Below are 57671 nucleotides of genomic sequence, written 5' to 3' on the forward strand. Positions count from 1 at the left end.
GCTGCTGCTGGACCGGCTGTCGCCGCGGGGCGGGCTGCTGCTGCTGGACCGGCTGTCGCCGCGGGGCGGGCTGCTGCTGCTGGACCGGCTGTCGCCGCGGGGCGGGCTGCTGCCTCTGGCAGGTCTCGTCGGCGACACGAACGGTTGGATGCCGCACTCCTGGACACCGTTCGGGAAACCATCATGGCCGAGGCCGGCCCAGTCACGCCATCCCGGGTGGCCGCAGCTTTGCACGCTACGGGGCGAATGCTCGGTACTGCGGGAGCCCTTGCGGCCGTTGAATCCATCAGCGCAGAACTGAACGGCTTGGGGCCTTTGCAGCACCTCACCAGGGATCCCTTAGTCACGGACATCTTCGTGAATGCCCCGGACTCCGTGTGGTTGGATCGTGGCGCCGGGCTGGAGCCGGCATCTGTTCTGTTCGAAGGAGAGTCACAGGTCAGGGCGCTCGCAGCCAGGCTTGTGTCCGCTGGTGGACGGAGGCTGGACGACAGTTCGCCGTGTGTGGATGTGAGGTTGGATGGCGGATTCCGCGTGCACGCAGTCCTGCCCCCAATATCCCCTTCCGGCACGCTCCTCTCCATACGCATTCGGCGCGAAGACGTGTTCACCCTGACGGAACTGCGGGAAGGCGGTATGTTCCCGCAGGAAGTGCAACGGATACTGGAGGCCGTGGTTGCCCGCCGTCTGAGCTTCCTGGTGAGCGGTGCCACGGGCTCAGGGAAGACCACACTCCTTTCCACGCTGCTAGGGCTCAGCAGTTCGCGCGAACGCCTCGTGCTCATTGAGGATGCAGCCGAACTAAACCCCGTTCATCCTCACGTCGTCTCCCTTGAATCCAGGCACGGAAACCTCGAAGGCGAAGGGGCCGTGGACCTAGGCGAACTCGTCCGGCAAGCGCTGCGCATGCGCCCCGACCGCATCATCGTGGGGGAATGCAGGGGCGCGGAGGTCCGCGAACTTCTCACTGCACTGAACACGGGCCATACCGGTGGTGGCGGAACCATCCACGCCAATGCCCCACAGGCGGTTCCGGCCCGATTGGTCGCACTGGGCGCACTCGCTGGCCTCAGCCCAGATGCCGTTGGGCTGCAACTGGCAACTGCGCTTGATGTTGTCATTCATGTGGAAAGGGCTGAGGGAGGAAGGCGTGTCTCCGCGATCGGAGTGTTTGTCGATGGAACGGAGGGCCCGAGCGTCGTAACAGCCCTGACGAACGACGACTCGGGGTTGGCATTCGGTCCCGGTTGGCCCCATCTTGCAACGAAGCTTGGGATGGAAGACGTAAGAATTCGCACAAGAGCCGAATCATGACGGCGTTGGTGGCTGCCGTGGTGGCAGCATTGCTGGGACTGGTATTCCTTGCTTGGGCATCGCCGGCAAGGCCCTCCCGACGCCTTCTCAACGCCACGATTCCGGGGCCCAGAACCGCGGTTTTGGGCAGTTCTTTGCAATGGCAGGCCGGGCAGCGTAGACGGCGCTCCATGCTGTCTACGCTTCGGTCGGGCGATGGGCCGGCATTGGCTTTCTGGACTTTGCTCCGTCCAGGGAAATCGAGGCGAGCAAGCGACTCCTTGGACCTGACAGTCGTGGTGGAACAGTTGGCTGCGCTGCTTCGCGGTGGCAGGTCGCCAGCCCGACTGTGGGAAGAGCTATGGCTGGTCCATGGGGGATTGAATGCCAATAGCCCTGCAGAATCGGTTGGCGATGTCCGTTCCGGCCGTTTGCCGGCCGTCCGGCAGACCTCTGGATTCAGCAACGACGTTCAGTCCGGTATGGTCACTCGGCGGCGCATGGACCCCACCTCCAATGCCGGGCGCAGCTTCAGTAATTTGCACGGCATTCGTGGCGCGCCGAACGGGGGCGTAGGTGCCACCGCCGGTGCGACGTTTGAAGCCAGGAGCAGGCCCACGTTGCCGAGTGCATCGCTTTCCGTCCTAGCTGCGGCACGGGGTGCCGCAGCTCTGGGCGCCCCCATCGCAGACACCATACGGACCGCCGCCATGCGATCGATCCGTGGTCATTCTGCCAAGGAACGGAGGGTTTGGATCGAGATAGCAGCGTGCTTCGATGTGGCCGAAACAAGTGGGTGCCCGCTGGCAAATGTGCTCGCGCGGTTCGCGGCGCAATTGGAAGCAGAACGCGACTCGGAGGCGGCCAGACGAACGGCCTTGGCAGGTCCTCGTGCCACAGTGAAGCTCTTGGGGTGGCTCCCCCTGATGGGTTTGGGTTTGGGCACGCTTCTGGGAGTTGACCCCTTGGGAGTCCTCATGGGGAGTCCAGGGGGAGCCGCCGCCCTTGCGGCGGGCCTGGTACTTACTATTGCCGGCAGAGCCTGGTCCTCAAAGCTGGTCAGGGCCGCGGCATCGTGATGGGGGACATCTTGTCCGCCGCTACGGTTACGCTCGCTCTGTTCGCGGCGGTGCTTCTTTTGTTCTCTGGGCCTCATCGGTTGAAAGGAATTTCGGCCCAGGCTCCCCCTCCCCGGCCGGCGGGCCAGCGTTCTGGCGCGTCGGGGGCACGGGCTTCAGGGGGTTCCACAAGTTCAGGCGCACCTGCATTCCGAACCGCGGGTGACTTTGGAATCGCTGCCAGTTTGGGAGCCAGAGGCACTCTGAACACTGCGGGCAGCCACGCAACCGAACGGATTGGATTAGCCGCAGAACCCGGACATACCGCCGATCAGGGACCAAACGTCGAGGGGCTGAGCGACACCGCTATGATCCTGGAACTTGTGGCGGCAATGCTGGATTCAGGGGCCGGGTTGGGCCGTGCGTTGGAAATCGTTGCTGCATGCGCCGCCCCACAGCTACGGACCACACTGCGCCCGGTGGTGGCAGCGCTTGCTATTGGCACGAACTGGGAAACGGCTTGGCGCAGTGCGGGTCCGGCGACTAAGCCCGCCCTCGAACTGAAGGAATCCCTGGGATTCGCTGCCCTAACGGGGGCACCGTCGTCGTCGATCCTTTATGCCCAGGCAGCGCGGCTCAGGCGCGAGAGCTTTAGGGCAGCTGAAAGGAAGGCAGCGGCTCTTGGCGTCAAACTTGTCGTCCCTCTTGGGCTGTGCTCGTTACCGGCCTTTATCTGCTTGGGCGTCTTGCCTGTCTTGCTTGCGATGCTGCCGAAGTAGCGCTGCCGGCGTTTGCACATGAGCGTGGTCGTACCAGGGGCACGCACCCCTAGCTTCGGAGGGCCCACCTGCTTGACCGAGTCTTTCACCGCTCCTCCACAATCTCGCCGACCCGGTAGTTGTCCACTTATGGCCTTCTGCCCCTTAACCACCCCGTGTGTGAACGGAAGGATCAAGGCATGCCAGAAAATCACCGGCGGCGATTCCTCATCTGACTCGCACTTTGAGAAGCAACCACCCCACGAAAGGAAATGCCATGAGCATTGTTGAACTGACCACCTCTGACGCCCGAACGGCTCTGTCGAGTGATACTGACAGTGACACCTTGATCAATGAACGCGCTTCCCGCACCACCGAGCGTTTCGCCGGCGTCGTGGAACTCCGGCCTCGGCGCAAGCCGTCAAACAAAATGCGTGGGCCTCGGGCGCTTCGGCGCTTCCTGACTGGACTCGTACGGTCAGAACGAGGAATGGCCACGGCCGAGTACGCCATCGCCACTCTGGCTGCTGTCGGCTTTGCTGGGCTGTTGGTGGTCATCCTGCGCAGTGAGGAAGTCCGGGGGTTTCTCCTGAACCTGGTTCGCTCCGCACTCTCTTTGCCATGACACTGATGCCGGCCATGAGGAAGCGTCAGTTGGCGGTGTCCAACGCGCTTTCGGACAGGTTCCGGCCAGTGGAGGGAGGCAGGCTGATCGCAGAGACACGTCGGGCCATCGGGCAGAATTTCGGTGCTGGGCTCGCCCGGAAAATCCATTGGGGCGGGAATTCGGTTACGGAAGCCATCCGCTATCGCCAGAACAACAGGGGAACAGTCACTGCGGAGTTTGCTGTTGCCCTGCCTGCGGTCATCTTCCTGCTGGCCTTGCTCTTGGCGGGATCCGCTGCGGGCATTACGCAGCTCCGAATAGAAGAGGCGGCCCGGGCCGGGGCCAGGTCGCTAGCTCGCGGAGATAGTGCCGCCACAGTCCAGGGGACTGTCAGTCGTCTGGCCGGAGACGGCGCCCTATCCACGGTGGACGCCGACGGGGACTGGCTCAAAGTTACTGTCACCGCACCCGTCGGTGGGCCGCTTGGAAAACTCATACCTTGGACTTTGACGGCATCGGCTTCATCCAGAACGGAGCTGCCGGTGTCAGCGTATGGCCATCTGGCGGAGGTTCGAGCCGAAGGACTAAGGCGAAAGGATTCGGCTTGAGCACCATTCAACGCTGTCGGCCATGCTCGGGGCCCTCGCGATGCCACTCGGGCGGGGAGGGGGAGCGAGGCTCAGGGACCATCTTGGCTGCGGCATTGGGAGTACTTCTCGTCGTCATTATGGCTGGATTGGTGTTGCTGGCCAGGGCATCGGCGCACGCTTCGAGAGCCGCCACCGCCGCGGACATGTCGGCGCTTGCGGCCGCGGATGCAGCCAGGGGCCTGACAAGCGGTGACCCATGTACTGTTGCCGCGGAAACAGCCGCTCGCCATCACGCATTGCTGAAGTCCTGCGAGATTACCGGAGGCGACACAGTGCAAGTCGCCACCGAGTTGGAGGTATCAACCCTGGCCGGTCCGGGCACAGGCCGTGCTCGAGCGGGACCTCCGCCCTAGACGCCAGGTGGAGCCATTGGGCTGCCGCCGGCTGGAGCCATTGGGTGGCCCCTTCTAATGCGCTGATCGGGCTGGCGTTTGATGATTCCCGTGATTTTCGTGGTTCGGGTGGTTCTCGTGGTTCCCGTGGTTCCCGTGATGAGGGTGCTCGGTGCCAGCATGGGAACCCATCGAGTCGCCGGACTTGTCCGAGGGATTGTGTGCGTCCTCGAGGAGCACTTCGAGGAGCGTAATTGCCGCTGCCTTGTCGAGAGGGTTGTTCTTGTTGCCGCACTTGGGCGACTGCACGCATGATGGGCACCCGCTCTCGCATTCGCAGGCCCTAATAGCGTCGCGCGTTGCGTTCAACCACGTCTTGGCCTTGTCGAAGCCACGTTCCGCAAAGCCAGCTCCACCGGGATGTCCGTCGTAAACAAAGATCGTAGGAACACCTGTGTCGGCATGAATTGCCGTTGAAACGCCGCCTATGTCCCAGCGGTCGCTAGACGCAACCAGAGGAAGGAGTCCGATTGCCGCGTGTTCGGCGGCGTGCAGTGCACCGGGGAACTGGGCTTCCACAAGCCCGGCCGCGGTGAGCGAGCGATTGTGCACCTCGAACCAGACTGCTTTCGTGAACAGGTCGCGAGCGCCGAGCTCCAGTGGCTCTTCGCCCAGGATCTCGTTGGAGACAAGGGCTTTCCGCTGGAATGAAACTACCTGGGTTGTGACCTTCACGTCCCCAAAGCGCACAGTCACGTCGCCCCATTCTGCAGTGCGAGAAGTCTGCAGGATTTCAATCTGGGTGATGTCACGGGCTGTTGTGTAGTAGTCAGGGTTGGACCTGCGGACCATAACGCAGTGCTCTTCCTCGTTGAGTTCTTCAACCAAGTAGCTCTCGCCCTGATGAACATAGATGGCCCCCGCGTGGGCCTGATAATGAGTCTGAGGAGACCCCATCGTTCCCAGTAAAGAACCCGTTTCAGCATCGACGATGCTGACAGGACCTCCACCGTCGGCTCGAAGGTTGACCATGCCCGCAGCGCTTTCCGGGTGGGTCCAGAACCATCCGGCGGGACGCCTCCTGAGGTACCCCTGTGTGACGAGTTGGCCCAGCAGCTTTTCCGCGGTCGGGCCGAACATCTCCGCCTCGGCGGGTCCGATGGGCAATTCAGCAGCCGCGGCACACAGGTGTGGCCCCAGCACGTAGGGGTTGCTCGGATCAAAAACAGTGGCCTCGACGGAGACGTCGAAGATGGCCTCGGGATGGTTCACGAGGTACGTGTCCAGGGGATCGTCACTGGCCACAAAAGCAGCCAGGGCGTCCTGGCCTGCCCGCCCGGCACGGCCGATCTGCTGGAAGAGCGAAGCCCTGGTCCCTGGCCATCCCGCTATTAGGACGGCGTCCAGTCCAGAGATGTCGATGCCGAGTTCCAGCGCCGAGGTGCTGGCCACTCCGAGGAGTTGGCCGGTTCGCAAAGCCTTCTCAAGTGAGCGTCGTTCCTCGGGCAGGTAGCCGGAACGGTAGGCGGCAACTCGCGGAGGCAAGCTCGGATCAACTTCGTCAAGTAGCCGTTTGGCGATGGACGAAATCGACTCGGCGCCTCGTCGGGACTTGATGAAGGCGATTGTCCGCACACGGGAGGAGACGAGGTTGGCCAAGATATCGGCGGTTTCGGCAACAGCGGTCCGTCGCTCTTTCGCATCATTCTCGCCCCGCAGCTCACTGAGCGCTGGCTCCCAGAACGCCACGGTGGTCGCTCCATGCGGTGAGCCGTCCCTTATCACCTCGCGAACGGGGGCCCCGATCAACCTGCCAAACGACGCCCCCGGATCTGAGGCAGTGGCCGAGGCAGCAATGAACACGGGTTCGGGAAATGACGTTCCGGCCCCGTAGTAAGCGCAGATCCTCCTTAGCCGTCGCATGAGGTTGGCAACGTGCGATCCGAAGACCCCGCGATAGCTATGTGCCTCGTCGATCACTACGTAACGTAACCGCCGGAAGAACCGCGCCCACCAGGCGTGGTTTGGCAGTATCCCGAAATGGAGCATGTCCGGGTTCGCCAGGATGAAATTCGCGTGGTCGCGGATCCAACGACGTGACGCAAGGTCGGTGTCCCCGTCGTATGTCTCCGCCCTGACAGTGTCCAGTCCCAACGATCGCACCGCTGTCAACTGGTCGGCCGCAAGAGCTTTGGTGGGCGACAGGTACAGGGTTACGGCACCGTCGTCGTGAATTCGCCCGGGTTCGTCCAGAACCCGGAGCTCTGAACGGTGGATGGCGTCCAACGCCGGCAGTTGGTATGCAAGGGACTTTCCGGACGCTGTACCGGTGGCGATGACAACGTGGCTACCAGAGTGGGCAGCGTCCGCAGCCTCCGCCTGATGTCTGTAGGGTTCGTGAATCCCCAGCGAAGCATAGGCGGCCACGATGTCGGGGTGGACCCACGACGGCCATGGGACTTGGTCGGCGGTCCTTGCGGGGAGTGTGCGGACATGGCGGAGCTGTTCCGGATCGGGGCTACGGCCCAGAAGGGAGATCAGGGTGTTGCGGTTGTCCACCTGATCATTCTGTCAGGCTACGGAAAGGTCGGCTTCCTGACCCGGGACCGCCGACATCATCAGGACGTGGCTTACTGTGGTCCACCCAAGGTGGGAGTACAACTTTTGACCATCGAGCGACGCAAGGAGCAGGCCGTCCTCAACATCATGCTCAAAGGCTTTGGCCGCCAAGGCCTTCATGATAAAGCTGCCTAGCCCGCGGCGTTGGAATGCGGGCTGGACAATGATCTTGTCGAAAACAGCCGTCCCATTGACGACGTACACTCGTCCGCTGGCAGCTGTTTGCTCGCCTGCCATAACAGAGGCGTATTGGACACCCTTCGACTCCGACGTCTCCAAGCGCAATTCGTCGTCGGAAAGCCAAGGATCCTCGGCGTCCTGTGTTTCCATGTCTACGATCATCATGGCTTGGGACGCGGACGTGACGTTCAATCCACTGTGTTCCGCCAGGAACTTGTACTTCTGTACATCGTTGGTGAGGATCGTGAGGATGCGGGTGGGCGCCTCAGCGGTCTTTGCCGCAAGTTCCGCGAACTCTGCTTCCGTGGGGTCGTAAGCGAAGTACTCCCAGTCACCTGTCCGGTCGGCCCTGAGTGCAGCCGGGAACCGGCCCTCTTTGCGTGTTTCGTACCCGCGGCAGCCGGACCAACCGGCCACCCAGACTTCCAGCAGGCGCGTGATGTCTTCAACCAGGGCGTCGGGACTCATGTAGAGAGACTATTCCAGCGTTGCCTTACGCAACAGGGGTCCCCAGTAACAGCTCCATTAACGGACGAAGTCGCGCCGGGGCAGCGCTGAGCTCGCGTCCCATGCGGAAAACGGTCATTCGAAATGCGGCAACAAGCCCATTTGAGGCCAGCCAGTACCCTTAAATACGTGGCTTTAAACCGAATCGTGCTCTTCTATGGCTTTACCCCAATTGCTGATCCTGACGCCGTCCGACTGTGGCAGCGCGCGCTCTGCGAGAAACTGGACCTCCGCGGCCGGATCCTCATCTCCAAAGACGGCATCAACGCGACGGTTGGCGGAGAGATCAACAGCGTCAAGCAATATCTGAAGACGACTCGCGAATACAAGGGTTTCCGCGACATCGACGTTAAGTGGTCCGACGGCGGTGCCGAGGACTTTCCGCGGCTGAGCGTCAAAGTCCGCGACGAGATCGTTTCGTTCGGGGCCCCGGGCGAACTGAGGGTCGATGACAACGGGGTCGTCGGCGGCGGAAAACACGTAAAACCGGAGGACCTGCACAAGCTCCTGGACCAAAAGCGTGCTGAAGGCCAGGAAGTCGCCTTCTTCGATGGCCGCAATGCCTTCGAAGCGCAGATCGGCAAGTTCAAGGATGCGATTGTGCCGGACGTCGCCACGACGCACGACTTCATCAAGGAGCTGGAATCCGGTAAGTACGACGACCTCAAGGACCAGCCCGTCGTCACCTACTGCACCGGCGGGATCCGTTGTGAAGTCCTGTCCAGCCTCATGGTGAATCGGGGCTTCAAAGAGGTCTACCAACTCGACGGCGGTATTGTCCGTTACGGTGAAATGTACAAGGACAAGGGCCTGTGGGAGGGCTCGCTCTACGTATTCGACAAGCGCATGCACCTCGAGTTCAGCGACGAGGCCAAAACGATCGGTCGATGCGTTCGCTGCGAAGCCCCGACCAGCAAGTTCGAAAACTGTTCCAATCCGAGTTGCCGAACACTGACCCTTTACTGCACGGACTGCGCCGCCGACCCCGAAAACCTGCGCTGCCCCGACGGCTGCGCCGCTTAGATGGGTGCAGTCGGCGCATGCTCCGCGGCTGCCCCCAGTCCCTAAATCCGGTTCACGCGGTAAGCAAAGTTCGCCGAGCGTGATGACCGCACCGTGATGCTCAGCACGGACGACTTGGTGAGTTGAATGACATTCACCCTGGCTGTGCCGCACTGAAGCGCCAAGTCTACGAGGGCATTGGGATCCGCCGTGCGCGGCGGGCTGCTTGGCTGCTGCGTCGGGACTGGAACCGGGTTCCCCAGACTCACGGTGAAGGACACCCGCCTGGTGCTTCGGCAGGCGAGCGTCACCGAGTACAGCCCTTCGGGAAGCTGGACGGACTCTTCGGTGCGGGTCGCCTGGGCCTCCATAAAGCCGTAGCTGGAATAGAAAGTCTGCCCCTCCGCCGCCGGCACAGCCTCCTCGGCCCACGCCTTCAACTCTTGGCCTGTGACCGGCGTATTAAGGGCCGGGTCCTGCGGCAAGGTAGGAGGAGGGGACGACGGCGCCGAAACGCTGGGCAACGGGGCCCGTGCGTCGTCGTAGGTGTACTCACAACCCGCCACGCCCAGCAGGGCAGAACAGAGAACGACGGCGGCAATCGCCAGCCGCCTGGACGCACCCATCGGGGCCGCCCCTGTTCCCATGGTCAGACTCTACGCTTCGCCCCGGCTTTGGGCACCGGGCGAACGAGCGGTTTCCGGGGATGCATGCCAGTCCCTGCGGACGTCCGCGCCTACACTATCTGGGTGACATTTCCTGCACCCGGCTCTGAAGCCATCGAGTTCACCAGCGGCATCACGCCGGATGCTCCCCGAAGCGACAATCCCGCCTTGCTCGCCGACCTTGCCGTAGGGCTCCGCAGGATCGGCTACACCGTGGACGGCGTAGCTGCGCTTCTGGGTGAGTCGGCCAGCGCTGCGCTCGGCCGGGACCAGCTGGTGCCCGCGCTCCTGGCGACGGAACGCCCCACGGCAGGCGAGGCGCCGCTTGCCGCCGTCGTACGTTTGTGGTTGCTGGCGGTGCGGCAGCAGCGCAAGGACCTCGACGCCGCCCTTCCGGAAATCGGCGTCGACGGCTTGCTGGAGCTTGGCCTGGTCCGGGAGGCCGGGAGCGGGGACGGTGAAGAGCCCGACGACGGCATCGAGGCTTTGGTGGACCTGCGGCCCTACGGCTGGGCCGGCAACGACACAACCGGCAACGAAACAACCGGCAACGGAGCAACCGGCAACGGGACACAGGGCCCGGACAGGGGCGCGGAACTGTGGGTGGTCAGCGACCTCGGAGCCCACCAGCGGCCTGGTGTCCTTCGGCGCGACCACGTTCTGGGTATTGGCCAGGCTTCGACGACCCTCGTGCAGGCCACCGTCCGACGGCAGGTGGACCGGGCCCTTGACCTTGGCACTGGCTGCGGCATACAGGCTTTTCACCTCCTCAGGCATGCCAGGCACGTCACTGCAACTGACATCTCAACCCGTGCGTTGGCGTTCACGCGGTTCAACCTGATGCTGAATTCAGTGGAATTGGACCTCGACGCTGAGCGGCTCGGCGACCGGATCAGCCTGCGCCTGGGTTCCATGTTGGAGCCAGTCGCGGGCGAGCGCTTCGACCTTGTTGTGTCCAACCCGCCGTTCGTGATTACACCACGGCGCGCCGACGAGGCTTCCCACGATCAGTTCACCTACCGCGACGGCGGCCTCCCCGGAGACGACATAGTCGCAGACCTCATTCGCTCCCTCCCGGATGTTCTTGCGCCTGGCGGAACAGCACAGATGCTTGGGAACTGGGAGGTCACGTCCGGATCGGACTGGCACAACCGGCCGAGGACGTGGGTGGACGACGCTGCAGTCCTGGCCGACAGCTCGCCCCACGACTCCCCTCCGGACGGCTTCGGGGAGGCCGCTCCCGGCAGCCTGGACGCCTGGTTCATCCAGCGGGAGCAAGTCTCCCCGGGAGAGTACGCCGAAACGTGGCTGCGGGACGCATCCGAGGGCAGGGAACGCGATTTGTATGTTCGCGCTTATGCCGATTATCTGGCGGACTTTGCCTCGCGGGATGTTGAGGGTATTGGCTTCGGCATGGTGTGGCTGCGGCGCCGCGCACGTGCTCTGGACCAGGCTGGCCCGCAGGACCTGCTGCCGTTCAGGCGGTTCGAGGAAATCACCTACCCGATCGAGCAACCAATTGGCCCCTATTTGGGGACTGCCGTCGAACGGGTGGACTGGCTCGCAAGCCACCACCTCCCCGATGCGCGGCTGCTGGTCGCGGACGATGTAACAGAGGAGCGGCACCAGCGTCCGGGAGCCGAGCATCCCGGGGTCATCCTGCTTCGTCAAGGCGCCGGACTTCGCCGGACAAATTTGATGAGCACGGAACTTGCTGGTTTTGTTTCCGCTTGCGACGGTGACTTGACCGTTCAGCAGCTCATCGGCGCCCTCGCCGCGCTTCTGGGAAGCGGCGACGATTTTGACGCCGCATCGTTCCGATCCCAGCTGCTCGTCGAAGTCCGCAACCTCGTGGTGGACGGCTTCCTCGTGCCCGTATAGGGGCCCGGCTATGTGGACAATGGAGCGTCAGCTCTTCCACATAGCTGCGCAGGATTCTGCAAAATATGGTGAACTAGGCCAGTATGGGCACATCGCCCGAGCAATCTTTTCTGTAGGAGCACCGTGCCAAGCAAGGCCAAAACCGGCAAGAAACTCGTGATCGTGGAGTCTCCGGCCAAGAGCAAGACCATCGCCAAGTACCTGGGTGAGGGTTTTGTCGTCGAGGCCTCAATCGGCCACATCCGCGACCTTCCCCAGCCGTCGGACTTGCCTGCAGAACTCAAGAAGACCTCGCTCGGCAAGTTCGCCGTGGACATCGACAATGATTTCAAGCCTTACTACGTCGTCTCCCCGGACAAGAAGAAGAAAGTCGCGGAGCTCAAAGCCCAGCTAAAGGATGCCGACGCCCTATACCTCGCCACCGATGGTGACCGCGAGGGCGAGGCCATCGCGTGGCACCTGCTTGAAGTCCTCAAGCCCAAGGTCCCCGTTTACCGCATGACCTTTGGCGAAATCACCAAGGAAGCCATCCAGCGCGCCATGGAGAACCTCCGCGATGTGGATGAGGCCCTGGTGGACGCCCAGGAAACCCGCCGAATCCTTGACCGCCTCTACGGTTACGAGATTTCGCCCGTGTTGTGGAGGAAGGTGGCCCGCGGATTGTCCGCAGGCCGTGTGCAGTCGGTTGTAACCCGCATGGTGGTGGACCGCGAACGCGAGCGTATGGCGTTCAAAGCAGCCTCGTATTGGGACCTGACCGGTCAGTTCGCGGCTGAAGCCGGCAGTTTCAAGGCCAAGCTTGCGGCCGTCGACGGCGCCAAGGTCGCCACCGGGCGGGACTTCAACGACGACGGCGTACTCGTCTCACGCAATGTGGTTCACCTCAACGAGGAACTCGCCACGTCGCTGGCTGCGGGCCTCGAAGGGGCGGACTTCCGGGTCCGCTCCGTGGAGACAAAGCCCTACACCCGTCGTCCTGCGGCGCCGTTCACGACGTCCACCCTGCAGCAGGAAGCCGGGCGGAAGCTCCGTTTCTCATCCAAGAGCACCATGCAGATCGCCCAGCGCCTGTATGAAAACGGCTACATCACCTATATGCGTACGGATTCCTCAGCGCTGAGTGACGAAGCTGTCTCCGCTGCACGCCGCCAGGCATCCGAACTCTACGGTCCCGAGTATGTGCCCCAGGGTGTGCGCGTCTATGCGAACCGGGCGGCAAATGCCCAGGAAGCCCACGAGGCCATCCGTCCCGCGGGTGACTCCTTCCGGACGCCCGCCCAGGTGGCTGGCCAGCTCAGCGGGGACGAATTCCGCCTGTACGAGCTCATTTGGAAGCGGACTGTAGCCTCGCAGATGGCCGACGCAAAGGGGTCCACGGCCACCATCCGCCTCGGTGCCGTTTCTTCTGACGGCCGGGACGCAGAATTCTCTGCCTCCGGAACTGTCATCACTTTCCCCGGCTTCCTGGCCGCCTATGAGGAAGGCAAGGACGAAAGCCGCGGCGACGACGAATCTGACGAGGGCCGCCGCCTGCCCAACGTCGCAAAGGATGACCGTCTGGAGCCCTCCGACATCGTGCCGGTCGGGCATGAGACCTCCCCGCCACCGCGGTACACCGAAGCGTCGCTGACGGCTGAGCTGGAGAAGCGCGGTATCGGCCGACCTTCCACGTACGCATCGACTATTTCCACCATCCAGGACCGTGGCTACGTGCGGAAGCAGGGTTCTGCCCTCGTCCCCAGCTGGATTGCGTTCTCGGTGATTCGCCTGCTGGAGCAGCATTTTTCGGACTATGTGGATTACGAGTTCACAGCCGACATGGAAATGGACCTTGACCGGATTGCCAATGGCCAGACAGCCGGCGTCACGTGGCTCAAGCACTTCTACTTCGGCGAAGACGCGGACCCGGGCCTGCTGAGCATCGTCAACAACCTCGGCGAGATCGATGCCCGTGAAATCAACTCGGTCCAGATCGCCGACGGCATCATGCTCCGGGTGGGGAAGTTCGGTCCCTACCTGGAGAGCACGGTTGCCACCGTGGACACCGCGACGGGTGAAGTCGTAGAGTCTGCCCGCGCCAACGTCCCCGAGGATCTGGCGCCGGACGAGCTCACCGCAGCCAAGGCCCTTGAGCTGATGGAGACGGCTGCTCCGGAGGAACGGGTGCTGGGCAACGACCCGCACACCGGGCACACGGTCGTAGCCAAGAACGGCCGCTATGGCGCCTACGTCACGGAGATCATCCCCGAGCCCACCCCGGAACAGCTGGCCAACCAGCCCGTGGAGTACTACAAGAACGGCAAGCCCAAGCCGCCCAAGAAGCCGGTCAAGGCAAAGCCGCGCACGGGCTCGCTGTTCAAGTCAATGTCCGTGGACACCATCACCCTCGAAGAGGCCTTGCAGCTCATGAGCCTGCCCCGCGTTCTGGGTGAGGACGCCGATGGCAATGTGATCACGGTCCAGAATGGCCGATTTGGTCCGTACCTGAAGAAGGGCACAGACTCCCGCTCCATCGCTTCGGAAGAGGAGATCTTCACCATCACGCTGGAACAGGCCCTGGAGATCTACTCCCAGCCGAAGCAGCGCGGTGCCCGTGCTGCTGTCCCCCCGCTGGCCGAGTTCGGTCCGGATCCGGTGTCTGAGAAGAACATTGTGGTGAAGGAGGGCCGCTTCGGTCCGTACATCACGGACGGGATCACGAATATTACGGTTCCGCGGTCCACGCCGCTTGAGGAACTGACTCGGGAACGTGCCGTCGAACTTCTTGCCGAGAAGCGGGCCAAAGGCCCGGTGAAGAGGACCACTACCCGCAAGGCGCCGGCTAAGAAGTAGAAGGGCGTGCGCATGGAGCAACGGTTGGCGCTTCGAATTGCGCCGTCGCTGTGCGGCGTGATCGAGTAGGGACATGACTCAAGAGACGGTTTCCCCCGACCACCAGCCCTTGAACGAGCTTGAGGAGAAGCTTGCCCTCGCGGGACAGCCGGACGCGGACCCTGTAGACGTCATTCTGGCGTTCCTCAACAACGAGGTCTACATCGTCAGCGCCGATGCCCTGGAAAATGCCGATTCGTCCGTGGAACCCTTGGTGCTCTCAAACGCCGAGGGCGAGCCCGTCCTGGCCGTTTTCAGCCACCCGAGCAGGGTGGATGCCCAGTTCCTCGAGGCCGCTCCCAACGTCCTTGGCACGCACGGATCCGCTATCCTGGGCAGCCTCGGCGATGAACTGGGCCTTGTCATCAACCCCGGTTCGGCGCACGGCTTCGAGATCGGACGGGAAGGAATCGCACGCATTCGCCGCGACTTCCGCCGCGCCGACGAGGAATAATGTCAGAATGCGTTTAGGCGTCCTCGACATAGGCTCCAACACCGTTCACCTACTGCTCGTGGACGCGCATCCCGGCGCACGTCCCGTGGCCTTCGCCTCCCATAAGCGACCGCTGTCGCTGGTGCAGTTCCTTGATGAGGATGGCAATATCAACGAGGCCGGCCAAGATGAACTCATCGAGTTCGTCCTGGAGGCGTGGGATTTTGCCGCCCAGCACAAAGCTGAGGACGTCCTCGCCTTCTGTACTTCGGCCATTCGCGAAGCCACCAACGGCGCCGATGTACTGGAACGCGTCAAGACAGAGACCTCCGTTACCTTGCAGGAGCTCAGCGGGAGCGAGGAAGCGTCCATGACGTTCTTCGCTGTGCGGCGCTGGTACGGTTGGGGTGCCGGATTCATCCTGGACCTGGACATCGGTGGCGGATCGTTCGAAATGGCCCTCGGCCACGACGAACTCCCTGAACTGGCCTTGTCCGTGCCGCTTGGTGCCAGTCGGCTCACCCGCGATTGGCTGCACGAAGACCCGCCGACGGCCAAAAGCGTCAAGGAGCTTCGACGCTACATCCGGGCCACGATGAAACCAGCCGTCAAGAAGTTCAACAAGCTAGGCCGGGCGAACCTCGTCACTGGCACGTCCAAAACGTTCCGTTCCCTGGCGCGGATCGCCGGAGCAGCTCCAAGCGCTGCGGGTCCGTATGTGAAGCGTGAACTTCACGCCACGGACCTCGGTCTGTGGGCGCAGCGTATTTCCGCGATGACGGTAGCCGACCGGCTGTACCTGCCCGGCGTCTCCGAGGCCCGCGCCCGGCAACTGCTGGCTGGAGCGCTTGTCGCCGAGGCGGCTTTGGAGCTTTTTGAGTTCCCGACTATGGAAATCTGCCCGTGGGCGCTGCGGGAAGGCTTGATCCTGAGGCGTCTGGACCAGCTGGTCTTTGACGGGCCTTTGCAACCTGCACCGCACATTGCGGGCCTGCTCCGCCGGGAACTCCCAAGCCCCGCGGTTGCCCCTGCCCCCGCGGTAAGCCCCGCGCTGGCGAGTGACGCGGCGGATCGCCCCGAACCATCCGGCCGCGCTGCCATGTCAGGTAGCGTAGATGTCCGCATCATTAACACGTTCAACACAGCCACCACATCACTTGGCGCCGGGGGAGTCCCAGGCGGGATGGCCAGCTGAGATGACTGCCGACGTCGAACAGCAGAACGGAAACGGCCGCCGGATACCGGTGGCCCTTTCCAGCGCCTCCGTCTATCCGCTGAGCGTCCATGACGCTTTCGCTGTGGCACAGGACCTCGGTTATGACGGCGTCGAGGTCATGGTGACCAACAATGCCACCAGCCAAAACTCCGACGCCGTCCTCCAGCTCAGCCACAGGTATCAGCAGCCCATCGTCTCCATCCACGCCCCCACGCTGCTTCTGACCCAGCAAGTGTGGGGCTCTGCGTGGAACAAAATCGAGATGTCGTGCCGGATGGCGCGCGACGTCGGCTGCAACACCGTGGTGGTCCACCCACCGTTCCGCTGGCAAAGCAATTACGCAGAGAACTTCGCCGCGGGAGTCCGCGAAATCGCTGCGATGTACCAAGTGCACATCGCGGTGGAGAACATGTACCCGTGGCGCGTCCGCGGCCGTGAGGCCCTCGCCTACCTGCCGCACTGGGACCCGGTTGGTCAGGATTACGACGACGTGACGTGGGATTTCTCGCACGCCGCCACTGCGGGGGCTGACAGCCTCGAAGCGATCCGGGCGCTGGGAAGCAAGCTGCGTCACGTACACCTGACCGACGGTTCTGGTTCCGGCCGGGACGAGCACCTGATCCCCGGGAAGGGTACCCAGCGCTGTGCACAGGTCTTGCAACATTTGGCTTCAAACGGATTCGAGGGAACTGTTGTCGCGGAAATCAGTACTCGACGGGCCAAGTTTGCCGGGCAGCGGGAGGAATGGCTCGCGGAGACCCTGCGCTTCGCCCGCCAGCACCTCGGAGCCCCGCTGGTCAACGCTGGCTTGAGCTAGGCTGCGCCGCCACCTCGCGCTCCGCTGGTCAACGCTGGCTGGAGCTAGGCTGCACCGCCACCTCGGAGCTCCGCTGGTCAACGCTGGCCTGAGCAAGGCTGCGCCGCCACCTCGGAGCTCCGCTGGTCAACGCTGGCCGGACTAGCCTGCGCCGCTAGTCAATGCGTCCCAACCCGGCGGCAGAACTCCACGTCAACTCAAACGAACGCACCCTAAAACGAGAAAGCACCGGCAGTCCGCAGGAAAATTGGGGGAAACCCGCCGGACTGCCGGTGCTTTTCGGCGGACATCCCCATGCCCGCCTCATCACTCGCACCCTCAATGAGGTAATAACTAAATTAGGGGCAGATCTTGGGCAAACGCTCCCATAACCATGGGAGAAACCTGTGAATTCTTTTCCAGCCGCACACTCGAACTGCAATGATGGAGCAATGAGCAACCGAATCGCCTTCCTTGGCTGCGGGTCCATGAATGAGGCCATCATGGGTGGCCTCCTCGCTGCAGGAACCAGCCCCACTGACGTCGTCGCAACAGTCCGTCGTGCAGACCACGCCGCCGAACTCGCCGAACGGCATGGCGTTACGGCCATTGCGGGCGAAGAAGAGCCGGACAACAACAAACTGGCGGCCAAAGGGTCCAATGTGGTGATCCTGGGAGTCAAGCCAGTAGGTATCGCGAACCTTGCCCGGGAGATTGGCTCGGTCCTTGGGCCGGACACGATCGTGGTCAGTGTCGCCGCCGCCGTCTCCATCGCCCAGCTGGAAGCAGCCCTGCCCGAGGGGCAACCGGTGATCCGCACCATGCCTAACACGCCCGCGCGGCTCGGTCGCGGCGTCGTCTCTGTCTCTCCTGGAACGCACTGCACACCCCAGCAGTTGCAACTAACCAAGGACATCCTGTCGGCTGCCGGAACGGTGGTGGAGATCCCGGAGGAACAGGTTGACGCGCTCTCGGCGATCAGCGGGTCCGGGCCGGCCTATGCGTTCTACCTGGCTGAGGCAATGGCAGCCGCCGGTAGCGAACTGGGGCTCGACCCCGAACTGTCCCTGTTGCTGGCGCGCGAGACAGTTGCTGGCGCCGGGTTTATGCTTGCCGAGCCCGGGGCCAACCCAACGGCCCTGCGACGCGCCGTGACCAGCCCCAACGGCACAACAGAACGCGCCATCGCAGCGTTCGACGACGCCGGGCTGCCCGGCATCATCGCCGAAGGCGCCCGGGCTGCCGCGGCACGGGCGGCAGAGATCACGCGCCAGCTCGGCTAAGGTGCGGGGTCCCGGGCGCCGAGATCACGCGCCAGCTCGGCTAAGGCGCCGGATCCCACGCGCCGGATCCCAGGGAGGGTTGAAGGCGCCCGGGCTGCCGGGCTGCCGCCCCACGGGCGGCAGAGATCACGCGCCAGCTCGGCTAAGGCGCCGGATCCAGGCTCCGGATCCAGGCGCCGGATCACGGGCGCCGGGTCCCAGGGAGGGCCGGAGGGGGCTACGCCCGGGCTGCGGCCGGGCGGCAGAGATCGCGCGCCAGCTCGGCTAAGGCGCCAGGTTCCAGGCGCCGGGTCCCCCGGGAGGGTCGGAGGGCGCTACGGCCGGGCTGCGAAGCGTTCCAGCAGGTCCACGTGTCCGGAGACAATCAGCATGTCCCGGGAGGAGACCTTGGTTTCCGGCCGGGCGTAGGTGAAGTCCTCGCCGGGGGACTTTACGCCCACGATCGTCACGCCGTACTTCGATCGGACTTTCGATTCGTCCAATGTGAAGCCCACCGTTTCCTTCGGCGGGTACATTTTGACGATTGCAAAGTCGTCGTCGAACTCGATGAAGTCCAACATGCGCCCGGAAACCAGATGGGCTGCCCGCACGCCTGCGTCCGCCTCGGGGTAGATCACGTGGTTGGCGCCGATGCGCGTAAGGATCTTGCCGTGGGATGGCGTGATGGCCTTGACCCAGAGGTTCTCGATCCCGAGGTCCACCAGGTTCACTGTGATGAGCACGGAGGACTCGATGGACGTTCCCACACCGCAGACCGCGGAGTTGAATTCCTGTGCTCCCAGCTGGCGTAGGGCGTCGATGTTGGTGGCGTCGGCCTCCACAACGTGCGTGAGGACGGGGGCCCATTTCTGTACGAGCGAGCGGTCCCGTTCGATGGCAAGGACTTCGCGGCCCTGCTTGACCAGCTGCTCGGCGGTGGCGGAACCGAACCGGCCCAGGCCGATCACCAGCACGGGGGCGTTGTGCGCGGGACGGGTTGCCGCTCCTGTTGTGTTAGCCAATGATCGGCCTTTCTTCGGGGTAGTGGAAGAGTTGGCTGCGCTGCCGCAGGGCCAGTGCTGCGGCCAGTGTGACGGTGCCGACGCGGCCCGCAAACATCAGGGCGGACAGCACGTAAACGCCTTCCGGGGGCAATTCAGCGCTGAGGTTTGTGCTGAGGCCTACGGTAGCGAAAGCTGAGATAGTTTCGAACAACACCCGGTCAAGGGACGCACCGCTGATGGACAGAAGCAGGAATGCTGCCACCGAGACCAGGGTCGCGCCGGCAACGATCACGGAGATGGCAACGCGCATGGTGCCCTGCGGGATCGTGCGGCCGTAGACCTTGACGTCGGCGTCGCCCCGGGCCTCGGCCGCGATGGCAAGGAACATCACGGCGATGGTGGTCACCTTGATACCGCCCGCCGTCGATGCTGAACCGCCGCCGGCGAACATCAACGCGTCGGTCAGCAGCATGGTGGTGGATTCCATGTGGTTCTGGTCCACCAGGTTGAACCCTCCGGAACGGGTCATCACTGAGGCGAACAAGGAGTGGATGATCTTGTCGCCCGCGCTCATGTGCGCGATCGTGCGGACGTTGTCCCACTCCATCAATGCCCAAAGGAAGGTGCCTGCCGCCAGGAGGATGATGGAAACCTGGATGGTCAGCTTGGTGTGGAGGTTCCAGTTTTTCCAGTTGAGCCCGTTCTGCTGAAGCACCATAACGACGGGGAAGCCCAGGCTGCCAAGGAAAACGCCAAGCATCAGCGGGACGAGGATCCAGAGGTCCGTCTCATAGGGCACAATGCCGTCCGAATGCGGCGTGAATCCGGCGTTGTTGAAGGAGGAGATCGAGTAGAACACTCCATGCCACATCGATTGCCAGAAAGGTTCGCCCAGCGTCATGAACCGGGGAATCAGCGCCAGTGCCAAGGTGGCCTCGATGACCACTGACGTGGTGATGACGATCCGCAGCAGCGTTCCGACTTCGCCAAGGCGCCCGGCGTTGTTCATGGCCTCCTGCGCGATGAGCTTGCCGCGGACACCGAGCCGCTTGCTGACCATCAGCGCGAGCAGCGAGGCCAGCGTCAGCGTACCGAGGCCTCCCACAAAGATTCCCAGCAGAATGATGAACTGGCCAAAGAATGACCAGTGGGTCGCGGTGGAGACCACCGTGAGGCCGGTGACACAAACGCTGGATACCGCCGTGAAGAGCGATTGATGCAGTGGCGTCGCCTGACCTGTGGCGGACGACGCCGGGAGGCTGAGTAACGCGGTGAATAGCAGGATAACGACGACGAACGCCGTCAATGCGAGCCGGGCAGGCGAGGTATTGGCGATATTGTCGATGAAGTCGCGCAGCCCGGTAAAGATCCACAGACCTTCCCTTTCAGGCTGGCCGGGCTGCCAGTTGACCGGGTTCCTGGGCCTCGCCTGGCTCTGAGTCATGGGATGAAATGTCCTCGCTTGAAACTGCTGTCCTCAGTAGTAAACCACTAAAGTGCCCGCGACCCCGGGCCGGGATGGCGGGCCGCTCCGGTAGCCTGTCCTTGATGACTCTCCAGTCCGGCCTACGTCCGCCCGCACTGCCAACGACGGTGGTGTGGGACCCAGCGATGACAGCCTACAATTTTGGCCCTTCCCACCCCATGGCGCCTGCCCGGCTGGAGCTCACGGCCCGCTTGGCTGAATCCCTTGGACTTTTCGCCCTGCCAAACGTCGCCGTGACAGGCTGCGAACCCGCAACGGATAAGCAACTCCAGGCCGTGCACAGCGCTGAGTACATCGCCGCAGTCCGGCGTGTCAGCGACGATCCGTTCGACACGGAACCGGAGCGCGGACTTGGGACCGACGACGATCCCGCCTTTCCCGGAATGCATCTGGCGGCTGCGCGTTTGGCTGGCGGCTCGCTATTGGCGGCGGAGGCCGTCGTCGAGGGCCGCGCTGTGCGTGCGGTCAACTTCAGCGGCGGGCTGCACCACGCCTCCCGGGAGCGCGCCAGCGGCTTCTGCATTTACAACGACGCGGCGCTGGCCGTGCAGCGGCTCCTTGACGGCGGCGCACGCAAGGTGGCTTATATCGACGTCGACGCCCACCACGGCGACGGGACTCAAGCGATCTTCTGGAACGACCCGCGCGTATTGACGATTTCGCTGCACGAAACGGGCCTCATGCTTTTCCCGGGCACGGGCTTCGCGAACGAAATAGGCGGCCCCGAGGCGCCGGGAAGCGCCGTGAACGTTGCCCTCCCGGCGTGGACGGGCGACGACGGCTGGTTGCGTGCGTTCCACGCGGTGGTGCCGCAGTTGGTGGGTGCGTTCCAACCCGACGTGATTGTGAGCCAGCATGGCTGCGACTCCCACCGAAACGACCCCCTCACGCACCTCAACTTGAGCGTTGATGGCCAGCGTGAAGCGGCTTCTGCCGTCGCAGCGTTGGCGGCCCGCTATTGCGAGAACCGCTGGGTCGCCACTGGAGGCGGGGGATATGACATCACAGGCGTCGTGCCACGGGCCTGGAGCCACCTGGTCGCCATGGTGTGCGGGAATCCGCTGCCTGTGGATCGGGCCGTGCCTGCGGAGTGGCGGCACTATGTCCGGGAGCGCTACGGGCAAGCGACGCCGGAACTAATGGGCGACGGCGCGGATGTGTGGTGGCGGTCCTGGGAAGTGGGATACGACCCCAATGACGACATCGACCGGAGTGTCATGGCCACACGCAGGGCAGTTTTCCCCTTGCACGGCCTGGATCCGTGGTTTGACTAGATCGTCAGCGATCCGTGTTTTCCGTCTGGAACACAGCTCCTGCCGCGCCGACCAGCCAACCGAGGATGGACAGGGCGAACGCGCCCACCAGGTCGGTGGAGGCCTGACCTTTGAAGAGCCACATGATCAGCACGATGGTGCCGACGGTCAGGTAAACCACAATGGCGACGACCACACGGCCAGACAGCCGCATCATGACGTCGACGGGATTCACGCTCCCTCTCGGCTGGCCGGGCCGGCTCGGCGGGGCGGGCGGAGCAAGGTGGTCGGGTCTGCCAGGTGGTGCGGGCGGAACAGGGGGCGGGCTGCCTTCCTGTTCGCGGCGGACTTCCGAAATAGTGAAGCCAAGCGCTGAAGCAGTCAGCGAACTCAGCGACGTGGCCAGCACACCTGCAGCCGTGACCAGCGCTCCGTTGAGCGGGGGCGCGATGAGATCTACCGTGGGGATCCACGAACCCACCCGGATCAGGACTGTCGCCCAGACAGCGACGAAGAATGTCAGGAAGACCCCGGCGATGATGTTGAACATTTGGCGGCGCATCCAGCCCATGCACTGTCCTCCGTCCTGACGAAGCCCCGCACCATCGAGCGACCACCCCGACCAGCGTGGCCAGTGCCGGCCGAAACGACCAGCCCCGTGGCTCCAGTAACAACCGAGGAAGCCATCGGAATGTGACAAGGTTTAGCACCGGGCAGGTACCCGGTCAATGGATGCTGGCGCCGTGGGCGGGGCTGCATTGCGCGCTGTGATGAGCGAAATAGTTGATGCCATTCGGCGTATATGTCGCTAGGGTGGGTCACATGGTGACGGACGACGTTTTTGCGGTCATTGCCGAGGCAACCCGCCGCGACATCCTGGTGTCGCTTCAAGCGGGAGACAAAGCGGTGGGGGAACTTGTGGAAGAGCTGGCGGCAAGCCAACCAACGATCTCCAAGCACCTCAAAGTTCTTCGTGAAGCTGACCTCGTCAGCATGCGGGCGCAGGGTCAGAAGCGCTACTACGCACTGAACCCGAAGCCCCTCCAAGGTGTCGCTGAATGGCTGGGGACGTTCGACGTCGGTCCTCTGGCCGCCAGCGCTGCAACCGCCGTCGGTGGCAGCACTTCGGGGACCCAGACGGTCCCTGAGGCTGCGCCTTCTTCGGACTCCCATGTGTCCATTCCGGCGGATTCAGCCGAGGCGGTCCTGGCCGCCACAGCGGTTGAGCCCTCGCCTGTTTCTGCTGCGCCCGGCGCCGGGTTGGCCGCCGCGAAGGCGGCTGCCGCAGATGACTCCGTTTCCCAGCAGATCGGCCGGACCGTCGGCCGCGCCGCCACACGAGCCGCGGACCTTCTGGCCAGCCTTCCCAAAGTTCCGAAGGTACCAAACCTGCCCAAATTCGGCCGCAAGAAATAACCCGCAATAACGGAAAAGCAGACTTAACGGATAAAAGCAGCATTAACGGGTAAGGGCAGTGTTCCAATCGAACACTGCCCTTACCCGTTGTGCCGCCGGAGGCTATCTACCGCAATTCGATGCTGTGCACCTGGAAATCGTCCTCCGCATGGCGGCCCACCAGCACCTGGAAAGTTCCGCGCTCAAACTGCCAGCCGCCGTCGTAATGGGCAAATGCGCGCGCCGGGATCCTGACCTCGACGCTGCCGGCTCCGCCGGGCGCCAGGCGAATGTCGCCAAAGCCGGCGAGCCAGCGGACCGGCCGCTCGACGGCCGACGCTTCACGGGCGAGGTACACCTGGACCACTTCGCGGCCGGTGCGGCTTCCGGTGTTGGTCACCGGGACGTGGACGACGACGTCGCGTCCCCTTGCCGTTGTTTGCGCAGAGGTGGTAGCTGGCACCGTCGCCGTTGTGGGCACATGGGCGCGGCCGAGCTGGAAGCTTGTGTACCCCAGGCCGAAGCCGAACGGGTACGCGGGCGCGGCGCCGCCGTCGGCCTGCTGCTTTAGCCAGGCCCGGTAGCCGATGTGGATCCCTTCGGAGTACACCACCTGGCCGTCCACCGGGGTGGTGGACAATACGGGAACGTCCTCAATGGCGGCCGGCCATGTGGTGGGTAGGCGACCGCCCGGCTCTTCAACGCCAAGCAGGATGTCAGCAATCGCGGCACCAAACTCCTGGCCGCCGAACCAGCCCTGCAGGATTGCACCCACCTTATTCCGCCACGGCAGCAGCACGGGTGAGCCGGAGTTGATCACAACCACGGTGCGCGGGTTGACCGCGGCAACGGCCTCCACAAGTTCATTCTGGTGACCTGGCAGGTCGAGGTTTTCACGGTCGAAGCCCTCCGACTCGATGGCCGAGTTGGTGCCTACAACAACGACGGCGGCATCGGCCGCGCGGGCGGCTTCCACCGCGGCGTCGATTTCCGCGCGCGGGTCCTCGACGATGGCCTCCTGGCCGAATGTGATGACGCTAAAAGGGATCGGCCCGTCGGTGTCCAGTTGGTATTCGACGTCGACACGCACCTTTTGCCCAGCCTCCGCCTGGACAGGGGTGCTGAACGTCGGGGGGAAGAAGAGCGCGGCGCCGAGGACTTCGGTTTCGTCCTTGAGTTCGCCATCGAAGGCGGTCCGCCCATCAACGGCGAGGCTGATCCGGCCCACAGTGGCGATACCCAAGTGGTGGGTTGCGGCGGAAGGCGCGGTCCAAACGGTGGTGGCATGGACGGAAACCGTTCCTTCCGGGATACCTAGGCCGAACCAGATCAGCTGGGAGGCGAACCGATCCTCGGCGGAGATTTCCGCGCCGTCCTTGTCCAGGAAGCTCACGCGCACCCCGGGGCCTCCGGACACTGGGTTGGTCATGTCGCCACGGCGGAACGGCTGGATGCCCTCGGCCACCTTGGCTCCGCGGTTGTAGCTGACTTCGACGTCGGACGGCAGGGCGCGGCGGAGGCCGTAAAGCGGGGTAATGACCTGCTTGGGCATGACCGTGGCGCTGCCGCCACCCTGGGTCCGGGCTTCCTCGGCGTTGTGGCCAATAACGGCCACGCGGCGGAGGGACTTTGCGTCCAATGGCAGAACGTTGTCCTGGTTACGCAGAAGTACGGCGCCAAGCACGGCAGTGTCGCGGGCTACGCGGCGGCCATCCAGTTCCACCGGCGTTTCGGTCACAGCCGGTTCGAAGCCTTCCAGGACGCCAACACGGGCCGCGAGCCGCAGGATGCGGGCGACCTTCTCCTCGACGGCGGCCAGGCTAACCCGTCCTTCATTCACGGCGTCGACGAGCTTGGCGCCCCAGTGGCCCTTGGGTCCCGGCATCTCGAGGTCCTGGTGGGCGTTGGCGGAGGCGTCAGTGGAGCGGACACCGGTCCAGTCGGAGACCACGACCCCGTCGAAGCCCCATTCGGTGGACAGCGGGGTTTCGAGGAGCTTGTTCTCGCTCATGGTGGTGCCGTTGGTGGAGTTGTATGCGCTCATCACCAGCCACGCCTTCGCTTCAGTGATGGCTTCCTCGAACGCCTGCAGATAGAGCTCTCGGAGGGGGCGCTCGGCCACTACGGAGTTTGCCGTGAAACGGTCGGTCTCGGCGTCGTTCGCAACGTAGTGCTTCGGGGTGGCGCCGACGCCCATTGACTGCACACCGGATACGTAGGCGGCGGCCAAGCCAGAGGTAAGCCGCGGGTCTTCGCTGAGGCACTCGAAGTGCCGGCCGCCCAGGGGTGAACGGTGCAGGTTGATGGTTGGGCCGAGGACCACGTGGACGCCCTTTCGCCGGGCTTCCTGACCGAGCACCTGGCCATAGCGGCGGGCCGCATCGAGGCTCCACGTGGCAGACAGGGCGGAGGATGAGGGCAGGCTGATCGAGTCGTGGCGTTCGTCGAAGTCCTCGCCGCGGACGCCTGACGGGCCGTCCGAGAGGACGATCCGGCCGAGGCCGATTTCCGGAATAGCGTGGGTGGACCACACATCGGCTCCCGTCAGGAGCCGGACCTTTTGCTCGAGGCTCAGCGAATCGACGAGGTTCCTGATTTGGGCGTCGACGTCCACGCCGGCTGCCTGGATGGGGTTCATGAGGTGGCTCCTTTGATACCTGTGAGGTCTCTTGTGGTCGGTTCCGGGTTTGCGGGAAGCACCGGGCTTTGACATCGATCGTAATCCCAAAAATCTAGTGTGACTAGGTTTTTGCGGGAAAAATCCAGCATCACTCGGTTTTTGTGAACTAGACTGGCGGCGTGTCCAACCCACGCAGCCGCGGACAATACGCCAAAGGTGCCGAACGTCGCGAGCAGATCATCCAGACCGCCACGGACGTTTTCGCCACGGGTGGCTTCGAAGGGACCGCGCTAAAGCGGGTTGCGGAGCTAGTGGGCGTCCGAGAGGCCACCTTGTTCCACTATTTTCGAGGCAAGCAGGAATTACTCACCGCTGTGCTCTCCGAGCGGGACCGGAGGGCCGCGCAAGTGATCGAGGGCGATGAGCTCTCCCTTGACGTCCTGCCCCGTGTAGCGGACCGGAATAGGGATCAACCCGGACTGACCACGTTGTATGCAGTTGCCTCAGCTACGGCCAACGATCCGGGCCATGACTCGCATCAGTACTTCCAGGGCCGCTACGCGGACCTGGTCACCAGGCTGTCCTCCGACATTACGGAAAGTCAGGCACGGGGAAGGACCAGGACCGACCTGCCCGCCGAGGTGCTGGCACGGATTGTGGTGGCGGCCTTCGATGGGCTGCAGCTGCAATGGCTTTACGACAAGGATGTGGACATGGCAGAGGGCCTGCGAAGTGTCATTGACGTGTTGCTGGCGCCGCCGGGAGAAGCCAAGTCAGGGGAAGCCAAGCAGGGGGGAAGCCAAGTCAGGGGAAGCCAAAGAATAGACCCACCCGACAGCAGGGATTAGCCCACCGGCAATGACACCGGCGCAGTACTGCGGCGGATTTCGATCCTGGGCTCGAAAACGTCCTGTGCGGATTCCTCCGCTTCCGTGGCGTCCGCCGACTGTTGCATCTGCTCGCGCATGCGGCGCCAAGCCAGGCTGCCAAGCTCGTTGATGGGCACCGCGGCCGTGGTCAGCGGTGGCATGGTGTAGCGGGCGAACGGAATGTCGTCGAAGCCCGTGACTGAAATGTCCTCAGGGACCCGGATTCCGCGCTCGTGCAGTCCGCTCAGGAGCCCCATCGCCACGAGGTCGTTGAAGGCCAGAATGCCCGTGGCACCACTGGCCACCACTGCGTCGGTGGCGTCGTGTCCGGAGTCGAAGTTGGAGCCCGCTTCAAGGAACTGGAGCTCAATGTCCGGGTGCTTGGCTTGGAACTGCTCCAGGCCGGCCAGACGCTGTCGGTTGGAGGCGCTGTGCAGCGGGCCTTCCAAGTAAGCGATTTTCCGGTGGCCGAGACTTACTAGGTGCGTTGCCAGTTCCTGGATGCCCTGACTGTAGTCGACCGAAAGGCTGGGCGTATTGGAAGCCACGGTGGTGCGGTTGATCAGCACCAGGGGATGCAGCGTGGGGGCAAGTTCCTCGAGTTCGGCGTCACCCATGCGGGGCGCGCAAAGGACGACGCCGTCGCATCGCCGCCGCGCTTCTCCCGCCAGGATCGCTTCCTCGCTGGTGACCTCGGAGGAGTCTGCGATGAGTACGCGGTATCCGTCCTGGGCGGCCGCAATGCTCAGTCCGCGCAGGATGGCCTGGAAAGTCGGGTTGGCGAGGTCCGGCACCACGATGCCGATGGTATCTGTCTTGCCGAGTGCGAGGCTGCGGCCCACCGGATTGGGCTGGTACTTCAGCTCAGCGGCGGCGGCGCGCACTCTCGCGGCGATGTCAGGGTCGACGGCGGCATTGCCGTTCATGACGCGCGAAACCGTCGCGTGGGAGACGCCCGCCATCCGCGCGACATCCGCAATGCCGACGCGCCGGTTGGTGTTCCTGCGTGCCATTTCAGGCCCCTTCCCATTGGCCGCCAGCCGATTCCCGCCTCTGCGGGGCCGATGGTTGACGTGACCGCCAGAGTCTTGATACAAAGCTTATAACGCTCCGAGAAAACGCTTTCTCATTGATTCTTCCCTCATCACCCATGGCCGTCAAGCGGTTCATTTTCTCCCTCTGGAAAGGGGCTTCCCACATGGTCAACGTCGACACCGCCGAGACCCGAACGGATGCGGCGACGCAGCAAAACGCACCCGGTCACGGCAGGACGCGATTCGCCCTCATCGGTACCGGTGGCCGATCCGAAATGTACATCCGGGCCATCTTTGGCCCGCACGGAGACACCGCTGAACTGGTTGCCCTGTCCGACGCCAACCCCGGCCGCGTGGACTTCTACCAGAACCTCATCCAGCAGGAACTGGGAGCCAAGGCAGTCGCCTCATTCGAGCCTTCGGAGTTAACGCAGTTCATCAAGGCCAACGGTATCGATCGCGTCATCATCACAACGCCGGACTACACCCATGCGGACTACATCGTCCAGGCGCTCGAGGCGGGTGCCGACGTCGTCGTCGAAAAGCCGCTTACCATCGACGTCGAAGGCTGCCGCCGCATCACGCAAGCCGTGGCCGCCACCGGGCGGAACGTCGTCGTTACCTTTAACTACCGTTACTCGCCGCGCAACAGCGCGCTCAAGGAGATCATCCAGGCCGGGGTGATCGGCAAGGTCACGTCCATCGACTTTGGCTGGGTGCTGGACACGGTGCACGGCGCTGACTACTTCCGCCGCTGGCACCGTGACAAGAAGAACTCCGGCGGCCTGCTCGTCCACAAGGCGTCTCACCACTTCGACCTGGTCAATTGGTGGATCGACGACGTTCCGCAGCGTGTCTACGCCTCCGGTGGCCTGCGGTTCTACGGGGAAAAGAACGCTGCGGAGCGCGGCCTCGGTGCCCGCCCCGAGCGGGGAACCCAGGACGGCACGGCCGGTGACCCCTTTGTACTGGACCTGCGGGACGACGAACGGCTAAAGGCCCTGTACTACGACAACGAGAAGTTTGACGGATACCGCCGCGACCAGGACGTCTTCGCCGAAGGCATCACCATCGAGGACAACCTTGCGCTTACCGTCGACTATGACGGCGGCCCCACGCTCAGCTACTCGCTGAACGCCCACAGCCCGTGGGAAGGCTACCGCGTTGCCGTCAACGGAACAGAAGGCCGGGCCGAGCTGGAAGTTGTGGAGCGTGCCGCCGTCGTAGGCAGCGACAAAAAGACCGTGGTGGACCCGTCCGCGACGCCCATCGAGGAAGAGGACGCTGTCCGCCGCAATGGCGAGCGCCTGGTAGTCCAGCGGCACTGGGAAGCCGCGTATGAGGTCCCAATCATCAACGGCGAGGGCGGCCATGGGGGTGGCGACAACCTGCTGCTGTCCGACCTGTTCAATGGTCCCGGCGAAGACCCGCTGGGCCGCCCGTCCGGCTACGTGGACGGATTGCGTTCCGTGTCCGTGGGCATCGCAGGCAACAAATCCCTCGAGACGGGCCTGCCTGTCCGTATCGGCGAACTGGGGCTGGGCATCGACCTGAGCCGCCAGGCCTAGGAACAGCGGGAAAGGGGAATACTTGTGAGCAGGATCTTTGTCACCGGAGGTTCTGGACGCCTCGGCCGCAGCGTAGTGGCCGGTTTGGCGCGGGTTGGCCACGAGGTAGTCTCGGTGGACCGCGCGGCGATCCCAGAGGGGGACTTCCCCCAGAGCGTCGTCCAGGAATCCGGTGATCTCTTGGCCGCGGGCGAGGCCGAACGCCTCATCCGGAAGACGAGGCCGGACGCTGTGATCCACCTTGCCGCTATCGCGGTGCCCTTCAGCGCGCCCGAGGACGTCATTTTCAGCACCAACACCAGGTTGGCCTACAACGTCATCAGTGCCGCAACGGCGGCTGGAGTGCCGAAGATCGTGACGGCCAGCAGTCCCACTGTGCTTGGCTACGGCTCGCCCGCAGGCTGGCTGCCGCCGTCGTTCCCGCTGGATGAGCAGACCCCGCCCAAGCCGTGGAACGCCTATGCGTTGTCCAAGCTGGTCGCCGAGCAGACCGTCCAGATGTTCGCCGCGGCGCAGGGGGACAGGATCCGCTACGCGGCGTTCCGGCCGTGCTACGTGATTTCCCCGGAGGAATGGCACGGGGCGCCAACGCAGCAGGGACATACTGTTCGGGAACGCCTTGCCGACCCGGCATTGTCCGCTCCCGCACTGTTCAACTACGTTGACGCCCGGGACGTGGCGGACTTCCTGGATGTACTGCTGGACAAGATGGAATCCATCCCCAACGGTGAAACGTTTTTTGTGGGCGCTGCGGATGCTTTGGCTGCCCAACCGCTCGCGGAACTCCTTCCGGACTTTCTGCCAGTCAGCGCGGAACTGGCAGCCGGGCTAACCGGGACCAGCCCGGCTTTCTCCATAGGCAAAGCCCGCAAACTGTTGGGCTGGCAGCCCAAGCGGACCTGGCGCTCAGAGCTCACGCCGCCTTTCAACGCCATCCCATCCCCCAATGACGAGACTTCCGGCGGCCTCGTTCCAGCCGGAGCGCATCCAACAAAGGAGACCCCATGAAATTCGACGGAGTCTTATTCTTCCCCGTCACGCCCTTCGCCGCCGACGGCTCCGTGGACGTCGATGTCCTGAAGGAGCACATCGCCTCACGGCTGCCCTACGGTCCTGGCGGCGTGTTCCCGGCCTGCGGGACCGGGGAATTCCATGCCCTCTCCATTGATGAGGTCCGCACCGTGGTGGCTGCCGCCGTCGACGTTGTGGCAGGCAAGGTGCCCGTGGTGGCAGGAGCGGGAGGCCCGCTGGGCCACGCGCTCGCCGCAGCCAAGGTGGCCGAGGAAGCCGGGGCCGATGCCCTCCTGGTGCTTCCGCCGTATCTGGTGACCGGGCCGACCGATGGCGTTGTCGCCTACATCGAGGCGGTAGCTGCGGGGAGCACCCTGCCCGTGATCGTCTATCACCGCGGTACCGCCAAAGTCACGGCTGCAGCGATGGCACGCCTCGCGGCCAACCCAAAAGTAATCGGTTTCAAGGACGGCGTTGGCGACGTCGGACTCACGCAGGAGATTGTCACGGCCATCAAGACCTCCGGCCGCAGGGACTTTGCACTTTTCAATGGCCTTTTGACCGCTGAACTTACACAGGGCGCCTACCGTGGCCTCGGCATTCCGCTGTACTCTTCGGCGGCCTTCGCGATGGCTCCGGAAATCGCCAAGAGCTACTACGATGCATACGTTTCCGGCGATGAGGAGCGCCGCAACGCCCTGCTGGAGGGTTTCTACGGTCCGCTCGTTCGCCTCCGTGACCAGACTCCCGGCTTCGGTGTGTCGCTCATCAAGGCGGGTCTTCGCTTGGGTGGGCTTCAGGTTGGTTCCGTCCGGCCCCCGTTGATGGACCCAAGCGAGGAGCAGTTGCTGGAACTTAAAGCCATCCTGGCCAAGGGCAACGAATTGGCCGGCAGCTAATGGCCGCCCGGATCACCAGGCTCGCCACCCGGCTGCTCACCGTCCCGCTCCGCCGCCACTGGGGTGCCGAGGCGCCCGAGAACCACATCATCGTCACCGAACTGAGCACCGACGACGGCGGCACTGGGCACGGCTTCTCCTGGACACCGACCGTTGGGCCCCAGGCGGTAAAGGCGCTGCTGGACTACGACATCGCGCCCTTCGTGGTTGGGATGGAAGCCAATCCAGAAATCGTGTGGGACCAGCTCTGGAAGCGGTTGCACGAGGCCGGCGGGGGAGGCCTCACCACTATCGCCATGGCCGGCGTCGACCTTGCACTCTGGGACCTCCAGGCCCGTCAGGCTGGCACTTCTGTGACCGGACTGATCGGCCAGCGGCAGGAGTCCGTTGAGGTTTACGGCTCCGGAGTGAACCTGCACTACACCCTGGACGAGCTCGTTGAGCAAGCGCGGCGCTGGGTTGCCGCTGGGCACAAAGCCGTGAAGATCAAGGTTGGCAAGCCCGAACTTCGCGAAGACGCCGAGCGGGTTGCCGCCGTTCGTGAAGCGATTGGGCCGGAGCGGCGGTTAATGATCGACGCCAATCAGCGCTGGGACTTGGCTGCCACATTGAAGGCTCTCGAGGCGCTGCAACCATTCGGCCTTGAGTGGTTGGAAGAGCCCCTCCGCGCCGACGACCTCTGGGCCTATCGCAGGCTGCGGAAACACTCGCCCGTGCCCATCGCCTTGGGGGAGAACGTCCATACTATCTACCGTTTCAGGGACTTTATCGAAGCCGAGGCCGTGGACATCATCCAGCCGAACATCGTCCGGGTCGGCGGGATAACTCCCTTCCGGCGCATTGTGGAGTTGGCCCGTGCCAACAGCATCCGGGTGGCACCGCACTTGTTGCCAGAGCTCTCCGGGCAACTGGCGCTGACGCTGGCCGAAGCTGTGAGCGTTGAGGACGTGGAAGACGCCTCGTTCGAGCAGTTGGGTATCCTGGCGGGTCCCTCGCCGGTCCGGGTCCGCAACGGCAGGCTCAGCGGAACAGGAAGCCACGGATTGGGCTTCGAGTTCGCGCTCAAGCCCGCGCTTGCTGGGACGCACTGACAACGGAGCCCGCTAAGTCCGGGCGCTTGGACTCACCCACTACAGCGGCCCACCGGTGTGGCTTTCACCTGGTCACAGCACCACAGCCGATCCCATCCGGGCACGCAAATAGCGGCCGCGCAAACGGCAAATGCGCTAACGGTAGACGCGCCAAAACGGTACGAGCTGCGCTCAACCAAATGTGCCCCCGATCCGCTGGAGGCTTGGTCAATTTGATGACCTGGCCTCGGCGGCCGGGGGCGGTTTTGTATTCCCGGGCCTTATCGGCGAAGCGTGACGGGACGACGGCGGCCGTTGACCAACGCGGTGGGCCAACGGTAATCCATGCTCAGGACATCGATGCCTGTGCTCCGAAGAATCACCGTGTCCTCGATCTTGACCCCAGGACCAGACGGGTTCCACGTGAAAGCCTGATCCAGCACTACAGTGTCCGTGGTGGCCGCCGTGACCCGGGGGTCCCTTCCCGCGTAGCCGGCCGGACCCCCTTGGTGGTGAAGCTTCCATTGATCCGCGCCGAAACCGTGCCGGGCATACGACGCCTGGATCTCCGAGAAAATCTCGTTGAGCCGGGCGCCGGGCCTTGTGGCGCGGAAGATGTCCGCCTCCACGGCCGCGATGCGGGCCTCAGCGTCGAGTTCTTCCGGTGTGCCGGCGTCGAACGCTACCCAGCGCGTCACATTGGCGACCAGGCCATGCCGGCGCGCACACACCACCGCCATTGCGCGGCGGCCGATGGGGGAATGGGTGGCGAGCGGGTGCCGGAAGGTGCTGCGAGTATGTCCACTGCAGAGAAGCACCAGAGGTTCCGCCCCTGCAGCGACCACTCGGGCGGCCAGGGCGGACGCGATCTGAAATTCTGTGGTCTGGGGTGTAGCTGCGGAGAGGACATCCGTCATGATGGCGGCGACTGCGGCCGAGAGTTTGGCGTACCGGGCAGCCTCGCCCGGGAGGAGCGGCTGGCGGGCCGCCCGCAATTCGGCGACGACGGCTGCCTCGGTTAGGGGATCGCCGTCTGCTGCGAGTGCAGATGCTGCGGCGTGAAGGTTCCCGTACCACGGTACGGTGTTCAGCGAAACATCCTGCGGGAGTTCCTCGGCCGCAATGCGCTCGGCCTCGTTGTTGAAGGTCACTAAGCGGTCGCCGTCGCGGTTCACCAGCAGAGCGGCGATCGGATCGCCGGCGAGGCTGACGTGCATACTGCTTCCGTCGAGATACCAGGTCAACGCGGTGTTGCTTGTCAGCAGAAGGGAGTCACGGCCAGCGGCATCCAGGATGTCCAGGACACGGCGGCGCTTGACCGCGCGGTCTGCGGGGTTGCCGGGGGTTGACATGTCGTCTGTTCCTGCGGAGATCACTGCGGAGGGTCCTGCAGCGGTCTCGGTGAGGGTGGCGCACTGGATGTTGAGTGTCATGTGGTGTCCCCCAATGTGGTGGTGTGTTGGTGCCGTGGGAAGGCGCATTTCAACTGCGAATGGCGCGTGCACGACATCCAGAAAGCGTTTTCTCAAAAATTAGCAAAACGCTGTACACCGGTCAAGAAACCGTTTACTTTGGTGGGGAGCCGCTGTAAGCCAAGACACAATTCCCAGACACAGTTCAGGGTCCTTGGCGCGAGCGTCGCCGGGGCTTCCGGTGACGTGGACGGGCGGGATGTTCACACTTACGCACTCCGTGGATGGCCACGATGACCGAAGGAGACCCTATGGCCGGACAGCTGTTTGTTGGGATGCCGCAAGGCGTTCCCGGAGCCACGAGGGGGAGGCGATGAGCGCGATCGGCGAACTCTCCACCATGTCCCGCCGGAAGGGGCCGATGTCGGCGGAAGAAAAGAAGGCCAATGGCAGGGACAACAAGGCGGCTTATATCTTCCTGTTGCCGTGGCTCCTGGGCTTGGCGGTCATCACCATCGGTCCCATGCTCATGTCCCTCTACCTGTCATTCACGGATTACAACCTCCTGCAGCCGCCCGAATGGGTGGGCCTGGACAACTTTTTCCGGATGTTCGGTGACGCCCGCCTCCACAATTCCCTGCGGGTGACCTTCACGTATGTACTGGTGGGCGTCCCGCTGCAGCTGGCGGTGGCCCTGCTGATTGCGTTGGTGCTGGACAAAGGCTTGCGAGGGCTTCCCTTCTATCGCTCTGTGTTCTATCTCCCCTCGCTGCTGGGCGGATCAGTGGCCGTGGCCATCCTCTGGAAGCAGATCTTCGGCACCACGGGCTTGGTGAACCAACTTCTCGCAATGATCGGCATCCAGGGCCCTGGCTGGATTTCGGACCCGAGTACTTCATTGGGTTCCATCATCCTGCTGCACGTCTGGACTTTCGGCAGCCCGATGATCATCTTCCTTGCCGGGCTGCGCCAGATCCCCAACATGTACTACGAGGCCGCCGAAGTTGACGGGGCCACCACGCTTCAGAAGTTTTGGCGGATTACTCTGCCGATGCTGAGCCCCATCCTCTTCTTTAATCTGGTGCTCCAGATCATCGGGTCCTTCCAGTCATTTACCCAGGCGTTCATTGTCTCCGGCGGTAATGGCGGCCCGTCGGACTCGACCATGTTCTTCACGCTGTACCTGTACCAAAAGGGCTTCGGCCAGTTCGACATGGGCTATGCCTCTGCCATGGCCTGGGTGCTCCTGGTGATCATCGGCGCGTTCACAGCCATCAACTTCGTCGCTTCAAAGTATTGGGTGTTCTACGATGACTAAACTTCAGACCCTCCCAGCCGTTGACTCAGACCAGGGCAGGAGGCATCCCGGGCAGGGGAAGCCTCGAGGCAAGTCACCGATCCGGGAGTCCCGGGGCAACTTGACCTTCAGCCGGAGCGCCCGGGTCAAGGCGCTCATCAAGCACGCCATCCTAATTGCCACTGGCACGGTGATGATCTACCCACTCCTGTGGATGGTTGTCTCATCGTTGCGGCCGAACGAATTGATCTTCCGCGAGCCCGGGCTCTGGCTGCAGAGCCTGGAAATGAGCAACTATACGGGCGGTTGGTCCGCCCTGACACATCCCTTCGGTCACTACATGGTGAACTCAGCGATCGTTGTGCTGGGCTCGATCCTGGGAAACCTGGTGTCTTGCTCCATGGCGGCCTATGCTTTCGCCCGACTGCAGTTCACGGGCAAGAAGTTGTTCTTTGGCATCATGCTGCTGACCATCATGCTGCCGTTCCACGTTGTGATCGTGCCGCAATACATCCTGTTCTCCCAGATCGGCTGGGTGAATACGTTCTGGCCGCTGATTGTGCCCAAACTGCTGGCGACCGATGCGTTCTTCGTTTTCCTGATGGTCCAGTTCATCCGCGGGATCCCGAAGGAGTTGGATGAGGCTGCCCGGATTGACGGTGCCGGCCATCCCCGGATCTTCCTCCGTGTCATCTTGCCGCTCATGGTTCCAGCACTCGCAACCACTGCGATCTTTACGTTCATCTGGACATGGAACGACTTCTTCAGTGCGCTCATTTATCTGACGGATCCGGATATGTTCACGGTTCCGGTGGCGCTGCGGGCTTTTGTCGACTCCCAGTCAGCCACCAGTTGGGGTTCGCTGTTTGCGATGTCCATCGTTTCGCTGCTTCCCGTGTTCCTGGTGTTCCTGTTTGGCCAGCGGTTCCTCATCAAAGGCATCGCCACCACGGGTATCAAGTAAGAAACATCTTGTAATACAAGATTCGCACTTATATCATAAGAGCCGAGAAAGCGTTTTCTCGCTCGCATTCAAGATCAACGAAGATCGGAGAACCCAGTGCCGCTATTTGCCAGGGCTGCAGCAGCAGCCACTTCCGGCGCGGAGGCCAAGCAGGCCCGGAGCCGACGTCGACTCCGCGCGTCCGGCGTCGTTGCAGCTGCGGCCGCCGCCGTTTTGGCCCTGAGTGCCTGCGGCGGGGGCTCAGCCCCCAAGAGCTCAGACGGCAAGGTTGAGCTTCGCTTCTCCTGGTGGGGAGGCGACAAGCGCGCCCAATTGACGCAGGCTGCCATTGCGGCTTTCGAAGCGCAGAACCCCGGTATCAAAATCAAGCCTGAATACGGCGACTGGAGCGGCTATTGGGACAAGCTGGCCACGCAGGTCGCGGCTAACGACGCGCCGGACATTATCCAGATGGACGAGAAGTACATCACGGAGTACTCCAGTCGGGGGGCTTTGCTTGATTTGTCCAAGTACCAGATCGACACGTCCAAGCTGGACGAGGCAGCCCTGAACGCGGGCAAAGGCAAGAAGGGACTGACCGGCATCGCGGCAGGCATCAACGCTGCCACCATCCTGGCCAACCCCGCCGTTTTCAAGGCGGCAGGAGTAGCCATACCTGATGACAAGACCTGGACCTGGGAGGATTACGCCCGAATCTCGGCTGAGGTAACCGCCAAGTCCCCGAAGGGCACGTACGGCTCGGCTGCCTACGGGACTGACGAGGCGTCCCTTGGGGTGTGGCTGCGCCAGAACGGCAAGTCGCTTTACACCGGGGATGGCAAGCTGGGTTTCGAACCTTCCGATATTGCTGCGTGGTGGGCATTCCTGAAGGACATGAGCCAGAACAAGGCCGTGCCTTCCGCATCGGAGGTAGTGGAGGCGGAGGCCGCACCGCTGGACCAGAGCGGGTTAGCCACAGGCAAGAACGGCCTGGCCTTCTGGTGGTCCAACCAGCTCCCCGCCCTGGAAAAGGCCTCCGGCGGTGAACTGCAGATCCTGCGCTTCCCCACCAAGACCGGCAAAGCCTCGGACACGAAGCTTTGGTACAAGGCATCACAGTTCTGGTCCGCGTCTTCCCGCACCAAGCACCCTGAGGAGGTTGCCAAATTCATCAATTTCCTCACCAATGACGTGAAGGCCGGCGAGGCCCTGCTGGCTGACCGGGGCGTCTATCCGAACTCACAAGTGCGGGATGCCATCTCATCCAAGCTAACCAAAGCAGACACCAAGGTGGTCAGCTTCATCGACCAGATCAAGAACGAGCTTGGTGAAGCTCCTGCGCCACCCCCGAAAGGTGCGGGTGCCATACAGGAAATCATCAAGCGTTACACCTCGGAGGTTCTCTTCAATAGGCTCTCCACCGAGGAAGCCGGCAAGAAGGCAGTGGATGAAATGAAGTCCGCGATCAGCTAACGCCGGCACTTTGGGCGGCGACTCGTAATGATCGCGATGCTCGGCAGCTCGTGACCGACGACGGCGGGCAGGCGCCGGCGGCGGTGACCGCGCCCACGCGCTGTGCCCCGGGAGGTAGGGGATTCCTCCCGGGGCACAGGCGACTTCATTCCGCACAGTCTGCCCGACGACGGTCGCCGGACTGAGTGCGCGAGGTCGCCTAGCGTTACGGGACCGCCCCATCGACCGGGATTCGTCAATCCTCCGCAACCACTGCGACCGCTCCCGCCGGAACAACGCCACCGAAACGTCCGCCACCCAGCAAGTCCTCGCCGTCGACCTTCACGGTGGCGTCCCTGCTGCCGTGATTGATAGCGAAGAGGAAGCGACGGCCATCGGCATGCGAACGACGGACGAGTTCCACCCCGGCGCTGGCTTCAGCGCTGGCAACAACACCGGCCTCGTTCAGCAGGCGGCCCACGAGCGCGTCGATACCCTCGGCGTCCAATAGCGTGGCGAGGTACCAGGCCGAACCGGTGCCTACCGGTCGCCGCGTAACGGCAGGGACGCCGTCGAGCGGGTACCCGGTAAAGGAGGCCAGGACCTCAGTTGTCCCGTCAACAACCTGCACGTGTTCGCTCCACACAGAGCCCTTCCGCCCCGCCACAAGCGATCCACTGCCCAGCGTGACACTTTCACCAGGAAGGAGCGGGTGAAATTCCTCAGTCCGGATTCCAAGGAGCTCGCGGAAGGCCCCGGGGTAACCACCAAGTCGGACGTGGTCGTGCTCGTCCACGATGCCGCTGAAGTAGCTCACCAGCACTGTAGCCCCGGCTTCAGCGGCCGCGGCGATATTGGCAGCGGCGGCGTCAGTTGCGGAGTAGAGCGTGCACACCAGGACCAGATCGTAGCCGGACAGGTCAGCCGCGGGGTTCACGAAGTCAATCGTGACACCACGCAAGTACATGGCTCGGTGGAAGCCACGCATCAATTCGAGGTATCGGACGTCCTGGCTGGGATGGGAGTCTAGTTCGGATGCCCACCAGGACTCATAGTCGAACACGATGGCCACGCGGGACTCCACCCGCGATCCCTTGACCGGAGCCAAGCGGCCCAAAACGGAGCCCAGCTCCACAACTTCACGCCATATGCGTGTGTTCCGGCCTCCGTGCGGGACCATCGCTGAGTGGAACTTCTCCGAGCCGGACTTGCTTTGCCGCCACTGGAAGAACATCACGGCGTCGGCGCCGCGAGCCATGTGGGCCAGCGAGTTCCGGAGCATTTCACCGGGCATCTTGGGCCGGTTGTGCGGCTGCCAGTTGACCGCCGACGTCGAATGCTCCATCAGCATCCACGGTGACCCACTGGCGATACCGCGGGTGAGGTCGGCGCTGAAAGCGAGCTCAATTTCCCGTTCCGGATCCGCTGCCACCAGGTAGTGGTCGTTGGCGATGACGTCCAAGTCCTTGGCCCAGTCGAAGTAGTCCAACAGTTTGGTTGCACTGCTTGCCATGAGGTTGGTGGTTGCGGGGATGCCGGGAGTGACCTCGCGCAGTACGGCGAGAAGGCTGCGGTAATAGTCCTTCAGGGCCCATGAGTTGAACCGCATGAAGTCCAACTGCTGGCCAGGGTTGAGGCTTGTTGGCGCGAGCCGCGGCGGGATGATCTCTTCGAAAGTGTCGTAGTGCTGTGACCAGAAAGCCGTCCCCCACGCCTCGTTCAACTCCTCGATGGACCCGTACCGGCGTTCCAGCCACCGTCGGAATGCAGCGGCGTCTTCCTCTCCGTAGAAGGCGGTGACGTGACAGCCCAGTTCGTTGTCTACATGCCACAGCGCCAGCGCCGGGTGGGACTTGTAGCGTTCGGCGAGGGAGCGCGTTATGCCCGCTGCGTACCGCCGGTAAACAGCCGACGACGGCGAGTAGTGGCGCCGCGAGCCGCGCTCCAGGACGGTGCCGTCCTCCGTGACAGGCAGAATTTCCGGATGCTTGCGAACGAGCCAGGCGGGCGGAGCCGCCGTCGCTGTTGCAAGCGCCACTTTGATGCCCGCCGCGGCGAGGTTGTCCATCACCTCGTCCAGCCACTCAAAGTCGTATTCGCCTTCGCGCGGCTCCAGCAGGCCCCACGAGAAGATGCCGACGCTGAGCAGGTTCACGCCTGCTTCCTTCATCAGTTCAATGTCTTCGAGGCGCACATCGCGGGGCCATTGTTCAGGGTTGTAGTCGCCACCGAAGGCGATGCCGTCCACGCTGTCCCACACAGACGCGGGGGAGGAGGAACTGAGGGTAGGCACGGGACTCCTTTGTCTAGCGGTTTAGGGACTGACAGGATAGAAATCAGATCTTTGGAAAACGCTTGCCCGATGTTGGAACAATCTGTATTGTATCGTTTCAGAAAGCATGTAAGCCACATCACTGCTACGTTCTCGAACTTTGATTGCGGCCTATGCAACACGAGCAAGGAGGCTCCCATGATCAGCAGAAGGAATTTTCTCACCACCGTTGCTGTCGGTACCGTTTCGGCGGCCGCCCTGGCCGCCTGCGGCCAGTCGCCAAGCCAACAGGGCAGCGCCCAGAATCCCGTTACCCTGAACTACACCTGGTGGGGCAACGACGACCGCGCTGAACGTACTCGCAAGGCCATCGACCTCTTCCAGTCCAAGAACCCGGACATCAAGATCAACGGCAACTTCACGGACTTTGCCGGGTACTGGCAGAAGCGCGCTACCGAAGCTGCCGGTGGTGGCCTGCCGGACGTTATGCAGTGGGACCTCTCCTACCTCCGGGATTATGCCCAGCGGAACCAACTCCTGGACCTTGGCACAGTCAAGATCAACCTAGACGGCTTCGACAAGACCCTCCTGCCTTCCGGCCAGGTCCGCGGTAAGACTTACGGCATCCCCACCAGCACCAACGCCTTCGCCGTCTACTACGACCCTGCCAAGCTCAAGGAAATCGGCGTCGCCGAGCCCACTGGCAAATGGAGCTACGCCGAATACAAGAAGTGGCTGGGCGACGTCGGCGCCAAGAGCGGCGGAAAGTACTTCGGCGGTGCCGACTTCACCGGAGTCTGGTGGCAGTTCAACATTTGGCTTCGCCAGAAGAACATCCAGGCTTTCACTGATGAAGGCAAGCTCGGCTTCAGCAAGGACAACCTCAAGGAATGGTGGAGCCTGGCCTCCGACCTTCGCGGCACGCCAGCCATTATCCCGCCGGACCGAGCCACGCAGCTGAAGCCCAAGAGCGCCTTCGGCGCCAACGCCGCAGCTTCTGAGTCCACTTGGGACAACTTCATGGCCGCCTACCTGAAGGACTCCGGTGCCAAGGAGCTCAAGTTGGTTCCCGTCCCTTCGGACGACCAAGGCAACCTTGGCCTGTTCCTCAAGCCCTCCATGCTGATGGTGGCCAGCGCCAAGACCAAGTACAAGGAAGCTGCCGCTCGCTTCATCGACTTTATGGTCAACGATCCTGAGGTGGGCAACATCTTCAAGACTTCCCGCGGTGTTCCGGCGTCGAAGACGCAGCGTGAGGGAACAACCTTCGAAGGTGCCGACAAGGCAGTGGTCGATTACGAGAAGTCCATTGAGAAGTACCTCAAGGATGCACCCCAGCCGCCCATCGTCGGCTTCGGCACCTTGGAAGCCGCGTTCCTGCGGACCAGCGAGGACCTGAACTACGGCAAGCTCACCATCGACGGCGCAGTGGACCAGTGGTTCAAGGAAGCTGAAGACGTCATCAAGCAGAACGCCTAGGCCCTTGCGACTGCACACGCTGTCACCCACCGAATAAGGAATCCCCTCGTGACACAGACCCTGACCCGACGCAGAGGCGCTACGAGCGTCCCGCTGGCCCGGCGCACCGGGCCGCGGGGCGCGGATGTCCGCGCCGGCTACACCTTCCTTCTGCCCTGGCTCCTGGGCTTCATCGTCCTGACCGTGGGGCCGATGCTGTCCTCGCTCTACCTGTCCTTCACCAACTACAACCTCTTCGAAGCGCCCAAGTGGATCGGATTCGACAACTACGTCAACCTCTTCAGCGATGACCGGTTCCTCCAGTCGGTCCAGGTCACGCTGAGCTACGTCGTCTTTGGTACGCCGCTAAAGCTCGCCGCCGCGCTCGCTGTGGCACTGCTGCTGAACAACGCCACTCGGGGCCAGGGCTTCTATCGCTCCGCCTTCTACGCGCCGTCCTTGATCGGCGCGAGCGTTTCGATTGCCATCGTTTGGAAGGCAATGTTCGGCGACAACGGTCCCGTGGACCAGGGCCTGAGCTTCTTCGGTATCAACCTCGGTGGCTGGGTTGGTAACCCGAACATGACCATGCCGATGATGATCCTGCTGACTGTCTGGCAATTCGGCGCCCCCATGGTGATCTTCCTGGCCGGCCTCAAGCAGATCCCCACAGAGCTGTATGAGGCTGCATCCATGGACGGTGCCGGGCGCGTGCGGAAGTTCGTGAACATCACGTTCCCGATGCTTTCCCCGGTGGTGTTCTTCAACCTCCTCTTGGAAACCATCCACGCGTTCCAGATCTTCGCTTCGGCTTACATCATCTCCAACGGTGAAGGTGGCCCGGCCGGATCCACCTTGTTCTACACCCTCTACCTGTACCTCCGCGGGTTCAGTGACTTCAGGATGGGCTATGCGTCCGCGATGGCATGGTTGCTGGTGATTGTCGTCGGCATCATCACACTGCTGTTCTTCCGCACCTCGAAGTCCTGGGTCCACTACAGCGGTGATTCCCGGTGACCACCATGACAACAACGAAGCGTGAAACCATGAGCAGCCCAACAGCCCCAGCGCTGGCCGAAGGCCAGGACAACCCCAAGGAATACAATCCGAAGGCCGATTCCCGCAGCGCAAAGCGGTTGCGCGCCGTCGTCTTCAACGTGGTGGCACTGGCGCTCGTCGGCGTGGTCCTGTACCCGGCCGTGTGGATGGTGGCCTCTTCGCTCAAGCCGAACAGTGAGATCATCGGCAACCCGGCTCTCTGGAGTGAAAACTTCAGCCTGGACAACTTCGTCACCGCCATGGACGGCATTGGCGGAGTTTCCACGGCGCAGTTCTTTACCAACTCGATCATCCTCGCCGTTGGAGCCGTCATCGGAACGGTGCTGTCCGCGAGCGTTTCGGCCTACGCCTTCGCCCGTATCAACTTCCCCGGCCGTAACCTGTTCTTCGGCATGATGATCGCCACCCTGTTGCTGCCGTTTCACGTGGTGATCATTCCGCAGTACATCATCTTCCAGCAGCTCGGCCTGGTGAACACCTATGTACCGCTGCTGATCGGAAAGTTCCTCGCCGCGGACGCGTTCTTTGTGTTCCTCATGGTCCAGTTCATGCGCAACCTGCCCCGTGACCTGGACGAGGCCGCCCGCATCGACGGCGCCGGACACTTTAGGATCTTCGGGTCCATCATGCTTCCGTTGATGAAGCCCGCCTTGATCAGCTCTTCGATCTTTGCCTTCATCTGGAGCTGGAACGACTTCCTTGGTCCGCTGCTGTACCTGAACTCCCCGGAGATGTATCCGCTGCCGCTGGCCCTGCGCCTCTTCGTGGACCAGACCCAGAGCTCCGACTACGGCGCCATGATCGCCATGTCCGTCCTCGCTCTCCTGCCCGTGCTGCTGTTCTTCCTCATCTTCCAGCGCTACATTGTGGAAGGCGTCTCCACCCAAGGACTCAAGGGCTAGGACGGATCGCTGGAAATGAGCCTCATGGAATCTGCACGCAAGCGTCCCAAAGATGAGCCCGGCGTCCCCGTCAATCGTTTCACCCTCATCTCCGAGACTCTCCTCACCGGCATCCTCGTGCTCGTCCTCTCATTGCCCGTGGTGACAGCACCGGCGGCCTACGCCGCCGGTGTCGCCCACCTCGACCGACACCTCGCCGGCCGCGAAGATTCGGTGCGGAGCCTGTGGGCATCCTTCCGCCTGGCCCTGTCCGGCAGCCTCAAGGCAGGTGCGACGACGGCTGCGGTCACCGTCGTCGTCGTCCTTAATCTTTTGCTTGCTTTTGTTGGGCAGCTGCCGGCACGCGGCGTTGTCCTGCCGGCCACGCAGGCGGTCGCGGCAGCGGGTGCCGTCCTTCTCCTCAGGACGGCGGCCTGCTGGAGCACGGCTTTTGAACGCCATAACGACGGTGGCAAAGGCGGGCGTGGCACCTGGGCGGGAGCTTTCGCGCTGGCGAAGAGTGAATCCCTGAAGGACTGGACCGGTACCCTCCTGTTGCTTGTGGCGCTGTTTATGTCCGTGGTTTTCGTCTGGATGCTTCCTGCGCTGTTTGTGGTGGTTCCAGGGACGTTGATCCTGGCTGCGGCGTCCATCAAGATGCGCGCCGCCACCCGCGCGGCGCGCTGAGCTAGTCCACAAATGGTTTCCCGCCAGGCCCGGGCCCGTATGGGCCGTGTGGCGCTGCTTCGCTCCTCCCCGTAGCGCCAAGGTTCCCCACTATTTGCTGATTTGCACTCCGACGCTGAATCGCACCGCTGAACATTAGCCTGCACCTAACCGTTGACCCGCACTAACCGTTGACCTGCGCTTAACCGTTGACCCGCGCTTTGACCCGCACCCAACCGTTGACCCGCACCCAACCGTTGACCCGCACCCAACCTTTGACCCGCACCCAACTCTTGAATAGAGCAGAGCACTCCAGTGTTGCCTCCGCGCCACAACTCCAATTTGTCCTCCGCCGGCGCAGCCGGCGTTACCCATCTCGATGGCGCCAAAACCGAGCCCTGGTACCGTCTCTTCGCGCTTCACAACTACCGGCTCTACGTGGGCCTAAGTTTTGTTGGGAGCACGGGGGTTTGGATGCAGCGGCTGGCGCAGGACTGGCTGATCCTGCAACTCACCGGCAGCCCTGCAGCGGTGGGTCTTGCCGTCGCGCTGCAGTTTCTGCCGATGCTGTTTGTGGGTCCGCTCAGCGGCGTGTTAGCCGACATCTATCCCAAGCGGCGGACCCTGCTGATATGCCAGGCTGTCGCTGCGGTACTGGCTGCAGGTTTGGCGATTTCGGACGCGATGGGAACTATTCAGGTGTGGCTTGTTTATGCCAGTTGCGTAGTCCTGGGCTTGGCCAGCTCCGTTGATGGCCCGGCCCGCCAGGCGCTTGTGAATGAGGTGGCCGGTGATTCAAGGCTCCCAGCGGCAATCGGCTTGAACAACGCCGTGGGGCAACTCGGAGCTATGCTGGGGCCGGCGATCGGGGGAGTGGTGATTGCCCAGTTCGGATCTGCGTCTGCCTTCGCGGCAAACGCCTTGGTCTGCGGGTCCGTTATGGTCATGATCCTGTTGATCCGGCCCCACGAACTCTATTTCGGCGAGGCTCCTCAGCGAGGGCGGGGGCAGATGCTGGCTGGCTTCCGCTTTGTGCTGGCTCGGCCGCCACTGTTGCTGACTATGCTGTTGGCCGGCCTGCTGGGGGCGTTTGGGATGAACGGGCCAGTGGTCCTGGCGGCCTTCGCCGATCGAGTGTGGCACAGCGGCCCCGCCGGATTTGGACTCTTTAACGCGGTGAGCGCAGTAGGCGCGTTGGCCGGGGCCCTCGTGGCGGCCAAGTTCAAGCGCTTTGGCCGCCGAGGGATTGTTGTGGCTGCGGGACTGTTCGGGCTGTCGCAGTTGGTGGCAGCCTTGATGCCCACGCAGGAACTCTTTGTGGCCTTGTTGGTCCTGGTGGGCTTTATGACCCTGCTGTTCCTTACCAGCGCTGCAACCGCCGTGCAGCTGGAGGCCGGCGCGGCGGTACGGGGTCGTGTCCTGGCGCTGTATTTCCCCATGCTCCTGGGAGGTCACGCCCTGGGTGGACTACTGGCCGGATGGCTGACCGAGGAGTTTGGCGTACGAACAGGGTTAGTGGCGACTGGCGCGCTGGGCATGGCCTCGGCGGGCACAATCGGGTTGCTCCTGGCGCGTGGCTCACGTCGTCGAAAATCGACGGCGGGATAACCCTGACCGAACTTGTGAGAATAAACGCGGCCGGGAGCAATCAACGGCTAATTACTTGAAGGCGACCCGTTCCACGCTGATGACGTTTGATTCCGTAACCACCTTCACTCGCAGCCACTCGTTCATGGAGGATCCGCCCTCGATCGCGTAGCGGGTCAGGTTGTTCACTGCGCCCGTGATTCCGTAGAAGGAAAGCCACTTCGATGAAGCCAGCGGATTGTCTTTGAGGAAGACGTGGCTGTCCCCATTGAAGAGGAATACGGGTTTGCCATAGGCCTTGGCCTCGGCCGCGATGGTGCGGACTACAACCTTGAAGGCCTCGCGGTATGTGGAGCCGGGGGAGCCCCAGAACATGTCGGCCTGCGTAAGAAGGACAACCGCACGCGAATGACTGGCCGTGGCCTGGGCAAAGGTGGCCTTGATGTGGGACGCGTCTGCCGACGTACGGGCATCGAATTCTGCTTTTTGGGACGGTTGCACTGAGGTGTAGCCCAGGCCGCTCCAGATGGCGAGGTCATTGTAGGAGCCGACGCCGTGCACGGCGGCTATGGTGATCCCGCCCTTGGAAACACGAACGTTCTCCGGATAACCGCTCTGGGCTGTAACGGACATCGCGTTTTGGCCGAGGGTAGTCCCAGGCGTTGGGAAGAAGACTTTCCGGACTGCGGTGAGCCTGTTCAATGGATTTGCCTTGCCCACTGACGCTTTATGGCAGTCGGCCCACTCGTTGTCACCCGGGGTGTAGATAAGGGGATCCACGAATTTGTCGAAGGCGGATTTGATTTTGGCGTAATAGGAGTCAGCGCAATTGCCGGAGCCTATGTCGCCCAAATGGGACACCAACTGTATCTGGGGATCTGCGTTCAGCTGATTAATGCGTGCCGGCAGGCCGTTGAGGGCCGTGGACCCGTAGGGGGTGTCCCCGAAGACCCCAAACGCATACACCGTGGCTGCGGAGGCGGGCTGTGCGGGGAGGCTGAGGCCAAGCGCCAATAGGGCGCCGGTTAAGCCAATCAGCATGGATTTCCACGAGGGACGTCTCACTGGGCACCTTTCACCGCAGGACAATATGCCTTTGCCCGCAGTTGCCGCGCGCTCCCCCAGCGCAGCAGCCAGCCCATGACGAGCCCCAGATAGCGAAATTAATACTCCCGGGACTCGGCATTGTCCATACCTCGCCTTTCGGTGTTCAAAAGTAGTAGGCGCTGTCCACCCTTAAGAAGGTGTTGACTGCCTCTTTCACCCTGGCCGCGTGGGAGGCATAACGAGCCGCTGCCCGCTCAGGTCCCGCGGCAGAGGTGACTGGGATAATCAAGCACCGAGCGGAATCGGGCTGGGGCGGCCGTCAAACCGTCGCTCAGTCCGTCCGTGGTGAGTCCTGCCGCCCTGAGCGGCGAGCCCGCCGTCACCGTTCTGCCACGAGGCGCTGGATGTCCGCTATCGGCAGGATGCCGTCGCTGATCCAGATGCTGTAGCTGCGGCGCAACGTCTCACCGGTGGCCAGTTCCACGGCCTTGTCCCAGGCCAATGCCGATCCCACCGCCGGATAACCAGCCATGCGGACAAACCAAGGGTCCGACGCTTCCGGCGGTGCAGCGAACACCAAGGTGCCGGTCCGGTCTCCAGGTGAGCCGCCGCCGTCGAACATTTCTGTGCCGCCAAACGTTCCAGTCCATGCCAACCACGGCGAGACAGTGCCGTGCACTGCCGGTTCGCCCTCGGCCCTGGGAGTGAAAACGCGAGGGTTCGTCATAGCCGGGAGACGCCAGAAGAAGCCGCCGTAGCCGCTGCCTCTTGCGCCGTGTGATCCGGGACTGCCCAGCGAGGCGTCCACGACGGCGGTCAGTTCGGTCCGAAGATCCAGGCGCCACGTGCGGTCATCGAGGACGGTCCGGCTCAGGGTCCGTTGTTCGTCGAGCAACGCGGCGCCGTCGGGACCGGTCCACCGGAGTGCGAGCTGCGTGGTGTTGGCGTCCGGCTGCCGGATGTGGTTGAGGGTGATGCGGCCGTGATCCTTCAGCGCGAGGTAGGCGCCGGCGGACCGTCGGTAGCTCCTGCCGCCCCAGAGGTTGGCGCCGTTGACGTCCTGGATGGCGATGCCAACACCAAGATGCCACGGGTGGTCGGCCGCCAGATGATCTGTCACCACGGTTCCGGCGAGCGTGGATACGGGGTGCAGGTAGGGGCGGGGGCTGAGGCTTTGGGGGAGGACCCCGCCGCTGCGAAGTACGACGGCGGGAGACGGCTGGGTGGGTGTGTCGCCGTCGGTCGCGGGCAGTGTGGATGGTTCGCCGGCGAACAACGGGCGCATGTAGTCCGGCGATGCCGGGCGCGCCCACGGCAGCCCCAAATCGCTGAACGTCGCATGTGCCTTGGTGGCCCGCTCCAGGGCGTCCTCGATGCCGCGGACTACTGGGTGGGCCGCATCGCCTTCGCCGTGCCAGTCGATGGCCGAGTCAGGAATCTGCGCCGGTGGCTCGGCAGTGCGAATTGCTTCCAGCACGCGCATAAAGGCGCCGCTGTTTTCCAAAGGGCTCAGGAGCGGCACGCTTTCGCTGCGTGCGCCTGCGGCCAGATGCTGAAGCAGGTTCTCGGTGAGGTCGTCCCTGCCGAACGCGTGCTGCGTTTCGCCGAGGCCAGAACGGATGGTCAGCAGGTCCTGGGTGTAATGGAAGGTTGCCGTGCCCTCTGTGCCGTGGAGCGTCACGTACGGCTCCACGGATTCTGTGGCGCACAGTGTCAGCGCGCAAGTGATGGGCAATCCGTTGGTGGTTCGGATGCGGATGACTGATGTGTCGTCGGACTCGATCTCGTTGGCATGATAGAGGTCGGTCTCCACGGATTCCAGGTCATCGGCTTTCATGGCGTTCGCAATCCTCAGCGCGGTGGCGATTGCGTGAGCCAGCGGGTTGGTGGCTACGCCGTCCACCACGTCCACTCCGTCCATGCTGCGTTTGCCAGCCCAGCGGGAGCGCTTGTAATAGGCCCGGTCACGAATCCAGCGGCCTGTGGCGGAAATGCCTTGAAGTTCCCCGATGCCCGGAAGCTCGCCGAATGAACCGTTGGCGAGCATTGAATCGATTGCGGCCAAGGCGTGGGAACCGAGGCTCTGGAATCCGATTTGCACACTGCGACCGGCTTGTTCGGCGGCTTCTTGGAGGTGGAGGAAGTCTGCCATGGATGCCACAGGCGGCTTCTCGAGGTAAAGGTCAGCGGATGAAGCCAACACGGCAAGGGCCAGCGGAGCATGGGTTTGGATCGGCGTGGCCACAATGATCACGTCCGGTTGATGGTTCCCGGCCAGCAGGGAATCCAGCGAGTTATGGACGGTTACTGATTCGGGCAGTTCGCCGGGGCCTGGCGGGTTGGGATCGGCAACGGCTACGAGTTTCACGGCGCCCTGGTTTTCCAAGCGACGGAGATTGGCCAGGTGGTGTGCCCCGAATCCGTGGACGCCAACCAAGGCAATTCGGGCCGCCACCACTGGAGCTTGTTGCACCTCGGTCCCGCTGGTAACGATTTCGCGCTGCTCGGCTTGGTGCTCGCCGGACTCGACTGTGCCGGATTGATCGGTGGTCTCGGCGGACGGGGTGTCCATGGTTCTCCTCTGCTGGCACCGTAACGGGGGCACCTGACGCCTTCGTCACAGCATTGATAAAAGTTCCCGAGGCGGAAGGCGCTTTCCCGCCGTCGCTTGCGATTAGTGTAGCGCGTCTCTGGCGTTATGTAACGATTCAAAAAACATCTTGACCCTTGCTGACTTTTGAGTCTAGATTTTCGAGAAAGCGTTTACTGATGTGACTTGGGACACTTATGGCCCGTCCTGCAATGACGGAGAGAGGGGAGCGTCATCACATCTGGAAATTTTGGCCCTCGAGCCTACGCATTATTCGACACTGTGGCTTGGATCGCCTGCCTCAACATGCTGTGGCTGGCTTTTACCCTGCTCGGCGGTGTGGTTTTCGGCGTTGGACCCGCAACGGCGGCGGCCCATGTGCTTGTTCGTCGTCGTATCCGCGGTGATGGAGCCAAGTTGGTTCGCAGCTTCGTCCGTGAATACTTCGGCCACTTTGCCAAGGGCAATGCCCTCGGTGTCCCGGTGCTTCTCGTGCTCGCGGTGCTGGCCCTGAACTGGAACTATTTCTCCGCCGCTCCCGACCTGGGCTCGCAGTTCGCTGCCATCGGAATTCTTCTCGCCGCGCTGATTGCCGTCGGTGCTGCGTGCCACCTGTTCCCTATGTATGCCCGTTACGAACTCCCGCTCCCCAAGTATTTGGTGATGTCCCCCCGCTTTGCCCTTCGGCATTTGGCTGGGACGGCCGTGCTGCTCTTGGTGACTGCGGCTGCGATTTTCGCGTGCGGCGTGGTGCCTGGATTGATTCCCTTCTTTGGTATTGGCGCCTGGTTGTACCTCACAGGATGGCTGTGCGACCGCTTCTTCACCGCCAATGACGAGGAAATGGCCGGGAAGTTGGCTGAGGGTGCGGGCGTGGCCGACACCCTTCTCCCTGGCAGTCAGTGAAACGTATCAAGAGTTCAACAGTTCCTCGGTCTGCCAGCGATGGAAGGGTCGCTGAGCCTAGCGGCACCGCGGAACCCAACAACGCCCGTCAACCCAACGGCGTCGGGGAACCTGGCCACGCCACGGAACCTAGCCACGCCACGGAACCCAGCTGCGACCCGAGCCTCGCCGACCAAGAGACCTCGTCAACAACCGACTTACCCGCACCAATTACTCGACCTCGAAGGAGAGATCATGTCCCGTCCCCTCATGCGCACTGCTGGTGCAGCGGCCGTCCTGGCCGCGGCGCTCGCCGCGTCCGGCTGCTCCGGAGCGTCGTCCGGAGCATCGTCGGACCTTGGCACCATCACCATGATGGCGCCCTACTTCGAAGCACAGCCACCGGCCGCCGATGGTGCCGCCATGAAGAAGCTCGACGAAATCACGGGCAAAAACCTGAACGTCACGTGGGTCCCGAACAGCTCATACGAAGAAAAGACCAACATCACGCTCGCATCGTCGGAAATCCCGCACGTGATGATCATCCAGAGCAAGTCGCCGGGCTTCGTCAAGAACGCGGAAGCCGGGGCGTTCTGGGACCTGACGGACAAGCTCGCCAAGTACCCCAACCTGAAAACCACCATGCCGGAGGTCCAAAAGAACGCCTCGGTAAACGGCAAGGTCTATGGGGTGTTCCGCGGCCGTTCACCCATTCGTGCATCCGTAATGTTCCGCCAGGATTGGATGGACAAGCTGGGACTCCAGCCGCCCAAAACAGTAGAGGACCTCTACAACATCGCCAAGGCGTTCACGGAACGGGACCCCGACGGCAACGGCAAGAACGATACCTGGGGAATCACCATCCCCAAGTGGGGCGCGCTTGGAACCAACAGCCCCTACGACATCATCGAAGAATGGTTCGGCGCCGGCAACCGTTGGACCGAGCGTGACGGGAAGCTAGTCCCGAGCTTCGAAACCGATGAGTTCCTCCAGGCTGACCGTTTCATCAAGAAGATGGTTGACGAGAAGCTGATCAACGCAGATTTCGCTACATTTGACGGCACCAAATGGAACGAGCCGTTCCTCAACGGTAAAGGCGGAATCATCGTCGATGTAGACTCCCGTGTCAGCCAGATAGTCGGCTTGTTCAAGCAGGCTGATCCCGCCAACTACACCACTAAGGTGGGCTTCGTAGGCAACCTCACCGGACCCGACGGTAAACTCAGGGCCCACCCCACCGACGGCTACGCTGGCTTCATCGCCATCCCCAAGGCCAAGGTTCGCACGGAGGCCGATCTCGACCAGGTCCTGAAGTTCCTCGACAAACTCAACTCCAAGGATGCCGCCATTGTCCTGAACAACGGCATCGAGGGTGTCAACTTCAGTGTCAAGGATGGCAAGGCCGTCCCGGTAAGCCCGGAAACGCCTGAGGCCAAAGCGGTCAACGCCGACGTCAAGAGCGGCTTGGCCCAGTTGGGAATGAACGTGGCGGGCAACCAGTTCTACCAGCCCAAGCAGGCCAGCGACTACGAACAGAAGGTCTACGACCGTCGTATCGAGGTAATGGCTGAGGACCTCAAGAGCGCCGTTTACAACCCTGCAGCTTCGCTGGTCTCTCCCACCTATGTTGCCAAGGGTGTCCAGTTGGACAACATCGTGGCCGACGCCCGCATCAAGTACCTGGCTGGCCAGATCGACGAGCAGGGTCTGAAGGACGCCATCAAGCTGTGGAATACCAGCGGCGGCGACAAGGTGAAGGACGAGATCAACAAGCTGTGGCAGGACAGCCGCAAGTGACTGTGACCCAGCTTGAGTCCGGGGAGCGGGAGGCGACTTCTTCAAAGCGCACGCCGCCCGCGCCCCGGCGGCGTCGCAGTTTCGCGGTGCACTTCGCCCACTACAAGTGGCTCTACCTGCTGCTTCTTCCGGGCCTGGCCTACTTCATCGTGTTCCGTTACGGGCCGATGTACGGGGTCACCATCGCATTCAAGGACTTCGTACCCTTCCTGGGGATCAACGACAGCCAGTGGGTTGGTTTCCGGCATTTCCAGGATTTCTTCGCCAACCCCGATTTTCCCCGGCTGCTGGGCAATACGCTGATCCTGGCGTTCCTGAACCTGGGCGTTGGATTCCCGCTGACCATCGTCCTGGCGCTGCTGCTCAACGAGGTGCGACTGACAATACTCAAGCGCACTGTGCAGACGCTCGTGTACCTGCCGCACTTCCTGTCGTGGACTATCGTGGCGTCGCTAAGTTTCCTGCTGTTCGCCCTGGACGTGGGACCGCTATTCACGTTCCTGAACGGGGTGTTCGGCACACACGTTGATTTCCTGTCCAACCCCAACTGGTTTAGGCCCCTTATAGTCCTTCAGGACGTCTGGAAAAACACCGGTTGGGGGACCATCATTTTCCTGGCCGCCCTGGCCACCGTGGACCAGGAGCAATACGAGGCCGCCGTGATCGACGGCGCCGGACGGTTCCGCCGCATCTGGCACATCACCCTGCCCTCCATCCGGTCCACGATCATCGTGATGCTCATCCTCGCTGTCGGGCAGGTCCTGAACACCGGTTTCGAGCAGATCTACCTCATGACCAACGCCCTGAACCGGAGCGTGGCAGACGTGTTCGACACGTATGTGTACTTCGTTGGCATCACCCAGGGCGCCTACAGCTACAGCACCGCCGTCGGCCTGTTCAAATCCGTGGTGGGCATCGTGCTCATCTTCGGTACCAATTGGGTCGCGAAGCGGTTCAACCAGAGCGGATTGTTCTGATGAAGGTTTACAACACTACTGGCGGACGCATTTTCGACGCCGCCAACTACGTTTTCCTTGCCGCCATCGGCATCCTGGCCATGCTGCCACTTGTGTACGTGTTTGCCGGCTCCTTCGCCACGGACGCGGAAATCACCCGCCGCCCGTTCTTCGTCTGGCCCGAGCAGTTCACCACTGCTGCGTACGACTACATCTTCGCCACCCCCACGTTCCTTAGGGCCCTGATCACCACAGTGCTGGTCACCGTAGTCGGAACCTTGATTCAGCTCACGCTCACGGTGACCATGGCCTACCCGCTGGCGAAGAGGGGGTTGACCGGCAGGCGGCTGATCCTGAACATGGTGGTCTTTGCCATGGTGTTCTCAGGTGGCATGATCCCCACCTTCCTGCTGGTCAAGGACCTGGGCCTGCTCAACTCCTATTGGGCGCTGATCCTGCCCGCGGCGATCAACCCGTTCAGCCTGATCATCATCAAGAACTTCTTCCAGGACCTTCCCACCGAGCTGGAAGAATCCGCCAAGGTGGATGGAGCCACCGAAATTGGAATCCTATGGCGAATCCTGCTGCCGCTCTCCAAACCGGTGCTGGCCACGTTCGCCCTGTTCTATGCCGTGGGGATCTGGAACGACTTTATGTCCCCGCTGTTATACCTGAGCGACAATTCCATGTGGACCCTGCAGATGTACCTGCGCCAAGTTACCGCCTCCGCCGATCTGCTGGGAACCGGCAATGTAGATCCCACCTACGTCCCGCCGGAACAAGGCATCAAATTTGCGGTCATCGTCGTCGCCACCCTGCCCATCCTGCTGTTCTACCCATTCCTGCAGAAACACTTCGCCAAGGGCATGCTGATCGGCTCCGTCAAGGGTTGATTCACCAACCAGACCTGAAAGGACACAATGAAAATCCTGCTTGCCGGCGATTCCACCGTTGCGGCCTGCCCCAGCTACGAGTATCCAATGAGCGGTTGGGGCGCCCAGCTTCCGCAGCGGGTGTATTGGTGGGCTGCCGTGCACAACTACGCGAAGGGCGGCGCCACCACAGAGTCTTTCCGTGAGGAAGGTCTGTGGTACCAACTTCTGCATCAGGCCGTGAAGGGTGACCTGGTCCTCATCCAGTTCGGCCACAACGACCAAAAGCGTGCCCACCTCTCCGCCCGGGGTGGCTACGCTGACAACCTCGGCCGTATGGTGGCCGAAGTCCGGTCGAAAGGGGCGGTGCCGATCCTTTGCACGTCCGCGGAGCGTCGCCATTTCGAGGGAGGCGTCTTGAAGGAGACCCTGGCCGAGTACGCGTCCACAGTCCGTGAGCTGGGCAGGGAACTGGACGTGGACGTCGTCGACCTTAACGCTTGGACCCGCTCCCTGTACCTGGGGCTCGGTGAGGAGGAATCCAAGCAACTCTTCTTCCACTTCGCCCCGGGCGCCCACGCGCACTGGGCAGGAGGCCTCCAGGACGACACACATTTCCACGAGGAGGGCGCCCGCCGCATCGCCGCCCACGTCGCCGAGCAGCTCGACGTCCTGGGCTACAAGCCAGAGCCCGATTTCGCCGAAACACTGGCCTAGGGGCCGTCTGTTGGAGACCGCAAAGCTGCTGTACGCCAACCCCCTCAACGGCCCCGCCGCCGTCGACGGCTGGGTGGCCGAGGGGCCCGTCGTGGCCGGAACCTATCCAGCCGGAAAGTACGACGGCGGCAGAACGCCTGGCGCCGGGACAGCACTTGAGTTGTCTGGATCCTTGGACGACGTCGAGTTCGGCGACCACGCGCACTGGACCTTGTGGTGCCCGGAGATGTTCCCGGACAGCATCCGGATCAGCTGGGAGTTCCTTCCGCTGGAGGAACCCGGTTTGGCAATGGTGTTCTTTTCGGCGGCCGGGCATGGGGGAGAGGACCTGTTCTCTCCCCGCCTGGCGCGCCGCACCGGCTACTACCCGCAGTACCACTCTGGCGACATGGACGCCCTGCACGTGTCCTACTTCCGGCACAAGTATGAGTCGGAGCGGGCCTTCCGGACGTGTAATCTCCGCAAGAGCGCCGGATTTGAGCTCGTTGCGCAAGGCGCCGATCCCCTGCCTCCCACGGAAGACGCCGTCGACTTTTACCGCCTGGAGGTGATCAAGGACGGGCCTCGCGTGGCCTTCTCGATCAATGGGCTGTTGCTGTTCGATTGGGAGGATCCCTCAGACCGGATCCTCGGACGTGGAAGGATCGGCTTCCGGCAGATGGCCCCTTTGCGGGCCGCGTATAGGAACCTGGTGGTCGAAAAGCTCTGAGCCGTTTTGAAAACCTGCCGTCCGTCTCTTTTTTGAGGCGGGCGGCAATCCTTCTGATGTGGGCTCAGCATGGGTGCTTTAGCCGAAGGCAACCCGCACAGGTTTGAATTTGAACGGTCCGCTGCACTCGGGTCCCTATACACGGGAAGCTGGCTGGCTAATTTCTAGGAAACCGCTGTCAGCACCGCCGGCGCTCCCACGCCTGCGGTGCTTTGCCGCACCACAAGCTCGGGTGTGAACACCACGGCGCGGTGCTGCGGGTGCTGCGTATCCAGCTCTTCGGCCAACAGTTCGATGGCCGTGCGTCCCAGGGCCTCCGTGGGCTGGCGGATGGAGGACAGTGGAACGACGGCGGACACGGCGAAGTCGATGTCGTCATAGCCGATCAGGGCAATGTCGTCCGGAATTTTGATGCCGTTCATCATGGTGAGCGACTGCATAACGCCCAGGGCTATCAGGTCGTTCGCGCAAAACACGGCGTCGGGCCGTTCGGCTGGGTCGCGCTCCACCAGCTTGTTGCCCACGCGGCGGCCGGCCAGGACGGTCATGTTCTCCGAGTCCAGCACCTCGAGCCTGGCACCGGAGACTTCTTGCACAGCGCGGGTGGCGCCTTGCAAACGGTCGGACACCTGGCGGATCGACGTCGGGCCGCCCACAAACGCCAGCCGACGGCGCCCCAGGTCAAGGAGGTGCCGCGCTGCAAGGTACCCGCCGGCGTCGTCATCCACTGATACGGAACTGAAGCCGGTCTCATCGGCCTTCCGGTCAAGCAGGACCGTTGGGAGTCCCCGCTCACGAAGGGCTTCCATGCGTTCGGAAATATCGCCGACGGGGGAAATCAGCAAGCCTTGGACGCGCTGTTCCTGGAAAAGGTCAATGTAGTGGGATTCGCGGTCGGAATCGTGCCCGCTGTCCCCGAGCAGCACCGCGCTGCCATTGAGTGCCGCGGCGTCTTCCGCTGAACGAACCACCGAGGTGAAGAATGGGTTTCCGACATCCAGGACTACGACGCCGATAGTCCGGCTTTGGCCCGCGCGCAGCTGCCGTGCGGCGTCGTTGCGGACAAAGCCGAGCTCGTCGATGGCTTTGAGGACCCTCTCCTTGGTTCGTTTGGAGACCCTGTCCGGATAGTTCAGGACATTGGACACCGTGCCCACCGCCACTTTCGCGTGGTTGGCCACATCCTTGATGCTTGCTGCCCGAGTCATGCTCATTCACTTCTCCCTGGGGGACTAATTGGGCCTGTGGGAGGCCGACAAGCAGACGGTTGGAACTCCTTGACACCCGTCTGAATTCCAGAGTACTTTGAATCGTAACAATGAAACGATTCAAAGTTCAGCAAAGTTCAGTGAATTTCATGAAGACACTGAAACAGCCTTGAACGGATCGTCCGAAACTTTTTCGAACACAGGGGTTCACATGAGGGTCTGCTTCCGCTCGAGCGTCCAGCCGTCGCTGCTGGACGAATACAAGCGACGCCATGCAGCCGTCTGGCCTGAAATGCTCAGTGCACTCAAGGAAGCCGGCTGGAACAACTACTCGCTGTTCCTCGATCATGACGGCACACTGATCGGCTACCTGGAATGCGATGACTTTCAGGCCGCAAAGGCCCGGATGGCGCTCAGTGAGGTTAATGCCCGCTGGCAGGCCGAGATGGCCCTCTTGTTCAAAGACGCCGACGTTCCGCCCGATGAAGGCTTCCGGGTACTCGACGAAGTGTTCAATCTCGAAGACCAGTTCGCCGGCAGGGAAGCCCAGCTCGCAGTAGCAACTGAAACCTCCAAACCATCACACCGAAAGACAGACCGATGAACCACATTGACACCGCGCTGGGCCGCCTTGGGGAGTTGGCCATTGAGGTCCCGTCCTGGGCCTACGGGAACTCCGGGACGCGATTCAAGGTGTTTGGTACGCCTGGCACTCCGCGCACGGTCCAGGAAAAGCTTGCCGACGCCGCCAAAGTCCACGAGTTGACGGGCCTGGCGCCCACAGTCGCCCTGCATATTCCGTGGGACAAAGTGGACGACTACTCGGCGCTGAGGAAGTACGCGGAGGGTCTGGGCGTTGGGCTCGGAACCATCAACTCCAACACGTTCCAGGATGATGAGTACAAGTTCGGTTCGCTGACCTCGTCAGACGCGTCCGTCCGCCGTCGTGCCATCGACCACCACTTGGAGTGCATCGACATCATGCACGCCACGGGTTCCCGAGACCTGAAGATTTGGCTCGCCGACGGCACCAACTACCCGGGTCAGGACGACCTCCGCGGCCGCCAGGACCGCCTGGCCGAGTCCCTCCAGGAGATCTACGAACGGCTCGGCGAGGACCAGCGCCTGGTGCTCGAATACAAGTTCTTCGAGCCCGCTTTTTACCACACCGACGTCCCGGACTGGGGCACGTCCTATGCTCAGACGCTGGCCCTCGGCGAGAAGGCCTTCGTCTGCCTTGACACCGGTCACCATGCACCTGGCACCAACATCGAGTTCATCGTGATGCAGCTTCTGCGACTGGGCAAGCTGGGTTCCTTTGACTTCAACTCCCGCTTCTACGCCGACGACGACCTGATCGTGGGTGCCGCCGACCCGTTCCAGCTGTTCCGCATCATGTTCGAGGTGATCCGTGGCGGTGGCTTCGGTGCGGATTCCGGTGTCGCTTTGATGCTAGACCAGTGCCACAACCTGGAGGAGAAGATCCCGGGCCAGATCCGTTCGGTGCTCAATGTCCAGGAGATG

49 protein-coding genes (1 of these 49 running past the window's edge) are annotated in these 57671 nt (G+C 62.8%); 36 read left to right on the forward strand and 13 right to left on the reverse strand.

Annotated features, from left to right (window positions below; all coding sequences use genetic code 11):
- Positions 1–144: 144 nt before the first annotated feature.
- The 6 genes from LD110_RS19815 to LD110_RS19840 all read left to right on the forward strand — a co-directional run bounded on the left by LD110_RS19815 (position 145) and on the right by LD110_RS19840 (position 4719).
- Positions 145–1314, forward strand: a complete 1170-nt coding sequence (locus LD110_RS19815; protein ID WP_225501525.1) for a TadA family conjugal transfer-associated ATPase — start codon at positions 145–147, stop codon at positions 1312–1314.
- Positions 1315–1574: 260 nt separating this feature from the next.
- Entirely contained in the window at positions 1575–2372 is a 798-nt protein-coding gene (locus tag LD110_RS19820) for a hypothetical protein (RefSeq protein WP_225501435.1), read from the forward strand.
- Between the two features lie 212 nt (positions 2373–2584).
- Complete coding sequence (locus tag LD110_RS19825) at positions 2585–3130, forward strand: type II secretion system F family protein (RefSeq protein ID WP_374200369.1); 546 nt, start codon at positions 2585–2587, stop codon at positions 3128–3130.
- Positions 3131–3386: 256 nt separating this feature from the next.
- A complete protein-coding gene (locus LD110_RS19830) occupies positions 3387–3734 on the forward strand; it encodes a DUF4244 domain-containing protein (RefSeq protein ID WP_225501436.1) in 348 nt (115 codons plus the stop codon).
- On the forward strand, positions 3731–4324 hold the full coding sequence (locus tag LD110_RS23965) for a TadE family type IV pilus minor pilin (protein WP_308012463.1): 594 nt from the start codon (positions 3731–3733) through the stop codon (positions 4322–4324). The genes LD110_RS19830 and LD110_RS23965 overlap by 4 nt, the downstream gene beginning before the upstream one ends.
- A complete protein-coding gene (locus LD110_RS19840; protein WP_225501438.1) occupies positions 4321–4719 on the forward strand; it encodes an Rv3654c family TadE-like protein in 399 nt (132 codons plus the stop codon). The genes LD110_RS23965 and LD110_RS19840 overlap by 4 nt, the downstream gene beginning before the upstream one ends.
- A 54-nt stretch (positions 4720–4773) precedes the next feature.
- On the opposite strand, the gene LD110_RS19845 is transcribed toward LD110_RS19840, so the two are convergent.
- Both LD110_RS19845 and LD110_RS19850 read right to left on the reverse strand, forming a co-directional pair.
- Entirely contained in the window at positions 4774–7257 is a 2484-nt protein-coding gene (locus LD110_RS19845) for a DEAD/DEAH box helicase (RefSeq protein WP_225501440.1), read from the reverse strand.
- A 12-nt stretch (positions 7258–7269) separates the two neighbouring features.
- The gene (locus tag LD110_RS19850) at positions 7270–7965 is read right to left on the reverse strand and encodes a GNAT family N-acetyltransferase (RefSeq protein ID WP_225501442.1); all 696 of its coding nucleotides are present in this window, start codon (positions 7963–7965) and stop codon (positions 7270–7272) included.
- A gap of 168 nt (positions 7966–8133) precedes the next feature.
- Here LD110_RS19850 and LD110_RS19855 point away from each other — a divergent pair, with 168 nt between their 5' ends.
- Positions 8134–9027: a rhodanese-related sulfurtransferase gene (locus LD110_RS19855; RefSeq protein ID WP_225501444.1), complete on the forward strand. Its 894-nt coding sequence runs from the start codon at positions 8134–8136 to the stop codon at positions 9025–9027.
- Positions 9028–9068: 41 nt separating this feature from the next.
- Here LD110_RS19855 and LD110_RS19860 read toward each other — a convergent pair whose 3' ends face one another.
- A complete protein-coding gene (locus LD110_RS19860; protein ID WP_225501446.1) occupies positions 9069–9653 on the reverse strand; it encodes a hypothetical protein in 585 nt (194 codons plus the stop codon).
- Positions 9654–9716: 63 nt separating this feature from the next.
- On the opposite strand from LD110_RS19860, the gene LD110_RS19865 reads away from it, so the two are divergent.
- The 6 genes from LD110_RS19865 to proC all read left to right on the forward strand — a co-directional run bounded on the left by LD110_RS19865 (position 9717) and on the right by proC (position 18151).
- On the forward strand, positions 9717–11552 hold the full coding sequence (locus LD110_RS19865; protein ID WP_374200367.1) for a methyltransferase: 1836 nt from the start codon (positions 9717–9719) through the stop codon (positions 11550–11552).
- Between the two features lie 123 nt (positions 11553–11675).
- Entirely contained in the window at positions 11676–14384 is a 2709-nt protein-coding gene (gene topA, locus LD110_RS19870) for a type I DNA topoisomerase (protein ID WP_225501450.1), read from the forward strand.
- Between the two features lie 73 nt (positions 14385–14457).
- Positions 14458–14877 (forward strand): SseB family protein, encoded by a 420-nt coding sequence (locus LD110_RS19875; protein WP_225501452.1) that lies wholly within the window; start codon positions 14458–14460, stop codon positions 14875–14877.
- 7 nt (positions 14878–14884) lie between these two features.
- Entirely contained in the window at positions 14885–16051 is a 1167-nt protein-coding gene (locus LD110_RS19880; RefSeq protein ID WP_225501454.1) for a Ppx/GppA phosphatase family protein, read from the forward strand.
- Between the two features lies 1 nt (position 16052).
- The gene (locus LD110_RS19885; protein ID WP_225501456.1) at positions 16053–16889 is read left to right on the forward strand and encodes a sugar phosphate isomerase/epimerase; all 837 of its coding nucleotides are present in this window, start codon (positions 16053–16055) and stop codon (positions 16887–16889) included.
- 431 nt (positions 16890–17320) lie between these two features.
- Positions 17321–18151: a pyrroline-5-carboxylate reductase gene (gene proC, locus LD110_RS19890; RefSeq protein ID WP_225501458.1), complete on the forward strand. Its 831-nt coding sequence runs from the start codon at positions 17321–17323 to the stop codon at positions 18149–18151.
- 314 nt (positions 18152–18465) lie between these two features.
- On the opposite strand, the gene LD110_RS19895 is transcribed toward proC, so the two are convergent.
- Together LD110_RS19895 and LD110_RS19900 are read right to left on the reverse strand one after the other, a co-directional pair.
- Entirely contained in the window at positions 18466–19104 is a 639-nt protein-coding gene (locus tag LD110_RS19895) for a TrkA family potassium uptake protein (protein WP_374200370.1), read from the reverse strand.
- A gap of 40 nt (positions 19105–19144) precedes the next feature.
- Positions 19145–20578, reverse strand: coding sequence for a TrkH family potassium uptake protein (locus LD110_RS19900; protein ID WP_225501462.1), 1434 nt, complete (start codon positions 20576–20578; stop codon positions 19145–19147).
- 104 nt (positions 20579–20682) lie between these two features.
- Here LD110_RS19900 and LD110_RS19905 point away from each other — a divergent pair, with 104 nt between their 5' ends.
- Positions 20683–21894, forward strand: coding sequence for an acetoin utilization protein AcuC (locus LD110_RS19905; protein WP_225501463.1), 1212 nt, complete (start codon positions 20683–20685; stop codon positions 21892–21894).
- 4 nt (positions 21895–21898) lie between these two features.
- On the opposite strand, the gene LD110_RS19910 is transcribed toward LD110_RS19905, so the two are convergent.
- On the reverse strand, positions 21899–22444 hold the full coding sequence (locus LD110_RS19910) for a hypothetical protein (protein WP_225501465.1): 546 nt from the start codon (positions 22442–22444) through the stop codon (positions 21899–21901).
- A gap of 251 nt (positions 22445–22695) precedes the next feature.
- Here LD110_RS19910 and LD110_RS19915 point away from each other — a divergent pair, with 251 nt between their 5' ends.
- Positions 22696–23289 carry a helix-turn-helix transcriptional regulator gene (locus LD110_RS19915; RefSeq protein WP_225501467.1) on the forward strand — a complete coding sequence of 198 codons (594 nt, stop codon included), beginning with the start codon at positions 22696–22698 and terminating at the stop codon, positions 23287–23289.
- A gap of 106 nt (positions 23290–23395) precedes the next feature.
- Here LD110_RS19915 and LD110_RS19920 read toward each other — a convergent pair whose 3' ends face one another.
- Positions 23396–25906 (reverse strand): glycoside hydrolase family 3 protein, encoded by a 2511-nt coding sequence (locus LD110_RS19920; RefSeq protein WP_225501469.1) that lies wholly within the window; start codon positions 25904–25906, stop codon positions 23396–23398.
- Between the two features lie 161 nt (positions 25907–26067).
- Here LD110_RS19920 and LD110_RS19925 point away from each other — a divergent pair, with 161 nt between their 5' ends.
- Entirely contained in the window at positions 26068–26736 is a 669-nt protein-coding gene (locus tag LD110_RS19925; RefSeq protein WP_225501471.1) for a TetR/AcrR family transcriptional regulator, read from the forward strand.
- On the opposite strand, the gene LD110_RS19930 is transcribed toward LD110_RS19925, so the two are convergent.
- Positions 26733–27770 (reverse strand): LacI family DNA-binding transcriptional regulator, encoded by a 1038-nt coding sequence (locus LD110_RS19930; RefSeq protein WP_225501472.1) that lies wholly within the window; start codon positions 27768–27770, stop codon positions 26733–26735. The two genes, LD110_RS19925 and LD110_RS19930, sit on opposite strands and share 4 nt — an antisense overlap.
- A 185-nt stretch (positions 27771–27955) precedes the next feature.
- Between LD110_RS19930 and LD110_RS19935 the strand changes: the two genes are divergently transcribed.
- Genes LD110_RS19935 through LD110_RS19950 form a run of 4 tightly spaced genes read left to right on the forward strand, consistent with a single transcriptional unit; the run spans position 27956 to position 32360 of the window.
- Positions 27956–29359 (forward strand): Gfo/Idh/MocA family protein, encoded by a 1404-nt coding sequence (locus LD110_RS19935; protein ID WP_225501474.1) that lies wholly within the window; start codon positions 27956–27958, stop codon positions 29357–29359.
- A gap of 24 nt (positions 29360–29383) precedes the next feature.
- On the forward strand, positions 29384–30367 hold the full coding sequence (locus tag LD110_RS19940; RefSeq protein ID WP_225501476.1) for an NAD(P)-dependent oxidoreductase: 984 nt from the start codon (positions 29384–29386) through the stop codon (positions 30365–30367).
- Entirely contained in the window at positions 30364–31269 is a 906-nt protein-coding gene (locus LD110_RS19945) for a 5-dehydro-4-deoxyglucarate dehydratase (protein ID WP_225501478.1), read from the forward strand. Before LD110_RS19940 ends, LD110_RS19945 begins: the two co-directional genes overlap by 4 nt.
- Positions 31269–32360 (forward strand): mandelate racemase/muconate lactonizing enzyme family protein, encoded by a 1092-nt coding sequence (locus LD110_RS19950; protein WP_225501480.1) that lies wholly within the window; start codon positions 31269–31271, stop codon positions 32358–32360. Before LD110_RS19945 ends, LD110_RS19950 begins: the two co-directional genes overlap by 1 nt.
- Positions 32361–32620: 260 nt before the next feature.
- Here LD110_RS19950 and LD110_RS19955 read toward each other — a convergent pair whose 3' ends face one another.
- On the reverse strand, positions 32621–33691 hold the full coding sequence (locus tag LD110_RS19955) for a Xaa-Pro peptidase family protein (protein ID WP_225501530.1): 1071 nt from the start codon (positions 33689–33691) through the stop codon (positions 32621–32623).
- Positions 33692–34124: 433 nt separating this feature from the next.
- On the opposite strand from LD110_RS19955, the gene LD110_RS19960 reads away from it, so the two are divergent.
- The 3 genes from LD110_RS19960 to LD110_RS19970 all read left to right on the forward strand — a co-directional run bounded on the left by LD110_RS19960 (position 34125) and on the right by LD110_RS19970 (position 37464).
- Positions 34125–35069, forward strand: a complete 945-nt coding sequence (locus LD110_RS19960; protein WP_225501482.1) for a carbohydrate ABC transporter permease — start codon at positions 34125–34127, stop codon at positions 35067–35069.
- Complete coding sequence (locus LD110_RS19965) at positions 35062–36012, forward strand: carbohydrate ABC transporter permease (RefSeq protein WP_225501484.1); 951 nt, start codon at positions 35062–35064, stop codon at positions 36010–36012. The genes LD110_RS19960 and LD110_RS19965 overlap by 8 nt, the downstream gene beginning before the upstream one ends.
- Positions 36013–36108: 96 nt before the next feature.
- Positions 36109–37464, forward strand: a complete 1356-nt coding sequence (locus tag LD110_RS19970; protein ID WP_225501486.1) for an ABC transporter substrate-binding protein — start codon at positions 36109–36111, stop codon at positions 37462–37464.
- A gap of 235 nt (positions 37465–37699) precedes the next feature.
- Here the strand turns inward: LD110_RS19970 and LD110_RS19975 are convergent, their stop codons facing one another.
- Positions 37700–39736: a beta-galactosidase gene (locus tag LD110_RS19975; protein WP_225501488.1), complete on the reverse strand. Its 2037-nt coding sequence runs from the start codon at positions 39734–39736 to the stop codon at positions 37700–37702.
- A 177-nt stretch (positions 39737–39913) separates the two neighbouring features.
- Here LD110_RS19975 and LD110_RS19980 point away from each other — a divergent pair, with 177 nt between their 5' ends.
- From LD110_RS19980 to LD110_RS20000, 5 genes are all read left to right on the forward strand, one after another.
- On the forward strand, positions 39914–41194 hold the full coding sequence (locus tag LD110_RS19980; RefSeq protein WP_225501490.1) for an ABC transporter substrate-binding protein: 1281 nt from the start codon (positions 39914–39916) through the stop codon (positions 41192–41194).
- Between the two features lie 48 nt (positions 41195–41242).
- The gene (locus tag LD110_RS19985) at positions 41243–42190 is read left to right on the forward strand and encodes a carbohydrate ABC transporter permease (RefSeq protein ID WP_225501491.1); all 948 of its coding nucleotides are present in this window, start codon (positions 41243–41245) and stop codon (positions 42188–42190) included.
- A 5-nt stretch (positions 42191–42195) separates the two neighbouring features.
- Positions 42196–43134 carry a carbohydrate ABC transporter permease gene (locus LD110_RS19990; protein ID WP_374200368.1) on the forward strand — a complete coding sequence of 313 codons (939 nt, stop codon included), beginning with the start codon at positions 42196–42198 and terminating at the stop codon, positions 43132–43134.
- A 15-nt stretch (positions 43135–43149) separates the two neighbouring features.
- Entirely contained in the window at positions 43150–43800 is a 651-nt protein-coding gene (locus tag LD110_RS19995; RefSeq protein WP_225501495.1) for a Poxvirus protein I5, read from the forward strand.
- 417 nt (positions 43801–44217) lie between these two features.
- Positions 44218–45387 (forward strand): MFS transporter, encoded by a 1170-nt coding sequence (locus LD110_RS20000; RefSeq protein ID WP_225501532.1) that lies wholly within the window; start codon positions 44218–44220, stop codon positions 45385–45387.
- Between the two features lie 51 nt (positions 45388–45438).
- On the opposite strand, the gene LD110_RS20005 is transcribed toward LD110_RS20000, so the two are convergent.
- Positions 45439–46407: a hypothetical protein gene (locus tag LD110_RS20005; RefSeq protein ID WP_225501497.1), complete on the reverse strand. Its 969-nt coding sequence runs from the start codon at positions 46405–46407 to the stop codon at positions 45439–45441.
- A 385-nt stretch (positions 46408–46792) separates the two neighbouring features.
- Positions 46793–48985 carry a DUF6807 family protein gene (locus tag LD110_RS20010; protein WP_225501499.1) on the reverse strand — a complete coding sequence of 731 codons (2193 nt, stop codon included), beginning with the start codon at positions 48983–48985 and terminating at the stop codon, positions 46793–46795.
- A 300-nt stretch (positions 48986–49285) separates the two neighbouring features.
- On the opposite strand from LD110_RS20010, the gene LD110_RS20015 reads away from it, so the two are divergent.
- From LD110_RS20015 to LD110_RS20040, 6 genes are all read left to right on the forward strand, one after another.
- Complete coding sequence (locus LD110_RS20015; protein WP_225501501.1) at positions 49286–49909, forward strand: YesL family protein; 624 nt, start codon at positions 49286–49288, stop codon at positions 49907–49909.
- A gap of 234 nt (positions 49910–50143) precedes the next feature.
- The gene (locus LD110_RS20020) at positions 50144–51685 is read left to right on the forward strand and encodes an extracellular solute-binding protein (protein WP_225501503.1); all 1542 of its coding nucleotides are present in this window, start codon (positions 50144–50146) and stop codon (positions 51683–51685) included.
- Complete coding sequence (locus LD110_RS20025; RefSeq protein WP_225501505.1) at positions 51682–52662, forward strand: sugar ABC transporter permease; 981 nt, start codon at positions 51682–51684, stop codon at positions 52660–52662. The genes LD110_RS20020 and LD110_RS20025 overlap by 4 nt, the downstream gene beginning before the upstream one ends.
- Positions 52662–53534 (forward strand): carbohydrate ABC transporter permease, encoded by an 873-nt coding sequence (locus LD110_RS20030; protein WP_225501507.1) that lies wholly within the window; start codon positions 52662–52664, stop codon positions 53532–53534. Before LD110_RS20025 ends, LD110_RS20030 begins: the two co-directional genes overlap by 1 nt.
- Positions 53535–53561: 27 nt before the next feature.
- A complete protein-coding gene (locus tag LD110_RS20035; RefSeq protein ID WP_225501509.1) occupies positions 53562–54230 on the forward strand; it encodes a rhamnogalacturonan acetylesterase in 669 nt (222 codons plus the stop codon).
- Positions 54231–54240: 10 nt separating this feature from the next.
- Complete coding sequence (locus LD110_RS20040) at positions 54241–54939, forward strand: DUF1961 family protein (RefSeq protein WP_225501511.1); 699 nt, start codon at positions 54241–54243, stop codon at positions 54937–54939.
- 164 nt (positions 54940–55103) lie between these two features.
- On the opposite strand, the gene LD110_RS20045 is transcribed toward LD110_RS20040, so the two are convergent.
- A complete protein-coding gene (locus tag LD110_RS20045; RefSeq protein ID WP_225501534.1) occupies positions 55104–56147 on the reverse strand; it encodes a LacI family DNA-binding transcriptional regulator in 1044 nt (347 codons plus the stop codon).
- Between the two features lie 211 nt (positions 56148–56358).
- Between LD110_RS20045 and LD110_RS20050 the strand changes: the two genes are divergently transcribed.
- Together LD110_RS20050 and rhaI are read left to right on the forward strand one after the other, a co-directional pair.
- The gene (locus LD110_RS20050; protein ID WP_225501513.1) at positions 56359–56751 is read left to right on the forward strand and encodes an L-rhamnose mutarotase; all 393 of its coding nucleotides are present in this window, start codon (positions 56359–56361) and stop codon (positions 56749–56751) included.
- Positions 56748–57671 carry the 5' portion of an L-rhamnose isomerase gene (gene rhaI / locus LD110_RS20055; RefSeq protein ID WP_225501514.1) on the forward strand. Its footprint extends 243 nt past the window's final position, so only the first 924 of its 1167 coding nucleotides appear in the window; it begins with the start codon at positions 56748–56750; the stop codon falls past the right edge of the window. The genes LD110_RS20050 and rhaI overlap by 4 nt, the downstream gene beginning before the upstream one ends.

This window comes from Arthrobacter sp. M4 (genome assembly GCF_020251205.1).
Taxonomy (GTDB): domain Bacteria; phylum Actinomycetota; class Actinomycetes; order Actinomycetales; family Micrococcaceae; genus Arthrobacter.

Excerpts from the sequence above, each read along its gene's own strand:
- LD110_RS19830 (WP_225501436.1), top strand. The coding sequence starts at position 3,387 with ATGAGCATTGTTGAACTGACCACCTCTGACGCCCGAACGGCTCTGTCG.
- LD110_RS23965 (WP_308012463.1), top strand. The coding sequence starts at position 3,731 with ATGACACTGATGCCGGCCATGAGGAAGCGTCAGTTGGCGGTGTCCAAC.
- LD110_RS19850 (WP_225501442.1), bottom strand. The coding sequence starts at position 7,965 with ATGAGTCCCGACGCCCTGGTTGAAGACATCACGCGCCTGCTGGAAGTC.
- LD110_RS19860 (WP_225501446.1), bottom strand. The coding sequence starts at position 9,653 with ATGGGAACAGGGGCGGCCCCGATGGGTGCGTCCAGGCGGCTGGCGATT.
- LD110_RS19865 (WP_374200367.1), top strand. The coding sequence starts at position 9,717 with ATGCCAGTCCCTGCGGACGTCCGCGCCTACACTATCTGGGTGACATTT.
- LD110_RS19875 (WP_225501452.1), top strand. The coding sequence starts at position 14,458 with ATGACTCAAGAGACGGTTTCCCCCGACCACCAGCCCTTGAACGAGCTT.
- LD110_RS19880 (WP_225501454.1), top strand. The coding sequence starts at position 14,885 with ATGCGTTTAGGCGTCCTCGACATAGGCTCCAACACCGTTCACCTACTG.
- LD110_RS19885 (WP_225501456.1), top strand. The coding sequence starts at position 16,053 with ATGACTGCCGACGTCGAACAGCAGAACGGAAACGGCCGCCGGATACCG.
- proC (WP_225501458.1), top strand. The coding sequence starts at position 17,321 with ATGAGCAACCGAATCGCCTTCCTTGGCTGCGGGTCCATGAATGAGGCC.
- LD110_RS19900 (WP_225501462.1), bottom strand. The coding sequence starts at position 20,578 with ATGACTCAGAGCCAGGCGAGGCCCAGGAACCCGGTCAACTGGCAGCCC.
- LD110_RS19905 (WP_225501463.1), top strand. The coding sequence starts at position 20,683 with ATGACTCTCCAGTCCGGCCTACGTCCGCCCGCACTGCCAACGACGGTG.
- LD110_RS19910 (WP_225501465.1), bottom strand. The coding sequence starts at position 22,444 with ATGGGCTGGATGCGCCGCCAAATGTTCAACATCATCGCCGGGGTCTTC.
- LD110_RS19915 (WP_225501467.1), top strand. The coding sequence starts at position 22,696 with ATGGTGACGGACGACGTTTTTGCGGTCATTGCCGAGGCAACCCGCCGC.
- LD110_RS19920 (WP_225501469.1), bottom strand. The coding sequence starts at position 25,906 with ATGAACCCCATCCAGGCAGCCGGCGTGGACGTCGACGCCCAAATCAGG.
- LD110_RS19930 (WP_225501472.1), bottom strand. The coding sequence starts at position 27,770 with ATGGCACGCAGGAACACCAACCGGCGCGTCGGCATTGCGGATGTCGCG.
- LD110_RS19935 (WP_225501474.1), top strand. The coding sequence starts at position 27,956 with ATGGTCAACGTCGACACCGCCGAGACCCGAACGGATGCGGCGACGCAG.
- LD110_RS19945 (WP_225501478.1), top strand. The coding sequence starts at position 30,364 with ATGAAATTCGACGGAGTCTTATTCTTCCCCGTCACGCCCTTCGCCGCC.
- LD110_RS19950 (WP_225501480.1), top strand. The coding sequence starts at position 31,269 with ATGGCCGCCCGGATCACCAGGCTCGCCACCCGGCTGCTCACCGTCCCG.
- LD110_RS19955 (WP_225501530.1), bottom strand. The coding sequence starts at position 33,691 with ATGTCAACCCCCGGCAACCCCGCAGACCGCGCGGTCAAGCGCCGCCGT.
- LD110_RS19960 (WP_225501482.1), top strand. The coding sequence starts at position 34,125 with ATGAGCGCGATCGGCGAACTCTCCACCATGTCCCGCCGGAAGGGGCCG.
- LD110_RS19965 (WP_225501484.1), top strand. The coding sequence starts at position 35,062 with ATGACTAAACTTCAGACCCTCCCAGCCGTTGACTCAGACCAGGGCAGG.
- LD110_RS19980 (WP_225501490.1), top strand. The coding sequence starts at position 39,914 with ATGATCAGCAGAAGGAATTTTCTCACCACCGTTGCTGTCGGTACCGTT.
- LD110_RS19990 (WP_374200368.1), top strand. The coding sequence starts at position 42,196 with ATGACAACAACGAAGCGTGAAACCATGAGCAGCCCAACAGCCCCAGCG.
- LD110_RS19995 (WP_225501495.1), top strand. The coding sequence starts at position 43,150 with ATGAGCCTCATGGAATCTGCACGCAAGCGTCCCAAAGATGAGCCCGGC.
- LD110_RS20005 (WP_225501497.1), bottom strand. The coding sequence starts at position 46,407 with ATGCTGATTGGCTTAACCGGCGCCCTATTGGCGCTTGGCCTCAGCCTC.
- LD110_RS20010 (WP_225501499.1), bottom strand. The coding sequence starts at position 48,985 with ATGGACACCCCGTCCGCCGAGACCACCGATCAATCCGGCACAGTCGAG.
- LD110_RS20020 (WP_225501503.1), top strand. The coding sequence starts at position 50,144 with ATGTCCCGTCCCCTCATGCGCACTGCTGGTGCAGCGGCCGTCCTGGCC.
- LD110_RS20030 (WP_225501507.1), top strand. The coding sequence starts at position 52,662 with ATGAAGGTTTACAACACTACTGGCGGACGCATTTTCGACGCCGCCAAC.
- LD110_RS20035 (WP_225501509.1), top strand. The coding sequence starts at position 53,562 with ATGAAAATCCTGCTTGCCGGCGATTCCACCGTTGCGGCCTGCCCCAGC.
- LD110_RS20045 (WP_225501534.1), bottom strand. The coding sequence starts at position 56,147 with ATGACTCGGGCAGCAAGCATCAAGGATGTGGCCAACCACGCGAAAGTG.
- LD110_RS20050 (WP_225501513.1), top strand. The coding sequence starts at position 56,359 with ATGAGGGTCTGCTTCCGCTCGAGCGTCCAGCCGTCGCTGCTGGACGAA.